Source organism: Okeania sp. SIO1H4, assembly GCF_010672695.1.
GTDB classification, from domain to species: Bacteria; Cyanobacteriota; Cyanobacteriia; order Cyanobacteriales; family Microcoleaceae; genus Okeania; species Okeania hirsuta.
On the sequence record NZ_JAAHGB010000051.1, the window covers coordinates 1 to 52,323 of the forward strand.

Sequence of the window (52,323 nt, forward strand, 5' to 3'; positions counted from 1 at the left end):
ATAGAGAGAAAAGTAGCGTTAGCGTCAAATGTGAACATACAATATCTGGCGTGAAGAGATATAATGCAGGGAGAGGATTGTATCGAAATCACATTAAAGATGCGCGACGATCGCTTCATGTTCACTGCGGCTGGACTCTGGAATTTCTACTTAATGGCAGGATAATTTAATCAGTGAAAACCAGAATTTTCCCATTTCACTTTAAGGTTTTATTTCGCGACAAGTCTAATGTTATTTCAAGTTCAGTAGCATCAGCATAATAAATAGTGCGAGCATCTTGCTCGCAATTAATGAAGAGGGAATAATATCATGTCCGCATTTAGAGCATCCAAGGTGGAGCTTCTTCCAATTCCATTTCTATTTGAGCTTCATCTCGAGTTTCATCAATATTAAGTATGACTAACTCGTTATCTGGGGTGCGGATTTTTATATTTAGCGATCTTAAACCTGTAGTTGAATTAATATAGCCTTCGTATTTAGATCCTATAGGTAATTCTGATAAAATTTCCTCTATTTTTTCAATTAATTTTTCAGAATTACGATAATACTTTGTTGCATCTGCAACTATTTTATTCACCTTTTGCTGACCAATTTTTAGAGTACTAGCTAACTCCAGCACAAAACTATTTTCTTCTTCTGTTACTTTCTCATCTGCTATTGCGATTTTTACTGCTAAATCAAAAGCATTTTCTATTTCTTTTTCATCTTGAAGTGCTTGTTTTGCTGCCGAAAATAATGCTTCGTTATTTTCTGTACTAATAATTCTTAAAACTTTTTCTCTAGCTGCATCAACTTCTTTAGCGTTAAACCCTTTTTTTAGTAAAAAACCCTCTAAAATTTCTACTTCATTCATATCAATATCACCATCAACTGCCATGACCATTAAACCAATAGCAAAGATGGCTTCATTAGAGGTTAATTCCTCCGAACATTTTACTTGACTATTAAAAATATGTTCATACGACATAGATTTTCTTGAGACTATAAAATTTTAATTATATATAAATATAGGAATCAGTACAGGATTTGTCAAAGAATTAAAGTTATAGATAAATAATAGACATCTCCTCCAAAAGAGAGAACAGGGAACAGGCAAAATAGAGGGAAATTGATAATTTATGAATAAAAATTGATTTTATTTTTTCTTTTTGGAGATGTCTAATAAAGTCTAAAACTATTAGTACTTTTCCCTACTCCAGTGTTAATTCCAAAATATTTTTATCCGCAACCTAGAATAACCTTCTCTAACTAAGCCAGAAGTTGTTTTTGTAACGGGTATTTTGACCAACCCTCCAAAAACATTTCGCCAATCAAGGCGGGGTTTTAGACCCAATTATTTTGATAAATAAAATAAATAAATTAACTTTTAGACAAACGTTCCACTGGATTTCCTCCTAATAGTTTATGAGCATCTTGAAGAATATCCGGAATTTTTTCGGCATGGGGACTATTGGCCAGGCATTTGCTCAGGTCATATTTTTCTAATTCTTCAGCATTTGCACCAGGAAACCAGTGGCTACCATTACCCAATAAGTTATAGCGCATTTTACTGTATTCGACCATATCGTAGGCGATCGCTAGATTTCTTAACCATAAAATCACAGGGATATTGATATTTCCAGGAGTCTCTTCTAGAGAGGGCAAACCAATGTCCCAGGTTTTGAACCAATTTTCTCCTAGTTGAGCGATCGCTTCTTGCTCTAGTCTTGCCAATATTGATGGTAATATCTCATCAGCTCGATCTAACAATTCAATTGTTTTGAGATGTTCGTCAAAATCTGTTGGTTGTGATGCACCCACACTCAATGTATGCACTTGAGGATGACTCAAACAAAATAGATCGTTAAATACCATCGGGCTGAGTGGATAGCATAAATCTACTAATTTCTGTGGTGGTTGATACAGTTTACCTCCTTTATTAGAGGGGCTAATAATAAATACTCCCATATCAAAGCGATTAGCAGCCTCTATTGCTGGCCAATTATTTTGATTAATGTAGTACCAGTGTAAGTTAACATAGTCAAATTCATTTGTTTCTATAGTTTTAACTATGACATCAGTCGGCCCGTGAGTAGAAAAACCAATAAATCTGACTTTGCCCTGTATTTGTAATTTTCTCGCCACATCCAGACAACCTCCTGGCCTAATTGAGTAATGGAGTAGTTCTAATGTATTAATCCCATGTATGCCTAGCAAATCAATATATTCTAGTTGCAAAAATTGGAGCGACTGCTGTAACTTACTTTGGAATTCTTGAGGATCGGCGCTTGGGCTAACTTTTGTCTGGACAATCAGTTTTTCCCGTGGTAGCTTGGGTAAAATTTCTCCAAGCTGCATCTCGGATGTACCATAACCACGAGCGGTTTCTATGTGGTTAATTCCGCATTCTAGGGAGCGACGAATTGTATTTTCTAAGTTTTGTTGATTATTTGGTGGGATTTGATTTTTTGGCACATCTTGCCATTTATATTGATACCTCATTCCACCGCAGGAAAATACTGGCATTGGTAATTCTGTTCGCCCAAAGCGTCGATACTGCATCATTATTAATAATCTTTCTGAAGTTACATTGAGGGATCTTCTACTACTTCTATATTATTCATGGTAAAATTAGTTCTGGCTAGGGACCCGTAATATTTTCTTGCTGCTTCGTCATAAGCAACAGCCGCATCTTTTTCTACATCAAAGCGACCTAAACGTATTTGTTTTTTGTACACTTTGATTTCAGCAATCCATTTTCGTTTATCTTTACACCAGTACACTCCCCGATATTTAGATGAATGTTTGACGCTAGGTCTCCTGTGCATTCGCGCACTTCCTTTGACTAGGCGTAAATTCTCTCGTCGATTATCTAGTTTGTTGTGATTAATATGATAAACAGATACACCCATAGGAGCGTCCATAATCACTCTGTGCATATAAACTGTGGTTCTTTTGCCATCTTTCTTGATTGTTCTGGCAGCAAAACCATCTATCAAATACCATTTATGTTTTGATAATTCCTCATAGTCTTGTTCATCAACTATTACTACCTGTCCTCTGGTAATCAAGATTTCTTTTGACATTTTTTCGGCCTTCTCATTAAATTAATAAAGTTATTATTCTCCCTTGTTTATCTGAATTAAGAGAGTAGAATACAAAACATTTGAGGCCAGTACGGAGTATGTATGTTTTTTAGAACATTTTATTTAACTTTTTATCTCTCTAGCTACAGCTAGATTATTTTGTCTGACTGCACCCCATTTGTCATTAATAGATCAACACAAATTGATTTATTTTTTTCATTGTCTATGTCTATAAGTTGATAAGTTTAAGTTATGACTCTTATGGTCAATTTTTTTGTTTAGTGAATCTTTATTGTATTTATTCTTTAGTAGGTGTAGTTTGATTTTCTTTGTTTATCACCCCCCGAATTATAGCTACTTTTAACCTGTCTATAAGTTTTTGCTACTAATTAAGACTTCATCTATAAAATCAATGATAATCCCACCTTAAATTTTTTGCCACTTTCTAGAAATAAATTAAGTAAATTAGCGGAGTCATAGAATGATATTTCACGAAAGTAGAAATATCCTAACTTCTATTGATAGTCTCTATAGCCTTTCTAGATTGATGTTCAATCAATAGGAGTTTAAAGTTGGCTACTGTCGATTAGGTTGTATAAATTATTCTTCAGATACTATAGCACAGATAAGGAGGATGAAGCATGGTTAAGTCTATTACTTTATCATTTTCTTTGTGGGTTTAATACCCCACCGTCAACGGGGGTGTTCACACATTACTTGGGGGAGCGAATCCCCATGTAATTTTCCTCCTGTCTCCTGTCTCCTGTCTCCTGTCTCCTTCTTCTAGAGTAATTAAAGCATCTATAACCCCTTTTTCCTGAAGTTTTTGATTTATAAATTTTTTTTTAAAAAAAAATAGATTTATTATAAATGTAGAACATGGTAAATTTTGGGCGCTATGTATCAAATTGTAAATTAGCTCAAAAGTTTATATTGATTGCCTTTAGGGTTTTTTTGATTAAAAATGCAACGTCTTTTTTCTAGCCTGCTCTACTTAGGTAAGAATAAAAAGTTATTAATTTGAAAAAAATCATTTCATAAAGTTATATGGAATAGCATAATGCAAATAAATATTCTCAAAAACAAGAACTTTCAAAACTCATAGGAAAGTTATTACAACAAGCAGGTTTAATCACAGGAAACCAAGTATAATAAATTTTGCAATATCAACGTAGTAACTATCACCTAAGATTTGGATAAATTGCTGTAATGTGGAGAATAACTAATCAATAAACTGTAGATTTATTCGTATACATATTTGCTCAACTAATTACGGATAATCATAAAAAAACAGTTGGTGAGTATCTGAAATTAGCAAAATTATTGAATGAGAAACAAATATATTCTATCTTGGTAGAACAGAGTCAAACAAATTTACGTTTTGGAGAGGTCGCAGTACAAAAAGGATGGGTGAGGCAAGAAACAATTGATTTTGTATTGCGGTACATTAAAGATGAATTTATTCCTGCTGTATAAAGCTAAACAGTTTTTTGATTCAGTGAAGTACATAACTTCTGCTTTTTGCTTTTATCTCTGTTTTGTCACTTTCGGAGAGGGCGATATTTACATCTGTTACAGGTTGGACATATTTTATATTTTATATTAGGAAATAAAGTAGCGATAGAACTCCGTTCCGCTGACATGATCGCTCTCTAGAGAATAGGTCTGAAACTTAGAAATTACAAGTCTTTTCCAAGAAGGATATGTCATATTTGACTATATTTTTATGAACTATCTGTACTCTACTCTCAATAAACATCTGGCTAAAAAAAATAGACTTTTTGTAGAAGTAGGCAATAGCTCATCTGCTCCAGAAGGCAAAGGGAAAGAAACTTTATGAGATAAAAACACAAAAAATGAGGCATTGCTGAGGGATGGGATGAATATAAGTAGGTGGACATCCGGCCGGCCCGAAAATATAAGAAATGGGCAAGATACCTATTCCACAAAACTATTAAAATCATCCTGCATTTATGCAACGCCAAAATGCTATCCACATATAACTTCCGGAGATATCTAATAAACACTTTTGTTCTGCTCAATGTCCTCCAACTACTACATTTTTAATCATCAAGTGGGGACTGCCAATACTTACAGGCAAAGGTGCTTGACCTGCTTTACCACAACTACCACTATTGTAAGTAGAATCATTACCGATCGCTTCAATATCTTTGAGAGTTTGAAATACATTCCCTGTCAAAGTAATATTACTGACAGCTTCAGCAATTTTTCCATTACGAATCATATAACCTTCTGCCGCAGCAAATGTAAACATTTCTCCATTAGTTTGGCCACCTAGACTTCCTATGGCATAAACCCCTCGATCGATATCTTTAATCATTTCCTCAACAGGGCGATCGCCTGTTTCAATCGCTGTATTAGTCATCCTGACAATAGGTGGATACATTGCATTTATAGCTCTAGCATTTCCTGTAGGTGTTTCTCTCATTTTTCCAGAAGTTTCTCGATTATGCAGACGAGTTGTTAATACTCCATTTTTGATTAAATATTTGCGCTGTCCAGGAACACCTTCATCGTCATATTTTATAGAACCACTCAAACCATCAATAGTAGCATCATCTATTACATTCAACTTTTCTATACCTATTGGTTTACCTAATTTTAGTAACTCTTTCATCTGGGGGTTCTCATAAATAGAGTCTGCCTCAGAAAGATGACCAAAAGCTTCGTGAATAAATACACCTGCCATATAAGGGTCTAACAATACAGTATATTGTCCACCTTTAACGGGTTTTGCCTCTAGTTGACGGATGGCCTGTTCTGCTGCCCCGATAACTTGGTTATCAATGTCGCAGAGAGTGTGATAATCTGTACGAGAACTGATATATTTGATGCCCTGTTTAACTAAACTGCCTACTCCACAAGCAATGGCTCTGAATTTGCTATTGACATCTAGGCGTTCTTGTGCTATGCAACTTCCGATAGAATTGACAAAATAAGTAATAGCAAAGCGATCGCGATAACTGACATTTGTGGTCTGAATTCGAGGATCGAAGTGTAGCAATAATTGATTGTAGGTTTCAATTAATTGTCGCTTTTCTTCTAAAGATATGTCACGGGGGTCGCGGCCAAATTTGACTACTACATAATCTTGAATAGGTTCAATGGGAGCTAGCTGAGTATTTTCTTTTCCTATTAAATAAGCGTGAGAAATTGCTTCTTCGATTCTATTTGATAGTTCTGAAATATTGTTGAAAGTAACGAAACTCCATCCTCCTTTGTGGCAAGTACGAATACTTCCGGCAAGGGAAAAATGAGAGTTAATTGTATTTAATTGTAGGGCAGAAAATGAAATAGTAGTTGATTCACTTTGTTCTAGGCGAATTTCTAGATAATCGACATGATTACTGTAATTATAAATTTTATTTTGTAATTGCTCTAGAAGAGAATTATTTTTTGTGAGTTTTGTAGTCATTATCTATTTTTATGCTGATATTATTTGTTCTTGAATCAAATAAATTTGATGAAAGTTTGTAGTTATTATTCACTTTCTTACTTGAAAATGTTACTGCTGGCTTATAGTAGCTCGTTCGGATATTATTTATAATAATAAATGTTTGTATGAAACACCAGTGGAACCTAATTAGAGAATACCTGAAAATCTTAATTTCATCTTAGTTAGGATTGTAGAATGCTTGTACATACATTTTTGAGTTATGAATGAAAGCTGAAATAATCAATGTAATAAACACAGCTTGGCAATTTCTAGAAGGTAATAGCAGATTCATGTCTTGGAATCTATTTTTAGCTTGATTTACTGTGGCCATGAGTTTTTGGTTGTTTTCCAAACCTCGCTCCATTTTTATACGATGGGGAGTTTTATTACTATTGGGTGCTAGTTTATTGCCAAATATAAATAGAGTTGTGGCCTATGGCAGTAAATTGAACATTGAAGTGGCGATCGCTATTACTTTAGTATTAATAATTTTAGATATATGTTGATTACGTCGTCCCCAGCATTCTTCTTTATCATTTTCTTTGTGGGTTTAATACCCCACCCTCTACACGGTGTTCACGCATTACTTGGGGGAGCGAATCCCCATGTAATTTTCCTCCTGTCTCCTGTCTCCTGTCTCCTGTCTCCTTCTTCAATGTGGTGGTTTTGTTTATTAATTTTTATCGCTTTTTTACCTAATGCTCCTTATGTATTAACTGATATTATTCATCTCGATCAAGATATTCGTCAAAGTAATTCTGTATGGGTTTTGACTTTAGCAGTAGTTCCCCAATATTTGTTATTTATGTTTATTGGGTTTGAAGCTTATGTTCTTTCTTTAATTAATTTGGGCTACTATTTACAGCGACAAAGTTGGAGTAATTTTATTCTGGGAATAGAGTTAATTATTCATTGTCTTTCTGCTATTGGTATTTATCTGGGAAGGTTCAAACGTTTTAATAGTTGGGATATAGTTACTAATCCTAATACTTTGATAAAAAGTGTTTATAGCGATATGTTTGGTCAAGGTCTTATTGGGTGCATCTCAATGTAAGAATAAAGCCAAAAATTTATCGCTTTTAGGCAACAGCTCATCTGGCAACAGGGGATATATAGGAAAAAAGTATTTTTGCAAATATGAGATGCACCCGTCCTATTTTAGTAATATTAATTACTTTTATAGTTATTTTTAGTTTGTATTGGCTAATGAAATTAGTAACTTTAGCTATACTGCAACAATATCAAATAAATCAAGCAGAGGAAAAAAAATTCTAGAGCTTCACCAAAATTTTAGTCAGGTATTTCAGTCTTTAAATTGACTATTTAATTTACTATTTATTGTGCTAGAAAATTAAAATAATGAAGAGGGTCAATTTAGAGTAAGATTCAAACCTTCTTCTAATTTAATTGCATTTTTTTTGAAGTCACAGCGGTTTTCACTCATGTTGACTGCAAAGCTTCTGCCTTCTGCCTTTAAGTAAAAATCTCTGTATTTTATGTTAATGAAAACTGCTATAGCAATCCTATTTTATTCGTGTCAAAAATCTTACTGCTTTTTAGGGAACACTTAACTGGGAACACTTAACTGGTAAGAGTTTCAGTTTTTTTATTTACTTTTTGATTACCCGCAACCTATTTAGGATTGCTATATAAACCAAAAATATAGGGAAGAAATATCTAGGAAAGACTAAAGTTTATGTAGTTAACATTTGATTTTTATTCAAAATTGAAGCAAGTCATTTCAGTTATCAGTTATCAGTAGCTCTACCTGTTTGTGCAGCATTCCGCAGGAAAGTCAGAGGCTGGAAATATTGAACTTTATTTTCTCTTGGTCGATTGGATATGGGGCAGGTTTCCTCGCCATCCCACCCTACGGGAAGCTGCGCTAACGACCGCTTTTTCATCCCCTTGAAAGGAGAGGCTTGAGACCTTATTTTTTGGTTAAAAAAACTATTAACTTTTAGGAAATTTCATTACTTATTTGGGAAATATAAGTAGCTTTAATTAGCAATATATGGGCATGGTTTAAATCCTTTATCACCCTGTTTTTTTTGATTTTTTATATATATCACCATGTATTTACAGATGAAAAATTATAGGTTATAATCTATATTAATTAACTGTTAGAAAATCAAACATGAATAAATTTAACAATAAACTTTGGAATAGTTTTTTGCAGATTGCTCAACCGTATTTTTATCCACTAGAACCGGGGGGAAACAAAGTCTTTTTAGGATTATTATTTCTGCTTTTAATGTTTTTATTTGCTGCTGTTTTTTTAGTTGTTAGTTTGATTTGCTTGGTTAATGAAGCTATATTTGGTGAGTCATTTAATAGTATTGCTCCTGGTTTAGTCAATACAATTCACAATATTATTAATTCGCACTGGATATTTGTTATTGCTTTAATGGTTGTCGTTCCTGCCATTGGTTTTTGGTACTATAAAAAACAGCTTATCCCACGTTGGCAGCCTTGGGCATTGTTAAGTTTGTTACTATTATTATCTCTGTCAGTTAGTGGTTTAAATGTAATTATTAGCTATGTAGGCAACTTTTTTACAACTGCATTATCTGAAAAAGACCAACCTACATTTTGGCGGTTCTTATATGTTTATGCTGGGGTTTTTATTGTTGGTACTCCTATAGTTGTTATTTACACGTATACAAGGCAAAAACTAGGACTTTACTGGCGAGAGTGGATGACAAATAAGTTTCTAAATAACTACTTAGAAAATAGGTCATATTATGAAATAGATTCAAAGGGGAAAATTGATAATCCAGACCAAAGAATTGCAGAGGATATTAAATCTTTCACTAACCAAAGTTTATTTTTTCTCCTCACAATTCTCAACTCAATAATTGACGTTATTTCCTTCACAGGAATTCTGTGGTCAATATCAATACCACTCTCAATATTTCTTATTATTTATGCTGTGGCAGGAACATTAGTAGCAGTAATTTTTGGCAGAAAATTAATTCCTTTAAATTTCTACCAACTCAAACGAGAAGCAGACTTTCGTTATGGATTAGTTCATATCCGCGACCATGCCGAATCAATTGCTTTTTATCGAGGAGAAGAGCAAGAATTATCTCAAATTAGACAAAGATTTACTCAGGTTTTTAATAATTTTAATTTGCTGATTGGGTGGCAAAGAAATGTAGATTACTTTACTACAGGTTATCGATATGCAGTAATTATTTTGCCTTCTTTAATTATGGCTCCTATTTATTTTGCAGGTGAGATTAAATTTGGAGATATTAGTCAGGCAGGTTTTGCCTTTAGTCAGGTTTTAGGAGCTTTTTCTTTAGTAGTTAGTCAAATCGACAACTTAACTAATTTTGCGGCTGGTATTAACCGTTTGGATAAATTTAGAGAAACATTAGAAGATACTAGAAAAGTATCAGAAGTAGGAACTAGAGAAATTGATGTAACAGAAAGTTCTAGATTAGCGTTAGAAAATATTACTTTAAATACTCCTTTAAATCACGAAGAAATTAATGAAAGTCAAAAGACTCTGGTGAAAAATTTATCAGTAGCAGTAAAGTCAGGTCAAGGATTATTAATTGTCGGAAAAAGTGGAGCAGGTAAAAGTTCTTTATTAAGAGGAATAGCAGGTTTATGGACATCGGGTACGGGTCGTTTAGTACGCCCGAATTTGGAGGAAATATTATTTCTACCTCAGCGCCCTTATATGATTTTAGGAAGTTTACGAGAACAGTTGTTATACCCTCAAGTTAACCAAGATTTTGATGAGTATGAATTAAGAAAAATTTTGAAATTGGTTAACTTAGAAGATTTACCAGATAGATTAGATGGTTTTGATGTGGAGTTACCATGGGAAAATGTTTTATCTTTGGGAGAGCAACAACGTTTAGCCTTTGCAAGACTATTATTAATTAAGCCCAATTATGCAATTTTAGATGAAGCTACCAGCGCTTTAGACCTACAAAATGAAGCGGAACTTTATGAAAAATTACAAGCAACTCAAACAACATTTGTCAGTGTAGGACATCGTTTAAGTTTGTTGAAATATCATCAACAAGTTTTAGAATTAACAGGTGATGCTAATTGGCGAGTATTATCAGCAGAAGATTATCAAGCAGAAGCTAGTTCATTTAATTAATAAAGGAAGAAGGAAGAAGAAAGAAGGAAGAAGGAATAAATCTTTAACCTTTGGTATGAATACTGTTGATATCGTTTGTATAAAAACTATATTCTGCACTTCAAAATGTAGGATTAAAAATCAGGATTCAGGAAAAAACTAGAGTTAGGAAATATCTACTTTTTCCTGATTTCAAATTTTTTTACTTCTTAATACCAAGCGTGAAAAAAGAATGTTACAAATAGTTTCGCTCCTTTAGAGGTGAAATAATTTCCTGAAATTACTGTCGTGTCAAAGTTTTGAGTCCTAAAAATATTACTTTTAACTTTTAACTTCCGTGAAATGGTTCAAAAAATTAGTATTTTAGGCGCATAGTTGCGCAGAATAATCCCTTGATTATTCTTCCTCCTACCTGCTCTATAATTCCCATTTATCCTGTCTCCTACCCTTACCCATAAGACTTTTTCAGCAAACCCTACCTACCCTTTGACAGCTCCTGCAGTAATACCTTGAACAATTCGACGTTGAGCTATTAATACCAAAATTAACAAAGGAAATGTGCCTATTACTGTTGCAGCAGCAATTGGTCCGTAGGGAATTTCAAATACAGAAGTACCCCCTATCTGAGCAACGGCAACGGGAATAGTGTACATTTCGGAACGAGTAATAAAAGTCAGAGCAAAAATAAACTCATTCCAGGCAAAAATAAAGGTTAAAATTCCTGTGGTTACTAATGCTGGAATTGTTAGAGGTAAGACGATATTCCACAACATAGAAATTGTGTTGTAACCATCTATTTTGGCTGAGTCTTCTAAATCTTTTGGTAACTGTTGGAAAAAACTTCTTAAGACCAGAATTGTCAGGGGTAAATTTATCCCAGTGTAAGGAATAATTAGGGAGATATAGTTATTACCTAAACCAAGAGACTTAATAATTTCTAACAGACCCAAAAATAATAATACATAGGGAAACAGACTGACTATTAAAACGCAGGCAATAATGATATTTTCTCCAGGGAGTTTTAACCGTGCCAAAGTATAAGCAGCAGGCGCTCCTATTCCTAGACAAATAACTGTTGAAATAATAGACACAAAAGCACTATTAAAAACATAGCGGAGAAAACCCAAACCCAAACTAAGATAGTGGTCAAAAGTTAATTGGTTGGGAGCGGGGAAATAGATATTAGGAACTGCTGATATTGCCTCATTTGTTTTGAAAGAAGTTAGTAATTGCCATAAAACAGGAGCTAGGAAAAATATGACAATTAACACCACACTTACCCATAGAATTATTCTGTCTGTTTTGATTGATGATCGATTTTTTAATATAGACATTTTTGATTCCTCATTCAAAAACTTGTTTATCACTTATTATCCAAATATCATATATAGCACTACGAATTTAGGTTAGGACATTTATAAATTCTCAAACTCAGTCAGATATTACTTTTGACTTTTGACTTTTGAATTGCGCGTAGTGCTATAACTTCCGCGTAGCGGTACTAGCGATCGCTACGGCAAGAATTAATAGTAGAAATGTTACTACTACTAAAGAAGCTCCATAACCAAAGTCTAAATAACGTCTAATAGTGGCATATATATAGATAGAAACAGTTTCTGTTTTTCCAGCAGGTCCACCTCCAGTCATTACTTGTACCAGGTCAAAAGTACCAAATGCTTGAGCAAATCTGAATAACAAAGCAATTACTATTTGTGGGATTAATAATGGGATTGTAATTTGTCGAAAACTTTGAATAGAGTTAGCACCATCAATAGCATGAGCTTCGTATAAATCAGAAGAAATAGATTGTAATCCTGCTAATAAAATGATGGCTATAAAAGGCGTTGTTTTCCAAACATCAGCAATAATCATTGCTAACATTGCTCTGAATGGGTCGCCTAACCAAGTAATATTAGTTTGAATTAATCCTAAACGGAAAAGTAGGTCATTAACTATGCCAAATTGGTCATTAAAAATCCATGCCCAAGCTAATCCCATAACTGCGGTTGGTAATGACCAAGGAATGAGACTAACAGTACGAACAAAACCTCGTCCTCGGAATGATTTATCTAAGATAAGAGCGATACTCATTCCTAATATTAATTCTAGAAAAATGGAGATGGTTGTAAATATTGTGGTGTTCCATAAACTTTGCCAAAAACGACCATCATTTAACATTCGACTGTAGTTTGTTAAGCCGGAAAAAATAGGTTTTAATTCAGTACCTAAATTTTCTGTGAATAGACTTAGCAAAAAAGCTCGACCAATGGGATAAACAAATACGAATAGCAATACTAGAATAGCTGGTAAAATCAAGAGCCATCCTGTTAATTTTTCTCTTTTTTCAATTGTGTTTATTGTCATTAATTTATACTGTTTTTGAGCAATAAGTTGGGAATAACTAATAGCTTTTTGTCACTGGATTACACAGCTAATACCATTTCTGAATAATAATGCTATATTTGATGACCATCTTTCCACTCCCTACCTCCCCACTACAAAGAGCAAACTTCAAGTATCATTTTAGTTATATAGGTTCAAAATAGGAGTATCTTTAATTCTAAAAATAGCTCCAAAATTATAATTATCTTTGCCGTTATGGGTTTAATATCAAATCTGCTTAATTCGGTATAAAAAAATGTTCCATCTGAGCGCCATTGCCAAATCTTTCTCAATATTCCCCTCCTGGGAGGGGTTAGGGGTGGGTCCCCACCTCCCCACACTGCCCATCTCCTTCTTCAAGTTCCTAACAAAGCACGAGTTTCTGCTGCGGCACCTTTCATTGCTAATTCTGGAGTACGGGAACCAGTTAGGGCAGCGCTAAGATAACGTTGTAAAATATCTGAAGCTTGAGCATATTGAGCAATGGGAGGACGTAAAACAGAATTTTCAACTACTGGAAATAAGTTTGGTAAGTAAGGAAATTCTGCTACTAGAATCTTGTCATTAAAAAGTGATTTTCTGGCAGGAACAAGACCTGTTTCTAAAATCAACTTACGTTGAACTTCTGGTTTGTTGAAGTATTGAATAACTTCCCATGCTTCCTCTGGATGTTTTGTACTTTTAACTATTCCTAACCCCCATCCACCTGAACAAGCTCCACTTTCTTTTCCTGAAGCATGAACCATTGGTTTAATAGCAAAATTTCCGGCTATTTCTGATTTTGATGCTAATGGATATACATAAGGCCAATTGCGTAGAAAAACTGTCTTACCACTTTGGAATAAACGACGAGTTTCTTCTTCTGCATAAGTTGTTACTCCAGGAGGAGAAATTCCTGCGGTAATAGTTGTGCGTAAAAAGTCTACTGCTTCTATCGCTTCTGGTCGATCTAATCCTACTTCATTTGTTTCTGAATTTACCCAAAAACCTCCATAACCTTTGAGAATTTCGATAAACATTGCGGATAAACCTTCATATTGTTTACCTTGCCAAAGGTATCCCCATTCAACTAATCCTTGCTGTTGTAATTCTTGTGATATTTTGATTAGCTCCTCAAAGGTATTAGGAGGTTCAAATCCACCTTTTTTTAATAAGTCCGTGCGATAATAAAGCATTCCTCCATTAGAGATTAATGGCATCCAATAAAGTTTATTTTTGTAAGTTCCTCCTTCTATATCTCCTGACAAATATGTTTCTTCTAATTGTTGTTTATCAATTTTTTCAGAAAGGTCTTGTAACCAGTTAGCAGCAGCAAATTTTGGCACCCAAACTGTATCCATATAAGCTAGATCATATGGTGAATCTCCTAGTAAAAAAGAGGATGTATAAAGGTCTTCTACTAAATTAGTATCCTTAGGAGCTTTGACAATTTCTAAGTTAATATTTGGGTGACTTTTGTTAAAGTCTATTTGAATTGGTTCTAATTGAGTAGCTGTGATAGCTGACATTAATACTTGGATAGTTACAGGTTTTTCCTGGGTCAGTGCAGGTGAAATTGAGCTATATAAAATACCCAGAAAAGTTGCTAAAATTAAAATGGTTATTTGGAATTTTTTTTTAGTCTAATTATCAGGAATTTTAACCAGCCATTAACTTTGGGTTTTAGTTTTTCTAGAGTAGGGTTTAAAAATTTAGTATGTTTCATTATTTTGGTAAATTAAAGAGTGAAAAATGGCTGATAGTTTTTAATAAAAGAGTTGACTAAAAAGAAATTTTGACTATATTTATCTAACTATAAGCTATTAGAAAATGACATTAGTAAATAAAGCAAGATTTTCTATTATAATAGACTTGTACTTAATTTACGATGATACATTGCTTTGGATTACAACTTTGATTGGAATCCGGCCAAAGAAAAACAAAATATTCGCAAACATCAATTAAATTTTCGTTTGGCATCAACTGTTTTCCGCGATCCTTATCAATTAACAATCTACGATGAAGAACATAGTCAAGATGAAGATAGATGGATTACTATGGGCTTAGATGAAACAGGTATTTTAAGGGTTGTTATCCATACCTTTAAAGAAATCAATAAATTCTCCTATCTAAATTCGGATTATTTCAGCTCGTAAAGCTACTTTAACTGAAACTCAAGTTTATCAAAAGAGGCAATTATGAAATCAGAATACGATTTTTCCCAAGCAGAACAAGGCAAGTTTTACCATCCCGATGCTAAGTTTCATTACTCCATTTATCTCGAACCAGATGTCGAACAATTTATCACTAAAATTGCTGAACAGAGAAAAATTGACGTACAAATTTTAGTCTATGAATGGTTGAGAAATCATATTAAAAATATGACTATCGAGTAAAATCATTCTTCCAAAGCATCCCAAAGTTCAGACATCTATATAATACTTCTATCTCTCAAACCATGATTGCTAACCAAAACACAAATTATATTCCTCCTGAAGAATATCTCACAGAAGAAGAACTCAATCCTGTCAAACACGAATATATTGATGGACAAGTATATGCAATGGCAGGTGCTAGTGATGCCCATGTCACCATTGCTGGAAACTTATTTGCACTGTTAAGAAATTATCTCCGAGGTAGTGGTTGTCGTGTCTATATGTCAGACATGAAAGCTCATATAGAAACTACCAATACATTCTATTATCCTGATGTGATGGTAACTTGCGACACCAGAGATAAAGCTTTGCCAAATCATAAAAAATATCCTTGTTTAATAGTGGAAGTTTTATCGGAAAGCACAGAAGCATTCGATCGCGGTGATAAATTTGCCAACTATCAGCAATTACCAACCTTGCAAGAATACGTTTTAATTAACCAAAAACGCCAGCGTTTAGAATGTTTCTGTCGCAACGCTGAAGGTCTTTGGGTATTGCGCACTTACACTCAAGGCAGTGAAATTCACCTGGCAAGTATTAACTTTCGGACTAGCATTGATAATTTGTATGAAGATGTAACTTTTGGAGAAACTCCGTAGATTTTTTTTCTGATTCTACCACATCAAAACTTTGATAAAAAACTTGCTAATTATAATAGATACTCAAGAGTCAACTATGAAATTAAAAGATTTAGAACCCCAACTTTTGGCACTAACTCCAACAGAAAAATTTCAAGCTATCCAACTTTTAACTCAAAGTTTAGCTAGTAATTGGTCTGGCATTGAAAAGACCTCCGGTGTTTGTGGTGGTAGCGCCTGTATTGCTGGTACTCGCATTCCTGTTTGGGTATTAGTTAATGCTCGTCGTTTGGGTGTGAGTGAGTCGGAATTGCTGCAAGACTATCCCAGTCTCCAAGCAGCGGATCTAGTTAATGCTTGGACTTATGCTGAGATATATTCTCAGGATATTGAGTTAGCTATTCGAGAAAATGAGGAGATTTAATACCAATTCTCAAAAACTTTGCTATACTTGGATTTTCTATTTCTAAATACTATTTATTGATCTAATTTTAGAGATAGTTAACCTCTGGGGTTTTTCCAGTTATTTTTACCATCTTCCAACCGTAGCATTACTTTTGAGAAACGGTATAACCTATGGTACGTCTCTATGCTGATGAACAGTTTCCTAGACGAGTTGTAGAATTGCTAAGAACTTTTGGTCACGATGTTCTCACAGTACAAGAAGCAGGATTAGCTAATCAAAAGATTCCCGATCTAGAGGTACTAGCTTTTGCTACTCAAAATGAACGTGCAGTTTTAACTTTAAATAGAGTTGATTTTTTTCGACTGCATCGTACCTTATCAAATCATGGAGGTATTATTGCTTGCAAAGATGATTTTGACAGAGAAAGAATGGCTAACAGAATTAATGATGCAATTTCTGCTCAAGAAACATTAACAGGTCAATTGATTCGAGTTAAACGCCCACAGCAATAAAACTTGTTATGATAAAAATCACCAAACACATATCAAAAAATATTAAACAAAAATGGCACCAAACCAAACCAAGGTCTAAATTTATTCTCGGTTTTGTACTATTGTGCTTGAGTGTCAGAGCGCTCCCTCTGTTTGCCCCCATTCGCCCTCAAGACATTACTCAAAACCAACAAACCCTAGAATTTATCGATCGCAACGGTTTGCCACTCGGCACCATCCTCACCCGCGACCAAGAAAATACTGTAGTCGTCTCCCTAGAACAAATTTCACCCCTATTTATCAACGCCATCATCGCAGCGGAAGACAAAAGGTATTATCAACACGGCGCTCTAGACATAAAAGCAATAGGGCGATCGCTCCTCGAAGCTATCCAAGCTAAACAAATAGTTAGTGGAGCTTCCACTATCACCATGCAACTTGCTCGAATGTTAGACCCCACACCCCGCACCCTGGGCAACAAAGTTCGTGAAATTTGGCTATCTTGGCGCATCACAGCAGGTATGAACAAAAATCAAATCCTGCAAGCATACATCAACCGCTTACCCATGGGAGGAAACATCTATGGCGTAGAAGCAGCATCCCGCGCTTATTTTGGCATCTCAGCTACGGACCTCAACCTTGCCCAAGCTACTATTCTCGCGGCCTTACCAAATGACCCCACTGACCTGAACCCTTACTATAATTGGAGTCTCCTCAAACAACGCCAAATTTACATTCTTAAGCGCATGGTTGAAGACAATTATATTACCAGTGCTGAAGCTGAAAAAGTACTTGCAGAAAAAATAACTCTACAACCAAAAAATCAAGGTATTATTGCTGCGCCACACTTTCTATTTTGGTTATCTCAAAATCAATCTACTGCCATAAATCAAAACTTATCTACAACAACAACTCCTACAGTTATTCGTACTACTATTGACCGACCTTTACAACAATTTGTTACTACCCAAGTCCAACAAGTAATTCAAAATCTTACCCCTTATAATGTGCATCATGCTGCTGCTATTGTAATTAATAATCAGACTGGAGAAGTATTAGCTTATGTAGGTTCTCCTGATTATTTTAATACTCAAAAAATGGGTAGTAATGATGGAGTACAAGCACTACGTCAACCAGGTTCAACTTTAAAGCCTTTTTTGTATCAATTAGCATTAGAAAATCAAGTAATTAATCCGAATACTATTTTGCCAGACGTACCGACATATTATGCAATTCCTGGAGCCAAACTTTATAGCCCTACTAATTATAATCAAGATAGATTTTTAGGACCTGTTATTGTCAGGGTTGCTTTAGCAAATTCTCTGAATATTCCGGCAGTAAGAGTATTAGAAAAAGTAGGAGTAAAGCAATTTTTAAACCGTCTACATCAATTAGGTTTTACACATTTACAAGCCTCACCAGAACATTATGGTTTAGGCTTAAGTTTAGGCAGTGGGGAAGTCAGTTTATGGGAGTTGGCAAAAGCTTATTCAATTATGGCAAGACAAGGAGAAGTTATTCCTGTCGTTACAACTATTCCTAGTAAAACTTACCCACTTTTTCAACATAAAAAAAATCAAGACATCTCCCTACTACCTCAAGCAGAATCAAAATGGATGTTAATCGCAAATATGTTAAGCGATACTCATGCAAGAGCAGCAGAATTTGGAGTGAATTCGGCTTTAAATTTGCCATTTCCAGCAGCAGTAAAAACTGGTACTTCCTCAGATTTTCGTGATACTTGGACAGTAGGTTTTACTAATGATTATACTGTGGCGGTTTGGGTGGGTAATTTTAGTGGGGAATCTATGGTGCAAATATCAGGAGTTATGGGTGCTGCACCTTTATGGAATAGGATTATGTTACATTTGCACGAAAAGAAGGAAGCGACAGCTTTTCCACCGCCAAAAAATATGGTTCAACGCCCGGTTTGTACAATTTCTGGGTTGCGTCCGAAATCTGATTGTCCGTCGGTAATAACAGAGTATTTTTATCCAGAAAAGTTGAGAGAATATGAGCATTTATCTGCTCTTTATTCGGTGGAAAATTTGCCTGATGAATATAATGAATGGTTGGCAAAACAGAGTAAATCTAGTTTGGTTTCTGATGAGTTAAAAATTTTGTTTCCTCAAGAAGATGATTATTTTTTAATGGATGATGTTGGAGGAGAGAAAAAATTAGAATTTAAGTTGGCGAACTCACGGGAAAATTCTGTGGAATGGTGGTTGAATGGAGAGAAATTAGCTGTTAATTTTGATAATTCTTTATTTTGGAAATTATCTCCCGGTAAATGGACTTTAGAAGTACGTTCAGCAGATATTATAGACAGAGTGAATTTTGAAGTTAAATTGCCGAATAAGTCTCCTTATAATGGGTTTTCTATTCGTATAAGGAGTCAGGAGTCAGGAGTCAGGAGTCAGGAGTCAGGAGGAAAAAAGTAAGGAAGAGCAAGGGTGAATATCTACTTGAAGAAGGAGACAGGAGACAGGAGACAGGAGACAGGAGGAAAATTACATGGGGATAGTCAACGAAGGGCCGCTCCGCGTCTACGCTCCCCCAAGTAATGCGTGAACACGACCGTTGACGGTGGGGTATTAAACCCACAAAGAAAATGATAAAATTGAATTTTTTTCAATCCTAAAAGCCTTCTTCCTTAACCTTACCTTACAATACTGATATTACCGGACTTGATATAGCAGTCGAAGCAAAGGACGCAGACAGATAAAAAGCTTAAAACTCAGACAAAGCAAGACTTTTCCTTCTTCCTTCTTCCTTCTGCTATATAACATCAGCAACTCTCAGAAAAAATCACCATAAACTTAACTGAGTAGGCGACTGATTAAGTAAATTCCAAGGCAGGGATGGAATAGGAATTTTTGCTATTTCTAATAACTGTTGAAAATGACGTGCTGTACTAGGCGATCGCTCTTCTTCAGGGCAATGAATAAAAAAGTAAATTGTGATATCTTGGCACAACCATTGCTTAATTTGAGTTACCCATTCTGTGAAAAAAATTTGATTTACTGACAACTGAGGATGAGAAATAAACCTCACTATGGTAAATGGAGCAGTCAACGTCAACTGTAAAGGTAAATTGGGTTTACGGTTTTTAGACCGCAACTGGGGGTTATCCTTACCAGTGTAGACAGGACGCGAGTCTAGCAAAACTTTCCCCACACTCAGTTGTTTGAGAAGACTATTTAACTGTTGAGCTTGAGAGTCTTCAAACCACTCAGGATGGCGAACTTCCAAAGCTAAAGACATCCGGTCTCGTGGCCAAGCTTCCAAAAATTCTGCGAGGTCATCAAATGAAGAGGGGCCGTAACTCGGTGGTAACTGAGCAAAAAATACACCCAGGCGATCGCCTAAAGGTTGCATCTGTTTGAGGAAGTCTAAAGCATCCGGGATAAAAGGTTTTAATAATCCATTATGAGTTATGTTGCGTGGTAGTTTTAGGCAAAATTGAAATCCAGGAGGCGTTTGTATTGCCCACTTCGTCACAGTCTCTGGTTTAGGGGTAGCATAAAATGTAGTGTTACCTTCAACGGTAGTGAAACGGCGACTGTAGAGATAGAGAAACTCAGAAGGAGAACTTTTGGGAGGATAAAACTCTCCCACCCAAGGTTTAAATGCCCAAACAGCGCACCCAAGAAAGAATTTTTTTTGAGTCATTTGAAGAAGGTTTTAGGTTGTAGATTAATTATTTAATATAGAATCCAGTTATACAGTATATGTTCATAATTCTATAATTACTTCAATCTTCCCATCTCCCCATCCACTTTTCCCAACTTAGATCCCTTCTTCTCTCCTTAGATAACTAAAACCCCTTCTTCCTTCTTCAATTACTAATAGACATCTCCAAAAATAAAAAATAAAATCAATTATCATACAGAGATTATCAATTATTTCCCCTCCTGGGAGGGGGAGGGGCGAGGGGTGGGTTCCCTATTCCCTCTTTTCTGGAGATATCTAATATCCACTAGCTGCCATATCACATTCATAAATATAGTTAATCCTTTCAATTTTGGTAGTATAATTTCCATCAGGATATAAGGTAAGTAATCGTAATCCAGGTGGTTGTTTATCTAGAAAAAATTTATAATTTCCTGGTTCAAATTGAATACAAGTAGAAGGAGTTGATAAATAATGAATACCATTTATTTCCTTGGCAAATTCTTGATGAATATGACCAGACAAAACAATTTTTACTTGTGGATAACGATTAATTATACTTAAGAAATTTTCTGGGTTATGCAGAAGAATTTTATCCATCCATTCGGAATTAATTTTTACAGGAGGATGATGCAAAGCAATTAAAACTGGTTTATTTCCAGTCATTTTAATGTTATATTCTAACCACTCTAAACTTTCTGGAGAAATTTCACCATAAACACATCCAGGCACATTGGTATTTAGTAAAAAAAAGTTCCATCCACCCATTTCAAAAGATTTTTTCGCAGAAATAGGAGCAGAACTTAATACCCGTTCCATTGTGGGTAAATTATCGTGGTTTCCTGCTATCCAGTAAGTAGGAATGTTCAGAGGACTCAGTAAAGATGCTAAACGTTGATATGATTGAGAAGTTTCATCTTGGGAAAGGTCTCCAGTAAGTAGTAGTACATCTGGTTGAGGTTGCAACTGTTTGAGTTTCTCCAAGACTTTCACAAAAGATCTTTCCGTGGGAACTCCATACATTTTTCCCTGAATAGAGTCTGCAAATAGATGGGTATCGGTGATTTGAGCAACAAGCACAGAAGGTTGGAAAATCATTGTTACTGAGGAAATTTTGTGATAAGTGATACAGCAGTAAGGAAGAAGCAAGGAGGAAAAATCTTAGGTTGCCTAAGTTTTAAGTTTTAACCTTTTATCTGTCCTAACCTTTCCTGATACTGCTATCAGAGCCTTAAATTATTAAAATAGCTTCAAATATTTGTCCACAGTGCAATTCAAAACATCAATTTAAGTGATGTAGATCACATTTATCCTTGAACTTGCCATATATTTGTGGATGGTGTATTATAATAATTAAAGGTAATAATGGCGGCATGGCCAAGTGGTAAGGCAAGGGTCTGCAAAATCCTCATCCCCCAGTTCGAATCTGGGTGCCGCCTTTGAATAGACTGATCCTAACGTAGACGTTGGGCAAACGGATTGAATTCAGTAGCGAATGGTTCTTGGCCTTTACTGATTACTTATTCAAGATTGATTCGCCAAACTAACTTCGGTTTGGCTTTGTTATTCTTAAGTTATATAGAATCCGGTTATACAGTATATGTTTATAATTCTATCCATACTTCAATATTAAATCGGACCATCTCCCCACCTCCTTATCTCTCCCAACTATAATAATAAGTATTCAACCGGATTTGATATTATTTCTGCTTTGAGGAGAGGCTCATTCTCAATGAAAAATCCAGATTTGATGTGACTAATCATCAAGTGTTATTAACTGGTCAATTAAGAACAATAAAACTGGTAAAATTTAACATAAATAATTATTTTTCAAGAAACCTTCTCTACAAAATATATAGGGTTGCACATTATGGAATGATATTGCCAAAAATTAGTTTAGACTTTGACTAAAAAGAACCTAATATCAATCATTCTAGCAATTGATTAATCCAAAATCCTGTTCATCAAAAATCTAAAATCATTCGTCACTATGCAACGCCAAATATATTGTCAGATTAAATGATAATATTTAGATAAGTATAAAGTAACGGAAACAGGCTCATAAAAACACTAACTTCAAAGAAATTTTAGTGATAAATACCGAAATTATAGCAGTTTTCATTAACATAGAATACAGATATTTTTGGCTGAAAGTCAGAAGGCAGGAGGCAGAAGGCAGAAATTTTGTAGTCTAACTTTGTGAAAATGGCTATAATCCGATACACTTACTCAATTGATTCAACCACACATTGTCAAAAAAATGGTCGCACAAATACCTAATAGCAACTACGAAACTCAAACCCAAGAAATAGCAAAACAACTCCTAGCAGCAACTCAAGAAAAAAACAGTTCCTGGCTAGGCAAACTGCAAAATCAAATGCGGTGGGATGATAAACTCCTAGACTGGGCAATGGCGAACCCTGGTTTGCGAGTACAACTATTTCGCTTTATTGACTGTTTGCCAGCATTACACAGTAAACCAGAAATAGCTGCTCACCTCCAAGAATATCTGACTACTCAAGAAGTCGAACTACCAGAAGCTCTCAAAAAACTCCTCAACTTTGCCAACCCAGACTCAGTTCCCGGTCAACTGGCAGCTACCACTGTTGCGCCCGCAGTCGAAACTCTCGCCCATAAATACATTGCCGGGGAAAACATCAAACAAATAATCAAAACCCTAGAAAAACTACGGAAAGAAAAAATGTGCTTCACCGTAGACTTACTAGGAGAAGCAGTAATTACTGAAACTGAAGCAAAATCATATTTAGACCGTTATCTAGAACTGATGACTCAGCTCTCTCAAGCAGCTAAAAACTGGTCGTCAGTACCCCAGATAGACGAAGTAGAAGGCGAACAACTACCACGAGTACAGGTATCAGTAAAACTTACAGCATTTTATTCCCAGTTTGACCCCCTAGATGCTAAAGGCAGTCAGGAACGGGTGAGCGGACGCGTCCGTACCCTACTCCGACGTGCAAAAGAACTAGGTGTAGCAGTTCACTTTGACATGGAACAATATAGCTACAAAGACCTAACTATAGCTATTCTCAAAGAACTGTTGATGGAGGAAGAATTCCGCAAGCGCACTGACATCGGCGTTACTATCCAAGCATATCTACGGGATAGCGAAAAAGACTTGCAAGGAATCATTGACTGGGCAAAACTCCGGGGTTATCCTGTTACCGTTCGACTGGTTAAAGGTGCATATTGGGACCAAGAAAGCATCACAGCTTTACAACACGACTGGCCACAACCTGTTTTCAACGATAAACCAGAAACCGATGCCAATTTTGAAAAGCTGACTCAGATGATGTTAGAAAATCATCAATATATCTATTCAGCTATTGGTAGTCATAACGTTCGTTCTCAGGCAAGAGCGATCGCCATCGCTGAAGCTCTAAAAGTACCTAGACGTTGCTTCGAGATGCAAGTTCTCTACGGTATGGGCGACCAAATAGCTCAAGCATTAGTGGACAAAGATTATCGCATCAGAGTTTACTGTCCCTATGGCGATCTACTGCCAGGAATGGCATATTTAATTCGTCGTCTCCTGGAAAATACAGCTAACAGTTCATTCCTTAGACAAAGTTCAGAAAATGTTCCTGTTGAAGAATTGTTAGCGCCTCCCACTATTAACAGCAAAACAACAATTCACGATATTGTTAAACCTGTTTTTCCTAATGCTGCCGATAGCGACTATGCTGATGCTGCTCAACGAGAACAAGCTTATAATGCTATTGCTCAAGTACGACTACAGTTAGGCAAAACATATCTCCCGTTGATCGACGGCGAATACATAAAGACCGAGCAAATAGTAGATTCTGTTAACCCATCAAACCTGAAAGAGGTAGTCGGGAAAATTGGTTTAATATCTGTAGAACAAGCAGAGCAAGCAATTCAAGCAGCTAAAGCAGCATTTCCTAGTTGGCGGAAAACACCTGTTACAGAGCGAGCGGGGATATTACGAAAAGCGGCCGACCTAATGGAAAAACGCCGTCACGAACTTTCAGCATGGATGGTATTAGAAGTTGGGAAACCCCTCAACCAATGTAATGCGGAAGTTTCTGAGGCAATTGATTTTTGTCGCTACTATGCTGATGAAATGGAAAGGTTAGACCAAGGTTATAAATATGATGTCGCTGGAGAAACTGACCGTTATTATTATCAACCTCGTGGTATTTCTTTGGTAATTTCGCCTTGGAATTTTCCTCTAGCTATTCCTACAGGAATGACTGTTTCATCTTTGGTGACTGGAAACTGTACTTTGTTGAAACCAGCAGAAGTTTCATCAGTTATTGCTTCCAAGATTGCTGAAATATTAGTAGAAGCTGGTTTTCCCAAGGGAGTATTTCAATTTGTACCAGGAAAAGGTTCGACAGTGGGTGACTTTATGGTGAAACATCCAGATGTTAATAGTATTACTTTTACTGGTTCTCAGGAAGTCGGTTGTCAAATTTATGCAGAGGCGGCAATTTTGCGACCAGGACAAAAACACCTGAAGCGGGTTATTGCTGAGATGGGTGGTAAGAATGCGATTATTGTTGATGAGAGTGCAGACTTAGACCAAGCAGTTGCTGGTGTGGTGTATTCTGCTTTTGGTTATAGCGGACAAAAATGTTCTGCTTGTTCGCGGGTTGTGGTTTTGGCACCAATTTATGATGCTTTTATGAATCGTTTGGTGGAGGCTACGCGATCGCTTAATATCGGAGATGCGGAGAAACCAAGTACACAAGTGGGCCCGGTAATTGATGCTAAGGCGCAAAAGCGGATTAAGGAATATATTGAGCAAGGCAAGCAGGAAGCTGTAGTTGCCCTGGAGATGGCAGCGCCAGATGATGGTTATTTTGTTGGTCCGGTGGTATTTAAGGATGTGTCACCCACAGCAACTATTGCCCAAGAGGAAATATTTGGTCCGGTGTTGGCAGTGATGAAAGCACAGAGTTTTTCAGAAGCATTAGAAATTGCTAATGGTACGAATTTTGCTTTGACTGGTGGGTTGTATTCTCGTACTCCTTCTCATATCGAACAGGCAAAAGCAGAATTTGAAGTGGGGAATTTGTATATTAATCGTGGAATTACAGGAGCGATCGTTTCCCGGCAGCCATTTGGTGGTTTTAAGTTGTCTGGTGTTGGGTCGAAAGCTGGAGGACCTGATTATCTATTGCAATTTTTGGAACCACGCACGATAACTGAGAATGTGCAACGGCAAGGTTTTGCCCCTATTGATGGCGTGCAGTAGCTTACTATGTGTGCAGTGTGGCAGGTGTAGGGAGTGTGGGGAGATGGGGAGATGGGGAGATGATATCAAATCCGAGGGAATTGGACATAAAAAAATTCTCCAATCCTCATAACTACTAAACCTTTGTGATTCTTTTTCCTCCTGAGGACTGAGGACTGATATCATGTCCGGTTGAATAGTTAAATAATTAGGCAAGAGATAGGATAAAGGAGATAGGAGATAGGATACAGGAGATAGGGAAAAAAGTGTTTTCATCACTATAGTCATTCCAGTTAAGATTGAGACCAGGGTTTCTTACCTTGAAAGAGTTTCAGCTAAAAAAGTGTTCCAGTCTTATTCAGAATGACTATAATTATCCGGACATGGTGTGACTCCTCCTGAGTTAACCAATCTATAACTGTTTAACCAAATTTGATATGAGGAGATGGGAAGATAAAGACAGATTTGCCAATGGCGCTCAGATGGAACATTTTTTTTTACCCAGGACTTACGCACGGACACTAAATCGAGTGATGGCGCCATTCGGAGCTTTGCGGAGCGCAAATGCCATTTGCCCCTCCCTATATATGGATGGCGTTTTAAAGGTTAATTTGCGTAAGTCCTGATACCTAATTAAACGGATTTGATATCAAATGGCGCACATTGCGTTATTCACTTTTATATCAGGTTTCATTAATTAGACGTAAATATTAATGATCTTCATAAATTATCTTGAGAATCTATCAAATTTCCCCCTACTCCCTACTTCCTACTCCCTACTACCAAGATGTACCTCATCCACTAGAAAACTGCTGTAAGTCAATGCTCCCTAATATCCAAAGCACGTTGTTGAAAAAGTTCAGCTTCTCTATAATTTCCTTGCTCATAATAGAGATCTGCTAAATTCTTCAGACTGTGTGCAACATTACGATGCTTTACACCAAAGGTTTTTTCATTGATAGTCAAAGCACGTTCCAACAATAGTTCGGCTTCTGCGTACCTTCCTTGCTCAGAGTAGATTTGTGCCAAATTGTACAGACTGTGTACAATATGAGGGTGGTCTGTACCCAAAGCTTTCTCATTGATAGTTAAAACACGCTGCAAAATAGGTTCCGCTTTTGTATATTTTCCTTGGGAATAGTAGAGTGCTGCCAAGTTGTTGAGACTATCTTCGATGTCGGGATGGTCTGTACCCAGAGCTTTCTCATTGATAGCTAAAGCACTATGCAATAGTGGTTCTGCATCTTTGTACTCTTCTTGAGAGTAGAATTGTGCCAATTTTTTGAGATTTTTCCCCTCGGCAAATCTATGATGTGATGAGCGTCGGCGATCGCCTCGTCTACGAAACCTGGGTGGCGGAGGTTGTTTGTCAGGTTGTGACAGTGGCAATAAGCTCAGAGCATCATCAGGTTTATGATGTGGCGGGTGTCGTCGATCGCCTCGTTGATCAAATCTGGGTGATGGTCGTCGATCGCCTCGTCCATCAAACCTGGGTGGTAGTGGTCGCCGATCGCCTCGTTGATCAAATCTGGGTGGTGGTGGTTTGCGACCGCCTCGTTCATCAAACCTAGGTGGTGGTGGTTTGCGATCGGTGAGGGGAATTTGACTCTGCATCAAGCGATCGGAATCATGTAATTCAAGTTTTTGTTGCCGCCATCCCAAAGCAAGTAAACTAATAACTCCTCCCCAAATTAAACTAGGATAAACAAAACGCATCCACATTTTTTTAGGAGTCTGTTTATCCCGATCTTTTGCTAAAATTGCCAACTGTTCCTCAATCCAATTTAGATTAAAAATTGTCCGATAAATTTTGTTAAAAACAACTAATCTATCTTGTTTTTTTACTACTATTCCTGACAAACGTAGTACCATTTGTATTCGACTTTCATCAGTTTTAATTCCTCCCCGCAGCAGAATTTTTCTATATAGTTTCAGTAATTCAGGCGTGAGTTGATTTTGACTAAGTAAATGATGCCGAATATATGTTAAATGAGTAGGATAATCCTTTTCCTGCCAATATGTCAAAATATGTTCTTCTACTAACTTATCAATATCCGGCTCAGTGCTATCTGTATGATCGACAATAATTTGACAAAGTTTCTGAGTTAAAAATGGTTGACCTCCAGTCCAATCAAAAACTCGCCGTAAAACAATTTCCGGCTCTTCTACTATTCCTATTAATCCCTGAGTTAAATTTTTTCCTTCTTGAAAATTTAATGCTGTTAATTCAATGGGATGACCAATATTAAAAGGAGTATGTCTCCCATCTCTAATTAAATCCTCTGGAGTTGCTACTCCAAAAAAACAAAAAATCAGCCGATGATAATCAGAATTTCCATCCTCAGCTCTGCGATTATAACAAGAGCGAATAAAAGCTAAAAATTCATTTTTAAAGGGTAAATTTACCAGTAAATCAATTTCATCCAGAAAAATATAGATTTTTTCAGTGGAAAAATTCACAAATAAAATTTCTTCAATAAACCTAGCCAAACGCTGGATATTTGTAAAACTTTGATAACTTTCAATCCAGCTTTGATAATCAATACTATAAGCCAAACCAAATCCCCGAAATAGTTCTTCTAAAAAACCGTCATACCAAGATTGTTTTTGAATAGAAAAATCACCTAATCTACTCATATCTATTGCCGCACATTTACAACCTTGAGACCGTAATTTTTTCATCACTTTTACCCGCAAACTAGATTTACCCATTTGACGAGCATTAAACACATAACAATATTCTCCACTTTGCAGTTTTTCATATAATTCTGCATCTTGTTTTCTCATTACATAAGTAGGGTCATTAGCGGATAAACCCCCACCACTTAATTTATAACTAACCATAATATTTTAAGAAGGAGACAGGAGACAGGAGACAGGAGTTTTTTTAGGAGTCAGGAGACAGGAGTCAGGAGACAGGAGTTTTTTTAGGAGACAGGAGACAGGAGTCAGGAGACAGGAGGGAGGAAGAGGGAGTAAGAAGGAGACAGGACTTACGCAAATTCACCTTGAAAGCGCCATATGTAGGGGCGAATGCCATTCGCCCTCACTCTATTTAGTTTCCGTAGGAGACAGGAGGAAGAAAGAGTAGGAATTAGGAGATTATTTGCGTTGTTCAATTGCGTTTATATATGAATCTAATAGTTTACTTACTTCTTCTAGATCCAGTAGAAGTTTTGAAGTATCTCCGTATCCAAGGTCATTTGCCAGAATTAGGTAATACCGACTTTCTTCTAATGAACCTTGTGCAATATTCAAAAATCGGATTTTATCTGCTAGACCCTTTTTTCTAAAGCCTTCTACTATATTAGCTGGTACTGATACGGATGCTCGCCTTAACTGACTTGTTAATCCATAGGTTTCTGTTTTTGGGAAATTGCTGCTAAAACCATAGACATCTAAAACAAGTTGATGTGCTTTTTGCCAAACTATTAAATCTCGAAAGTTTTTAGCAGGTTCTCTTTTCATTCTGACTCCTGATTCCATCTTCAAACTACGCTCCAAAAAGCATCATTCTAACTCCTAACTTCCAAAAAGCCAACTCCTGACTTCTAACTCCTTCTTCCACCTCCTGTCTCCTGACTCCTGTCTCCTGACTCCTTCTTCCAACTCCTGTCTCCTGACTCCTTCTTCCATCTCCTGTCTCCTGTCTCCTATCTCCTGTCTCCTTCTTTCACCCCAACCGTTCCTGAAAATATTGTCGATATAACTGACAACGAGGTTCAGCATCATCGCCTTTAATTGTAATTAATCCCATAGCTTCTAATTGATGTAATTCTCGATTTTTATTAGGTAAACGTACTGGAGAATTACTTTGTAATATTTTATGAAAAACTGCTTTAATATTTGTCTTTTCTAATATTGTTTCTAAATGTCTACTTAAATGTTCTTGATAAATTCCGCTTTCAGTAGGAGCATATTTTAATAGTTCTGTAATAGTTAATTCATCCTGAGACATTTTGTACAATCCTAATCTGATTAAATAAGGATGTCCTCCCACCATTGACATTAAAGGAGCAACTATTTCTGACTCAAGTTGATGTAAGTATGCTAACTGAGTTACCTGCTCTAATGTAAATTCTTTTAACTCTATAGGTAAACCAACATTAAAAGGAGATTGATAAATATTTAATTTGCCATGATATTCTGTGGAATAAGCAATTATCATTCGTAGATTTTCCCAAATTTCTAAGTTATTGCTTTCTTCATACCAACTTCTTAACATGGCAAAAAAATCTTTAGATATTTCTGGATAATTAAAAATTTCATCCACTTCATCTAAGAGTAATACTACTTCTTGCTCTAAATGATAGAGTAGTGCTTCAAATTCTTGAGTGCAAGATATTTTAGCATTGTGATTATCCCAAAATTTCCAGCTTTGACTATCAGTAAACCGACTTTTGATATTCTTGTTGAATGCTTTCAGAAAATTATTAATATTGCTGATATTTTCTGGTTCAATTAAGCTATCAAATCTGAGATAAATCGGAATATATTTATTATTATTGGCTTTTGCTTGTATCCTTCGCAACAGAGAAGTTTTACCCATTTGTTTTGGCGCTTTTATTCTCACTAATGAACCAGGATCTTCTATTTTTTCATAGCATTCAGACTCAATAGAACAACGTTTAATTCGATAACGTTCTATATAAAAAGGAGAGTCTGGTTTTTCTGGTCTACCAGGAATAATAATTTTGCTAGTCTTAAAACCATAGTCAGCTCTTAATTGAGGATGGACTAAGTTTGATTGATATTTGCTGAATGTTTCAAATAAAAATTCCCGAAATGAACTATGATTCTTGGGTAGATTAAATTTAGTAGCGATCGCTTTTAATTTTTTCCCTACATTTGATGTATCCCATTTCATTGACTGAGCAATTTGTTCATATTTATTACCTGCTAAAAATAAACTTAATGTTTTTACTTCATCATCTGCCAAGCTAGAGTAAATGTGTTCAAAAATTTGTTGATTCATCAATTTTATTTTTAAATTTGACTAAAATTAATGTAAGCATTCAGCCGTCAGCTATCAGCTATCAGCTATTGCTTTTAGTTAGTAATAAAAGCTTTCTTATATTATATCCAGAGAATTAACGAAAAAAAATTTTTTGTTTTACGAGCTTTAATTATAACTATGCCTTTTAATTTGGATAAATTAAGTTTTACTAAGGTTGTTTAAATCAAGATAACTTAACAAAGATTAGAAAGTCAAGATTAACATTAATAAGATTAAAATTACAGCCAATATATTTTTCGGCGTTGCATAAATGCGGGATGATTTTAATAGTTTTGTGGAATGGGCATCTTGCCCGTTCCTGATATTTTCCCGTTCCTGATATTTTCACCGCAGACAGGGACAGGCAGGATGCCTGCCCCCACTGGAAATACATTCTTTTAATTCTATAAAGCTGATAGCTGACCACTGAATGCTTACTCTAAGAGAAACCTTGACTACTGGATAAAATGTGAATCATATTTTCAGGTACATTCCTTACTATCTGCTGAATGTGAAAATATTTTCACATTGATGAGGATTAATTCATTTTTCTAGTTAGTGAAGATGTAACCTGAAATTTACTGTCATTTATTCCCCATTTGAAATTTAGCTGAATTAAGATTATTTGTAAAGGGAAGAAAGATAATTTTAATCCAAGATAATAGCTTTTAGATTAGAATAAGTTAAGAAAAAATCATTAACTTGCCATTGTCCCAAAAATATCCCTTGTCTGATAGCTGATTATTTCACAGCTTGACCACTAGAAATTCATCATCAAGCAAAATAATTGCTTCCCTAATTTCCCTCTCACAATAATCAGAAATACAGAAAAAAAGATGAACTCATTATTAGAAGAACAGCAAAATTCCGATTCTGAAGATACTAATAATAACATCAATCTCACCCTCGATCCGGAAACTCAACTCGTAACAGTCGATGACTCTTCACCAAGTATTTCCGTTTTATGGGACCGAGCAGTACAACAAGCAGTTATCAATACTTCCCCAGGCCCAACCATTGCTTCCCGTGCTTATGCGATCGTACACACAGCTATCTACGATGCTTGGAGCGCTTACGACCCATTAGCAATAGGAACTCAATTAGAAGATGACCTACAACGTCCCCTATCAGAAAACACCGATGCCAACAAAACTGAAGCCATGAGTTTTGCTGCTTATCGAGTACTCTCAGAATTATTCCCCACTGAGACAGAAATTTTCAACGAATTGATGGCTGAACTTGCCTACGATCCTAACAACACAACCACCGATACTACTACTCCTGCTGGCATTGGTAACGTTGCCGCCGAAGCACTATTAACATTCCGTCGAAACGATGGCTCCAACCAACTAGGAAATGACCCCAATGGTGACGGTACTCCCTACTCCGACATCAGTGACTATGAACCTAGTAATCCCATTGGAGACCCCGTTGACATCGAACTATGGACTCCCGAAACAATTCCCATTGATGCTGAACCCGGTGAGGAAGAGCGAGTGCAAACATTTCTCACTCCTCAGTGGGGTGATGTCATACCTTTTAGTCTCGCTTCAGGTGATATATTTCGACCAACAGCACCAGAACCATTCTTGCTAGTAGATGGTGAAGTAGACTTGGAAGCACGCACAATTACTCTAGCAGACGGTTCAGTTATCGAAATCACTCCAGATATTATTGGCACTATTATTAATCCTGCATTCATTGAACAAACAGAAGAAGTTATCGCAATTAGTGCTAACCTCACAGACGAACAAAAGTTAGTTGCAGAATTTTGGGAAGATGGCGGTGGTACATCCTTCCCCCCTGGAACTTGGATGACTTTCGGGCAATTTGTCTCAGCTAGAGATGACAATACATTAGATGAGGATGTCAAACTCTTCTTTAATTTGGGCAACGCAGTATTTGATGCCGGAATTGCCACTTGGGAATCTAAAACTTTTTATGACTATGCTCGTCCGGTACGAACAGTAAGGGAACTAGGAGAACTAGGGTTAATTGGGGAGTTTAATGCAGAGCTTGGTGGTTTTGCTATCGATGCTTGGGCAGGTCCTGGAGAAGGCACTCAAACTATTTTGGCTACTGATTTTCTCACCTATCAAACTCCTGGTAGTGACCCTTCACCTCCTTTTGCTGAATATGTATCTGGTCATAGTACCTTCAGTGCTGCCGCTGCAGAAATACTCCAACTGTTTACTGGTAGTGATGATTTTGGTGCTTCGATAACTTTTCAAGCTGGTGAGTCTCGTTTTGAACCTGGTGTTACACCGGAAGAACCTTTAACTTTGGAGTGGGATACTTTTAGTGAAGCTGCTGATGAAGCTGGTATTTCTCGTCTTTATGGTGGTATTCACTTTGAAGATGGCGATCTAAATGGTAGAGCGTTGGGGCAACAGGTAGCGGAAAGTGTCTGGCAAGAAACTCAGTTAGCGATCGCTCCTAATGTCACTATCGGTACAGATGAGGATGATGATTTAATCGGGACAACTGCAAATAATCTCATGTACGGAAATAGGGGTGATGATATCATCCAAAGTTTAGATGGTAACGACTTGCTTCATGGAGGCAAAGGTGACGATCTACTTGATGGTGGTCTAGGAGATGATATTATTGGTGGTCAGACCGGTGATGATATTCTCACTGGTGGACTCGGTGGGGATATGTTTGAGTTCGGGTTTGGTGATGGTGACAATATTATCACTGATTTTGAAGATGGAATAGATGTCATTGGTTTAGAGGATGGTTTGAGTTTCGAGCAGTTGACAATTTCTCAGATAGGAAATGACACTCGCATTAGTACTGAACGACTTTCTATTACATTGCAGGATGTACAGGACAGCGCGATCGGCATTGATGATTTTCTTGAGATTGTTTGAGTAATATCATTAGGAGTCAGAAGTCAGGAGTCAGGAGTCAGGAGAAGAGAGAATCACTTTGATGAGCGTAGTTATGAAAATTGGAGAATTTTTTTATCATTTTCTTTGTGGGTTTAATACCCCACCGTCAACGGTCGTGTTCACGCATTACTTGGGGGAGCGTAGACGCGGAGCGGCCCTTCGTTGACTATCCCCATGTAATTTTCCTCCTGTCTCCTGTCTCCTGTCTCCTGTCTCCTTCTTCAAGTCCAATTCCCCCGGATTTGATATCATTTCAGTTATCAATACCTTCTTCCTACTACTATAAAAGCTTTGCAATTTTATAGTTCAGGACTTACCCATGAGGCACGAAAAACAGGGATTTGAGATTGCTTTCCTATGGGTTGCAATGACGAAAAGACCTTGTACTTTGTAAGTCCTATAGTTTTTGGCAAACTCCATATCTCAAAATGAATGAGGTTTTACTTTGACACATAGTATTTTGACAAATTTATGAAAATATGATACCAGGTACTAAAAAAATCAGGAGATACTATGTTATATTATCATTTTCTTTGTGGGTTTAATACCCCACCGTCAACGGGGGTGTTCAAAATTACTTGGGGGAGCGAATCCCCATGTAATTTTCCTCCTGTCTCCTGTCTCCTGTCTCCTGTCTCCTTCTTCAACACGACTTACGCATGAGCTACGAAAAACTAGGATTTGAGATTGCTATCCGTTCCTGACTGCTGCGCAAACCCTGTCGGTCGCTGCGGACGAAAATACGTTGTACTGCATAAGTCCTAATTATGTCCGGTCCGAGAGCGTGATCAAAAAACTTTCTCCTTCTTCTACTGTTCTTCCTCTTCCTTATTCCATCTCCTGTCTCCTGTCTCCTGTCTCCTGACTCCTTCTTCCATCTCCTGACTCCTCCGTCGTTTATTTATAAATATTCTACCGAACATGATATTAGATACAGCACCACTTGCTAACTACTTAGGTTTATTCGGATTAATATGCTATATCCTCACTTTACTACCAACAATTTTGAGAATTGTTTTTCCCGCAACCAAAAAAACAGAACTTCCTAAATTTTTATTGAAATATCGTCGTCAAATAGGTGTAATTGCTTTTTTATTTGCTCTTGGTCATGGAGTTTTGCTACTTAGCAAAAGAAACTTTGATGTTTTTGATTCCCAAACATATTCGATATATGGAACAGGAATAGTGACTTTAATTATTTTCACACTCCTAACAATCACTTCTAATGATTGGAGCATCAAAAAAATGAAGAAAAATTGGAAGAAATTACATCAATTGACATATTTTGCCATGTTTATTTTAGTCTGGCACGTCATATATACAATGTGGGGTCATTGGAGTCATATCACCCCATTAGGAGTAATCGGAATTACTGGCACCACAATTTTATTTATTGCTAGAAAACTGATAGAGCGCAATAAAAAATCATAGCAGGGAACAGGGAATAGGGAACAGGGAACAGGGGGGAAAACATTTCCCTGTTTGAGATTCATCATCAGCATAAGTTCTAAGCAACTTGTTATTTGCTATAGCAAAAATAAAAGCCAAAAATTAGAGTGACCAAAAGTCAAAATTAATCATCAACTTTTCCAAATTAAGAAATCTCACAATTAAAATCTATGCTAACCCCACAACAGTTCCGTCAATATGCCACAATAATAGCAGCAACTACTGTGACAAATCTTGGTGGGTTATGGTTGTGGCGATCGCTTTCAACATCAACTACAAACTTGACTCAGGAACCAGAAAAAATAACTCTACCCTCCCTTACTCTTTCCGGACACAAAGGATGGGTATATGCAGTTGCTATCAGTCCAGATGGCAAAACTATGGCCAGCAGCGGTTATGATGGTACAATTAAAATTTGGAACTTCAGCAATGGTCAGTTGCTGAATACCATAGATGCTCACAAAGATGCGATCGAATCTCTTGCCATTAGTTCAGATGGAAAAGTCCTCGCCAGTGGTAGTTGGGATAACCGTATCAAACTTTGGCATCTTGCCAATGGCAAACTCATTCAAACTCTCGAAGGTCATACCGATGATGTGAAAGCTATAGCTATTAGCGTTGATGGTCAGACTCTTGCTAGCGGAAGTTATGATGGCACAATCAAAATTTGGAACCTTAAAACTGGATCTGTTGAGAGGAATTTTAAACATTCCAGCTCCATCAAATCTTTAGCTTTTAGTCCAGATGGAGAAATGCTTGCTAGTGGGAGTAAAAATGGTCAAATCAAAACTTGGCAAGTGAATACAGGTAAACAACTCCACTCATTAGCAGCACATAAAAACACAGTTTGGGCGATCGCTTTTAGTCCCGATGGCAAAATCCTTGCTAGTGGGAGTCAAGACCAAAAAGTTAAGTTATGGCAGGTAGAAACTGGTCAACTTCTATGCACTCTAGACGGACATGACAAAGCAGTTTTATCTGTTGCTTTTAGTCCTGATAGTCAGACTCTTGCTAGTAGTAGTTACGACAGAAAAATTCATCTGTGGAACGTAGATACAGAAGAAATACTAGAAACATTTAAAGGTCATGCTAAACCTGTTTGGTCTGTAAATTTTAGCCCTGATGGACAAACTCTTGCCAGTGGGGGTGCCGATAGCACAATTAAACTTTGGTCTATGTCTGCTTTGAGTAATAAACAGTTACAGAATACAACTGCCTCATCTGCTGTGGTAGAAGTTGTTGCCTCAGAGATTACTAATAGAGCTAAGTTAGAAGAGTTAAATCAAAAATTGTATGACAAAATTGACCAAAGTTGGGAAAAAACACCAGTATGGTACGAAGATTTAGTTTTTTGCATAACAGTTAATGTTGATGGAGCGATCGCCAAATTAGAAACTATGAATGAACCTGCTAATAAGTATGCAGAGCAAACGCCTTTACCCAAGTTATTCAATACTGCTAAATCTGAAATTACCGAGCAGAAGTCTGTTGCTTTATTCCGAGTAGTGATGACTCCAACAGGTGTACTTGAAGTTAGTCCTTGGTCTGGTTGGTTATAGATGAGCAGTTTTTTGAACTTTATTTGAAATTATTGAGGAACTAGAAACTTTTCTGGACACAAAGACGTTGTGTTCTTCAAAATATGAAAGAAGAAATTAAAAAGTGGTAGTGGTGTACAAGTAGTGATCTTCTTAAAAAAATTAAGTGGGCAAGCAAATACTATTCCTCTAAAACGATTGAATTAGATATATTTTCTCTTGCCAGATGAGATGTTGCCTACCTTGACAATAAATCACTACATCTACAGGACTACCTAAAAAGTTAACTAACTATCATTAGACATCTGGTAAAAATCCAAAATCAAATCAATTCTCACACTAGATATATCAATTATTTCCCATCCTGGGAGGGGAAGACAGGAGACAACCCACCCCCAACCCCTCCCAGGAGGGGAGAAATGGGAATTTAGAAGAGGTAGGAGCGGGCGTTTTGTCCCTTGATTTTTCTGCCATAATCGTCCCAAAATACTAGCATGCATGAGCTTTTTGAGCTGAAAACAGGCGCACTTTTTTATACTAAAAAATGCTACAACCAATATCAGTCAATGCTTTGATATTTATTCAGCAAGCCTAATTAGTGATGAAAAAACTTTCTCCTTCTCCTGTTCTTTCTTCATTCTCTCCTCTCTCCTGACTCCTGACTCCTGACTCCTGACTCCTCCGTCGTTTATTGATAACTTTTCAACCTGAAATAATATTACCCATGGTGAGTATGGATTAATTTACCTTCATCAGGAATAGAGATTTGTAGTTTAGTCTTTTTCCGGTTAACTTGTGCTTTTACCCAACCTTCACTCACCATTACCTCCAAACATTGAATCCCTTGATCCATTGCTAAAGGAATATGCTCTGGTGGAACACTAACACTAAAAGCTTCCTTCAATAGCTTAACAATTTCATCCATTTCTGAAGCACGGTTAAGAACACGGAAAATCACCCCGTAAATTCCTGTAATAGGTAATTGATGGTTTTTTCTGACATAACACTTCACTTGAGCAATATGACCTTGAGCATAGAGAGGTAGATATTCTTCTTTTGCACCTTTTAAATCAAGTTGAAAGACATTGTAGCCACTAATTTCCCAAGCAGATTTTTTCTTAGCAAAGCGTTGTAAGACGTGCTTCATCGAAGCGAGATCAAAGCCACCAATAGCAGTTTCTTGTAGATTATCGTTGGTAAAACCACCTTGAGCTAACCAGCGAAAAGCTTCTTCTGGACTTAAACGTAATCCTGCATCTTTAGCAATCTCTTTACAGTGCTTTTGTAAATCAGTAAACTGACCATTAGCTGCATACCAATAGTCAGCAAAACGAATATGTTGTTGAATGCGTCGTCGTTGGTTATCCTCGTAATGGGTTTTTAGCCAAGTAGGATTACTTTTACCTCGTTCCAATTCTAAAATTGTGTATGCTGCTTCCCTTGCACTCACATGAGTTAAAGTCATACCCGCAGCAAGAATTGGATCTGCAAAACCTGCTGCTTCTCCAGCCATAAACCAGTTTTCTCCTACCATTCGCTGAGAAAGGAAAGACCAGTCTTTTGTAGTTTCAATGTTACCTCTGCTAGTAGCATTAGCGATCAGTTCACCGATCCGAGGTTCACTCTGGAGTGCTTCTTGATAGATTTCTTCTGGTCGTTTTTTCAGTTTTTTGTAATGTTCAGCTGGACAAATAAAGCCAATACTGGTACGAGTTGGTCCGAGGGGAATAAACCAAATCCAGCCATGAGCAAGACTCATCACCTGAACGCGAGTCCCTCCGACACCTATTGTGTCAGCCCATTCTGCGTTAGTCCAGTAGTCCCAGATAGCGATATTTTGTAGTTTTGTAGGAATATCACTTTTGATACCTAAAGCACGTCTTAGGACTCCAATATGTCCAGAAGCATCAATATAATAACGAGCGGTAATTTGTTTTCCATTACTTAGATGTAAGGAATTAATTTGATCGCCTTCAACATCTACTTTTGCTACAGCAGTTTCTTCTCGCACTTCACAACCCAATTCTTCTGCGTGGCGCAGGAGAATATCATCATAAATAGCACGGTCAACCTGAAAAGCAGTAAGGATACGTTGTCCTCGATATTGAGCAGGACGGGGTTCATTTTTAAATTCAGAGGAAGAGACAAAATCAAAATCCCAAAGTTCTGAACTTTTACCCCAACGATAGGTTGCACCAATTTTAATGGGGAAATTAGCAGCTTCTACTTTATCCCAACAACCCATTTCCACCAGAATATCGCTAATAGCTGGCAGTTGACTCTCTCCGACATGATCGCGGGGAAATTTTTCTTTTTCAAGAATTAAGACTCGCAGGTTAGGATTATATTTTCTTAAAAAAGTACCAGCAGTGCTACCCGCAGGACCTCCGCCAACAATGGCTACATCGTAATGGTTTTCTTGCAGTTGGGTATTCATCTTTATAAAATAGGGCTATAAATAATCTAATTAAATCAGAGAACCAGAGTTTTGCCCCTGGTTGTCTATCTCTGAATTACTTTTGTTGGAGACAGTTATATTATTCTCCCTTGAGTTTACGCTTGAGACGTGATAGCCAGCCAAAAGTACCCATAGCTAGGAAACCTAAAATACCTGTGGGTTCTGGAGTTGATTGAATATCGTCATCGAAGTTAGTGATTGTCAATGTATAAGAAGTAGGTAAATCGTTAGCACCAGCAACTATATCATCAATGTTAGTTGTAAAATTAGCATTCCAACCAGATACGACTAAAGTATAGTCGCCAGCTAAGAGGGTTCCATCTACTCCTGGTGTTGTGTCTGGTGCGGCTAAAGGATCGGCATCACCAAAGGAAAGTTCAGAATCGAAAAGAGGACCGCCATCGTCATCTTCTGCTACTTTGAAACCATTTGCGTCATAGAGTCCAATATCAGTATCATCATTGTTAAGTGTGTTAGTTGCAATATTCAACCAATCATTGATATTGTCAATATCGTCGTCAAGGGTGAAGTTGAAAAAGTCTAAATTGCCACTACCAGCATCAGCACCTGCTTGAACAAGTGATGTTCCATCATTGGAAAGGGAACCCAGATTGAAAACCGCAGCTTTTGCAGGTACTTCTAATGCTGCTAAACCAAACACAACGCCAGAAGTAGCAACTGCAAATTTTGTGAAAGTATTGATATTATTGTTAGTCATTGATTTCTTGGGAACATTTATTGCCTACAACATTAACTTAACTTCCCCCCCCAAATTCCTACAACCCTCTTATGCTAAACTTTACAGAATCTTTAATTTTGCCGATGGTATTCTTAGTAATTTAAATCAATGGAATTAACTGCTATATAAAGCTTTGAGGTCTATAGCTATGCTAAGAATGATTATAAAGTTTTGATAAAGATAGATCGTATAGTGGCACCAGAAACTACATTTGGGAGTAATATAGAAGATATGCGGAAATGTCTATTCCATCACATTAACTGCAGAATGAGATTGAACACTTTCCAAAAAAGCATCTACATCTTCATCCCTAGTATTAAAAGCAGTTACAACTCTAATTATAGGGAAAGTTGCCTCCTGCCAAACATAAAACTGAAAACCATCCGCTCTCAAACCAGTAACCACAGACTCAGGAATTTCTACAAAAATTTCATTTGCCTCCACTGGATGACATAACCTGACCAAAGGAAACTTGACCAAACCTTGCGCTAATTTTGTAGCCATCTGATTAGCATTACTGGCATTTTTCAACCATAGATCATCAGTAATATAAGCTTCTAACTGAGCAGACAAATATCGCATTTTTGAGAATAAATGCCCACTGCGTTTGCGACGGTAGCCAAATTTTTTTGCTAATTCTTGATTAAAAAAGACTACTGCCTCCGCTGCCATCGCTCCATTTTTAGTGGCTCCAAAACACAATACATCCACCCCTGCTCGCCAAGTTATATCTGCTGGCGCACAACCCAAACTAACAACAGCATTAGCAAAACGCGCTCCATCCATATGTAGATACAGATTGCGATCGTGAGTTAATTTTGCTATTTCAGCTATATCTTCTGGTAAATAAACTGTTCCTGCTTCCGTTGCTTGAGTAATACTAACTGCTGCTGGTTGAACATGATGCACTATACCAATACCAGCTTTTTCTAATGCTGTAGCTAAGTCAGAAGGATTAATTTGAGCATCTGTACCACCAAGCGTCACCAATTTCGCACCACCCGTATAAAATTCTGGAGCACCACATTCATCTACATTAATATGAGATTCAGCATGACAATAAATAGCTCCATAAGGAGGAGCGATCGCTGATAAAGCAAGAGCATTAGCAGCGGAACCCGTAGCAACAGGGAAAATTATCACAGGAGCTTCAAATAATTTTGAGAATTTAGCTTCCAAGCGTTGAGTATATTCATCTGCACCATAAGGCATTGCAGACCCTTCATTAGCAGCTATCACAGCAGCCATAATTTCTGGACATACCTCAGTCACATTATCACTACAAAAGTTCATATTTCCCATATTGTTAACTTGATTTTGCTAAAGGACTAAAAAAATTGGCGTTGCTAAATAAATGTATGATTTCACAGGAGTCAGGAGTCGTCGGAGCAGATGGCCATATAGCCTGACGGCATGGACTTCGCAATTGCGCCCCTACATGATATCAGTAGGTACAAAGGAGTTTTTCAGTGACTAAGATAGTGGAACTTACACCCTCGTAGAGTCTATATTTACCTGAATAACGCAGCACCAAATATTAATTACTGTTTATCAATAGACATCTCCGGAAACTAAGTTTTTGTCCAGGTATGACAAGGGTCTGAGATTAATTATCGGAGAGGTATAATGGTTATTATTAATTATATATAGTAAAAATTACACACAAAAAAAAACTTTTCATATAAAATTATAGCTAATTCAATTTGTTATCAAATCTTGACACAACTAAGAAAAAACATCTTCTTAGTATATTGATAATTAGAAAAAAGAATGATACTATACAAAATAGTTAAGAAATAAACCTCAACTATTACTAGCTTTCAAAATTTGGAGGTAAGTAAAATAATCTACAATCAAAACAGCACTCAAAAAATATCAAATAACCTGAATATATTTATTAGTTTTATTTCTCTTTGAGCGGGAAAAAGCTGATATAAAAGATCAAGATACAAATTAGTCCAAAAATATATTCAATAGAAACAAAAATAGGCAAAAGTAAAAATTATTTATCAAAATAATTGGGTCTAAAACCCCGCCTTGATTAGCGAAATATTTTTGGAGGGTTGCTCACACATCCCTGTAACAAAAATAACTTCTAATATCATGCCCGTTGGTATGGTTTGTGTAAAAGTTAGCGTGGATATCTACAGGAAATTTAAGTTTTTTTCTTGCTCTTAAGCTTTCCTGTTTGTTGCCTGTTGCCTACCTTTGCTATACAATACCGATGCTACCAGACATGATATAACTTCTGCCTTCCTCAATGACTCCTATTGAAATTTATAGAGAGCTGACTAAACATGAAAAACACTACCAGAGATTATCGTCATATACAATTCTGCGAAGGTAACTCAAAAGTAGATATTGCCCAACTGGTGGCTTTATTTGATTCCGCAGCAGTATGGGCAAAAAATAGAAAAATAGAAGATTTAGAAATAGCTATTGCAAACAGCAACCCAGTCGTGAGTGTATGGGATAGTCAAAAAATGATAGGTTTTGGTCGTGCTACATCAGACTGCGTATACAGAGGTACAATTTGGGACATAGTCATTCACCCAAACTATCAAGGTGGAGGACTAGGACGCAAATTAGTGCAAACAATTTTAAGTCATCCACGAATGTGCCATGTAGAACGAGTCTACCTAATGACAACCTACCAACAGGATTTCTACAAACGCATAGGATTTCAATACAACCAAAACACAACAATGATATTGCACAATCAACCAATGGAAGGAGAAATAGAATTAACAACTAGGAACAAAGCATTACTACTTGCTCAAAAGTAATATCATGTCCGGTTGAACAGTGATAAATAAATAACTACGGAGGAGTCAGGAGTCAGGAGTCAGGAGTCAGGAGGGTTTGCTGAATAAATCTGAAAGTATAGCAATGAGCGCTTGTATATTTACAAATTGCAGGAGGGGCCAAATAGCTAAAAGTCTTATATTATCAGCAATTTATTCCCCCAGATGAGCTGTTGCCAGATGAGCTGTTGCCTGCGCACAGCGCTATATTGATAAATAAAGGCATTAGCCTTTTTGGGGTTCAAAAAAGTGCCAGTTTTTCGGTGCCAAGAGCTGCAAAAAGCTAGTATTTTGGGCTGACTATGGTAGAAAAATCATTCTTACAATTCTTACTCCTACCTCCTTGCTCATTCCTATTTCTCCTGTCTCCTGTCTACTACCCCTACTAAAAGACTTTTTCAGCAAACCCTAAGTAATTAAGATTAATATCATACACTAATTCACCAACGCCGAACTCTCATTGTTTTCTATACTCATAGGAATAGAACATTGAGTCCGGTTAAAATCAGACTCCTTACCATCAGAAGGTGTTGCCAATACCTCTAAACGTCCATTCATTATTCCTAACAAAGTTTGATTCATTAACAACCTCATACCAGGAGAAAGCTGAAAATCACAACTCACAACCTTTTCTGTTTTCTCCTCATGACTCTGTTTGAGTAAATCCCAAGACTCACTCCACGCACTAACTGGACGTTGATCGTCAATCCAGATATTAACATAACCAGATTCTTGTGCGGGATGAACAGAAACATTAATACTACCTTCATTCATTTCGGCGATCGCAGTATCAACTAAACCAATCAAAACCTGCTTCAGACGAGACTCATCCGCCAAAACATAAATATTAGAGTCTGGAGGTAATATCTTCAAACGAATACTACGGTTAGCAGCTTGTAAACAAGTTAAATCATCCACCGCCTCTAACACTTTACTAAGCTGAAGCGGTTCTATTTTAAGTTTTTCAGTACCATGCTCGGTTTTAGCTACATCAATAATTCGATCAAGTAGTCCCAAAGTTTTTAACGCAGAATTATACGCTTGGTTAGCAAATTCACGTTCCTCTTCCGGGTTATCAGCTAAATCAAAAATAATTAACTGTAGCGTACTAATCATACTATTCATCGGCGATCGCAACTCATGAGAAGTTCGAGCCAAAAAACCAGCCTTAAACTTACTCATTTCCGATGCCATCTGGTATGCAAGTTGAGTCTGTTTCAGCTGTTCTAAAACACCTTCTACTTCCTCTAAATTAGATACTTCAGGTGATGACACCACAGAAGGTGTTGACAAGTTCTCAGTTTTTTGCCTCAACCATAATCTGCCGCCTATTAGTCCAAACCCTAATCCTAATGCCAAGAATAAAAAATCGTTCCATCCCATGGGAATAAAAATATTAAAAAATATAACCGTACCCTTAAAATTTTAACTTGACCGCTCCCTGACGCAGGATTTCCCAACAACTAATTTCGTTCCACTTAGCAACAGTAGAAGGCACTCCAGAAGCCAAGATTATCTCCTGTTCGTGGGACAATACTAAAACATCTGGAAATTGAGCATTAATTTCAGCCATTCGACCCAGGGGAGGTTGACCTGAGAAATTAGCACTTGTAGTAGCCAAAGGCCCAGTTTGAGTCATAATTTCCCTAGCAATATCACAATTAGGTATCCTGATTCCAATGGTAGTTGGGTCAAAAGGGTTCATTTCTCTAGGAACCATTTCCGAAGCTGGCAGCACCAAAGTTAAAGGTCCAGGCCAATACTTCTGAGCAACCTCTTGCCATAACTGCAACTCTTCATCACTTCCTCGAACATAAGGCCACAAAGATGCGGGAGTTGCCCCCATCAAAATCAAAGGTTTATCTGGACTACGACGTTTTGCTTGAAAAATTAAATCTGCTTTTTGAGGCAGAGCCGCTAATGCTGGTACAGTATCAGTAGGAAAGCTAACTAAATTACCAGAGATAGCCCCTTTAATGAGAGTCTCAATAGATACTAAGCTCATTTTTTGTTTTTTGTTTTTTAATTTATTGAAAAATTATAGTTAATTCTAGCATCTCTGGCAGAAAAACCCTCAACTTAGGGAGCTTAATAAAATGATTTGAACTTCAAATTAAATTATTTCAACCAGTTGACCTCATTAAAATTAAAGGTTTATCTTGAGTGCGACCCTTCAGTTGAAAAATTACAGCACTTTTGTCAGGCCGAGCTACCAGTTGTGGTACAATATAAGTACGAAAGCTCACTAAATTACCAGAAATTAGTCCCTCAATTAGAGTTTCAATACAGACTAAAGTGATTATTTTTTTGTTTTTTGTTTTTTAATTTTTTGAAAAATTATAGGTAATTTCAGTATCTCTGGCAGAAAAAAACCTCAATTCAGGGAGCTTCATAAAATGAATTGACCTTCAAATTAAATTATTTCAACCAGTTGCCCTCATAAAAATTAAAGCTTTATCTTAATTGCGACCCTTTCCTGGAAAAATTAAATCAGCTCCAGTTAATAAAGCTGACAGTGCTGGTACAGTATCAGTAGGAAAACTAACTAAATTACCAGAAATTGTCTCCTCAATTAAAATTTCAATAAAGACTAAACTTCATAACTTTACCCTCTAAAACAATTTTAGATTTTGTTTGAAAAAAATAGGCAAATTTATAGCAGGGAAAGTAGAATTAGAATAGTATTTATATCATCCAAATATTGATAAATACTATATTTTACCTTTGACTTATCATCAAATCCATGAGTAATTCTGAACAAAAGAGTTGGAAGAAAAGAATAAATGTTTTTTTAATAGGTATAGCTATTCCTGTAACTGGTATACTTGTAGCCATTTTCGTCCCAGAAATTAGATGCTCTTTAGGAATAGCACAAAATAGTTGTAAAAACAAACATTGCAAAAATCTATTCCAAGAAGGAAAAAGAATTGAAGTTAGATATCAACCCATCAGGCTAGACCATATAGAAGTTGGAGAAGTTAAAATTAATCAAGTCACAGATAAAAGTGATGGAATAACAGTAGTAAAAGGAGAAGCAACTCTTCTTGAGCATTCATCTCCAGCAAACACAAATATTGAACTTCCATTATTACAAAAAGATCATAATTTTCCTCATAAGAAAAATCACAAACCTATAAATTTAGATATCAAAATCAACAATGAAATAGGTAAATGAGAATTACTTTGGGTTGGTGATCAAGGTGTTTCAGAAGGCAAGAATGGAAGCTGTGAACCTGGAAAAGCCGGAATATATATGGACTACCCCACAGTACAAAAAAAATACCAATTATATTTTCAACTTATTCCATAAAAAGACCCTGTGAAAATTTTTTGAAGCTCAAGAAAATAATAATTGCTACCTCAAATAAGCCATAGCAAACCGATCAACACCCTCAATATCCGAAAAAATCTCAACCCGACAATAAGCTCCATCATCTTGCAACATTTCAGCCACCATCTCCCCTTGCCCACTCATCATCTCCACCAACCAAACACCACCAGAAACTAAATATAGTGGAGCTGTTTCAATCAAAAATCTAATACACTCTAGGCCATCAATACCACCATCAAGAGCAAGATGAGGCTCATGTTTCCTGACTTCTGGTTGCAAAGTAGAAACCATATCGCTAGGAATATAAGGAGGGTTAGCCACCATTCCACTCACTTTACCTCGCAAATGCTCCAATGGTTCCCACCAAGAACCTTGACAAAAATTTATCTTGTTCCCTAAACCCAATTTTGTCCCATTCTGTCTAGCAATAGCTAAAGCTTCTGGACTACAATCCACAGCATAAATAGAAGCTTCTGTCAATACTTCTGCCAACCCAAAAGCGATCGCCCCACTACCAGTTCCCATATCTACCCAAATTCCTTGTTGAAGATGGGAAACACTATTAGTAGCTGCTACAACCAGATCGATTAAACACTCTGTTTCTGGCCTTGGTATCAAAACCCCAAAACCCACCTCCAAAGAAAAATTCCGCCAATAAGTAACCCCTATTAAATATTGAAGCGGAACCTTTTCATTTAAACGTCTATACCAAAGATTATTCAACTCAACTAAAGAAAGCCTCATTGAAATATTAGGCCAATCTTTAAAAGACTCTAAACGAAGCGTTAATCGATCTAGTCCAGCAAATTCTTGCAACAACCAATCAACCTCAGCAACATAGATACCTGCCTTTAAACCATCACTCTGAGCACTGCGATACCATTGCCAAAGGTCTAGACCTGAAACTACACACTCCGAAGAAAAGTCCATTAATCGCGATCGCTGAAAATTGAAATTTTAATTTATTAATTACCAGATTGTTTTAACTGTTGTACAAACTCTAAAGACTCCCTGGGAGGAATAAAAATAATTTTTTCTAAGAAAGGATCGTCATCTTTCTCCAGGGCCTTAATTACACCTTCAAGATTCACAACTTCAATTTTCACAGAAGAAAAAACATCAGGTTGTTGAGTCTTAGCTCGCTCCAACATTCCCTGCAAATCTTCCTTATTAAAAAACATAGGAATAACTTGTTGTTCCCCACGTTGAATAGTTAAATATCCACCATCAGGTCCACCTTTAGCCATAAATAAAGGTACTCCATTGAACTGGTTAACATCCTGACCATTTTGCTCAAGTAAAATCTTCGCAGATTCAACCTGCCTCTTAATTGGAACATAAGCAAACTGTAGCTTTTGCTGATTATTCTGACTAGATTGGCTCATTTCATAAACTTCACCCAGAGATACAGGCACTACCTTAACCGTAGCTGCCAAATCAGGATTTTCTCCTTTTAATTTTTCTACAAAAGCATCTGCATCACTCTTACTAATAAAAACCCCTGCCACAGAAGAATTTTCATTACCTTCTTTTTTGATAGAAGCTACAAGAGGAGAGCCATTTTGATCGGTTATTGTAAATACAGGCACAGGAGTTAACTTCTGCAAGACTTCTTCTGCAGATAGCGCTAATGCAGACATATCTTTGACAGAAGGTCTTATCAAAGTGCTAGTTACTATTCCTAACACTACACTTAGGCGAATTAATGATTTCATAGATTCTCCAAATTATTTAAAATAATGCAGCAAAAATAAAAGTTATGAACATCAAATAACTTACAGATAGACATGAAAATATCATGTTAATTTGTTCAATAAGCCACTAATAAACATGATTTAATCTTTTTAAGATTTAACTATCACATCAATCATCAAAATATTTATTCCATAGTTTACTAAGATATCCTGATTTTTTTACCGTTTTAAAAACATATTTAGCTGTGATTAATTAATAATTCAATAAAATCATTATTTTTGGAAAAATTAAATTATGGAATTGAGCGATTACTTGATCTCAAACAGTATTTTAATTAATCATAAAAATAGTTTAATTTTATGCTTTTAATTTCACTGAATTATAAATTTTACGAAAATTGTTATTTTAGATAAAAGCTAATCTATGATTAATTTACCACATTAGTAAATTGACAACCATAGGAGTATGATTGATGGAAAAACAGTTATAACTGTAGTTGATTATAACACAATTTTTTCATTTGCTTAAGCTAACAATAAATAAAAACATAGTAGTTTACAGATACTTAAGACATAGTCTTTCTCCTAAAGGAGGGTTAAATTATAAATTATTCAATTCTAGGTTAAGCTATCGACTAAAATTCAAAATTTTTTGCCTCATCCAACGGAATGTATAGATTAATTTTCAAAACTATAACTACATTGAGAATAGGAAAGCATGTCGCTATTAGCGTTCAGCACTCAGCTTTTTAACAAACGAGGGAGTGTATCTGTTTATATAACCCATTTGGTATTAATGTCTGCGACCCGCTTTTTTTTTACCAGGAGTCAGGAGGACTGAGTCAGGAGATGGAGAGAAGACATAAGGGAAAAGGCGGATGTGAACCCGCGTCTCGCCATGGGAACGCCGACCAAGAGAAGGGAACGGGCACCAAGCAGATTGAAAAATACTCTCTACTTCCCTATATCCCCGTCTTCCCATATCTTTTTAAATAGATATCAAATGGGTTCTATAGTTGTTTTAATTTGAGTAGACTACAAAGACTAAGTAACTGTGCAAAATTAATTTAATATTTTGGACCTAAGGAACATAGTATATGATTGAAAATAGAGACCAGGGAACAGCGAAAAGTTATAAATCTATTTGATAAGCCGGACTTAGCTCACTAGAATATTAGCCTAGTGACTTTTGAAAACTTATAGCAATGAGCGCTCAGGTATTTACAATGTCCAGCTCAAAGTGCAGTAAGCGAAAAGGTGTACAAAAAATAATGTGTAAATATGCCAGCGCACATTGCTATATCTACTAACTATTAGACATCTGGTAAAAATCCAAAATCAAATCAATTATCGTACAGAAATTATCAGTTATTTCCCCCTCCATACCTATTCCCTATTCCCTATTCCCTATTCCCTCTTTTCTGGAGATGTCTATTGGGATTTATAGCAATAGTTAGTAGATTAGGACTTATGCAGATGATGATCCCAATAAGGGAAAATGTTTTTCCCACTGTTACCAATTTATTATTCCCTGCTATAGACAAAAATCAGGCAAAAAAAGTCCTTAAATCTATACAAACAGAGGTTTTGAGATCAAAAAGGTATAAATCCAGTAGCGATAAGGATTTTAGCCATTTTTATGGCTTTGACATTTTTTCCTTGCCTGGACTGACTGTTCCTAGGTCATGCTACGCAAACAGCTACTTTATATCAGATAAAATGTCTAAAGACCACTAGATAAGTAGAGCTAAACTTTAGAAGATTAGAAGATTTCATCTCAGCAAGGTATAGCCGGGGTAGACAAGATGCCCAAAAAAGTTTTATTTAAATTTCTGTGCTTCAGGGTGAGGTTTTAAATGTTTATACCTAATTTATTTGTAATTCTGTAATTATCGGGATGACAGGATTTGAACCTGCGACATCCTGCTCCCAAAGCAGGCGCGCTACCAAACTGCGCTACATCCCGGTTGAACTATAAATTTATTATAGCTCAATTTTCACAAGTTGTGCAAAAAAATTCAAAAAAAATTTTACACCAAACAAATTTGCCCATATATTCAGGAAATTTTTAGGAACAAAAATCCTTGAATCATTATCTCTAGATTTTAGATTCTACAGGAGCATCGCACTAGAAATAATATACCAATTGAGTTTTTACAGGAGACAAATTTAAAGTATCCTCAAAACTTAGTTAGTATCTAAGGCCTTTAAGCTACCCATATAAACGTTAATCAACCTTCTTGACTAACTAATAATACATTCTGCATATATTTAAATAAGTTAAAAGTGAGAAAAATGCCCATGCTAAAAAAATCTAAATTCTAGATTTATTAGAATATTATTTGGTTAATCATAATTTTGATCCAATCAAAAACAGCTAATCTGGATACCAGAACATTCCTTTAATTCCCTCTGGGTCAGAGATAAAACCTAAATTGTGGTAAAAATCAACAACATGAGGGTCAGCAAATAAGGTGATATTGCTGATATCCTCGCTACGAAGTTTTTTGATGATGTACTTCATCAATGCTTTCCCCAAGCCCTTGCCTTGGACATCAGGATGAACAACTACATCCCAAAGAGTGGCATTAAAAGCATGGTCTGATGTTGCTCTGGCAAAGCCAATCAGTCTTTTTTGACTGCCTCGCATCTGCCACATAGAGACAACAAGAAAACTATGTTGAATGGCCTTTTTTACTTTGCGTAATGGGCGGCGAGACCAACCAACAGCATTACAGAGTTCTTCAAGTTCATATATATCTATGTCTCGATCTGTACTAAAAAATATACGTCCATTACTTCTATTAGGTGAACGAACAGCTTGAGAAGAAGCCTTTCCTTCCCCAATAGTAGTGTATCCCTCATAATCTGGATTTTGAGGGTGAGATGTTGGCTCAGAGCCGCTAAACAAATTTTTCCAAAAACCCATGCAGGCGTGGTTAAGTTAGTAGAAGTTGGATGACATTATTAGATAGTATATATCCCGTTCCCTCTCTTCGATTATGGCTCCGGGTTTAAAATCATCAACACTAGAACTGCTAAAGCGCTTCAACCGAGCGTTTCCACAGTTTTATGAGCAATTTGTAAGTAGTGATATCCAACTGCAAAATTTGAAGTTAGCATATCAACTGTATAAAAGTAAACAAGCTGTAATAGAACTAAAACCAGAAGGCAGCAAAAGTGCCCTGCACTTTACCTACCGAAATCAATCATTTTTGCTCAGTGATATTTTTGGGGTCTTAGCTGCCTATGGACTAACTATTCATAGCCTCAGTCTTTATGGACAAATTTACCCACCGATGTTGGTCTTTATCAAATTAGTAATATCTAGGGGGGGCAAAGCACTAACAGAGAAAACCTCAGAAAATGTTTGTCGTGCCATCCAAGAATCACTGGCAGGCCGTTTCGAGGTAGAAGAAATGTTAGCTGTAGAGTTTAATCTAGATAGTGGTTTAGAAGAAGTAGCGACAGAATTTTATGTCGATCCTGTATTTCATCTACCAGCACTATTGATTGAAGCAGATAATCAACCAGGTCTATTCTATAAAGTTATGTATGCCATCTGGCAAGAAGATTTGTTAGTAGTTAACGCCAACCTATTAGTTTGGCGTGGGCGAACTCGTCTTATTCTTTATCTTTTGGGGCCTAATGAAAGTTTGATTCCAGAATACTTAGGCCAAAAAATTGCTGAAGGTATGCGACAAAGATTGATGGGAGAAAGATACTAATGTGTAGAAATTAAACATGAAGTGGTGAAAGAAATTATTACCGAAATTACCAAAGGTAAAAATAACAACCAAAAAGGCAAAAGGAATCTAAATACAGCAGATTTGATCAGGCGTGAGTATCCAGTGCGGACTTCTTGCCTGTTATGGGAACATCTGTTAGGGGAGCTTTGAGTTAGCAAACGTTAATATTTGTATCTCATGTACAACCGAATCTGCTGTATCAGAATTCTGTACTCTAATCCAGGAATTAAAACACCCTGGCTCTCTTTAACCAAAGCTGTGTTGTACGTGGAGTTGACATACTCCACTCCCTGAAGTGACCGTCTCTGGGAAAAGTGGGAAAAACATTTCTCTCTTTTATGTCCTAACTTACCTATAGGAATTACCCAAAAAACAAAATTATAGGCCATTTGTAGGGGTTGACGGCCGTTAACCCCTATTATTAAGTCTATCCATTACCCACATCAATTCCCATTTATCCTGACTTGGTCTTCCTGATTCCTAAATCCTACCCTCAGGGCAAACGCATCTCGTCAATAAACTAGGGGTAATTATCAATAAACCGGGTTTTATTGCGCTTGTTGACAATAGACTTTCAACATATAGTGTCTATAAAATCAAATAAACACTACATATAGGGAACGGCAAAATAAGATGCGTTTGCCCTGATCCTACCCTCACTCATAAGACTTTTTCAGCAAACCCTAATCGGAAAATTTTAGTAAATTTCAGTATTTCCCTATTCCCTAATCTCCCGTTCTCCCTAAATCATTAATATACTCAGGACTTACGCAAAGACACTATATATAGAGTATGGTCATCTAGAGCGATATAGCTGCCGCACTTGCTCCGCCAACGCTTAAAAATGGAGAGCGATTGCCTCAGCAAAGCTCCGCTAACGCCTCAA

At 36.6% G+C, this 52,323-nt stretch carries 43 protein-coding genes and 2 tRNA genes; 18 read left to right on the forward strand and 27 right to left on the reverse strand.

Annotated elements, in window-relative coordinates:
* Window positions 1–319: 319 nt before the first annotated feature.
* From F6K06_RS24575 to F6K06_RS24590, 4 genes are all read right to left on the reverse strand, one after another.
* On the reverse strand, window positions 320–967 hold the full coding sequence (locus tag F6K06_RS24575; protein ID WP_124147514.1) for a tellurite resistance TerB family protein: 648 nt from the start codon (window positions 965–967) through the stop codon (window positions 320–322).
* Between the two features lie 392 nt (window positions 968–1,359).
* A complete protein-coding gene (locus F6K06_RS24580) occupies window positions 1,360–2,541 on the reverse strand; it encodes an aldo/keto reductase (RefSeq protein WP_124147520.1) in 1,182 nt (393 codons plus the stop codon).
* Between the two features lie 23 nt (window positions 2,542–2,564).
* Window positions 2,565–3,065 (reverse strand): AP2 domain-containing protein, encoded by a 501-nt coding sequence (locus tag F6K06_RS24585; protein WP_124147515.1) that lies wholly within the window; start codon window positions 3,063–3,065, stop codon window positions 2,565–2,567.
* 706 nt (window positions 3,066–3,771) lie between these two features.
* Window positions 3,772–3,972, reverse strand: coding sequence for a hypothetical protein (locus F6K06_RS24590; RefSeq protein ID WP_287243317.1), 201 nt, complete (start codon window positions 3,970–3,972; stop codon window positions 3,772–3,774).
* A 416-nt stretch (window positions 3,973–4,388) separates the two neighbouring features.
* On the opposite strand from F6K06_RS24590, the gene F6K06_RS24595 reads away from it, so the two are divergent.
* On the forward strand, window positions 4,389–4,541 hold the full coding sequence (locus tag F6K06_RS24595) for a hypothetical protein (RefSeq protein ID WP_161564734.1): 153 nt from the start codon (window positions 4,389–4,391) through the stop codon (window positions 4,539–4,541).
* Between the two features lie 562 nt (window positions 4,542–5,103).
* Here F6K06_RS24595 and F6K06_RS24600 read toward each other — a convergent pair.
* Window positions 5,104–6,501 (reverse strand): TldD/PmbA family protein, encoded by a 1,398-nt coding sequence (locus tag F6K06_RS24600; RefSeq protein WP_124147517.1) that lies wholly within the window; start codon window positions 6,499–6,501, stop codon window positions 5,104–5,106.
* Between the two features lie 344 nt (window positions 6,502–6,845).
* Between F6K06_RS24600 and F6K06_RS24605 the strand changes: the two genes are divergently transcribed.
* Window positions 6,846–7,028 (forward strand): hypothetical protein, encoded by a 183-nt coding sequence (locus F6K06_RS24605; protein WP_124147518.1) that lies wholly within the window; start codon window positions 6,846–6,848, stop codon window positions 7,026–7,028.
* Window positions 7,029–7,055: 27 nt separating this feature from the next.
* On the opposite strand, the gene F6K06_RS24610 is transcribed toward F6K06_RS24605, so the two are convergent.
* Window positions 7,056–7,178, reverse strand: coding sequence for a hypothetical protein (locus tag F6K06_RS24610; RefSeq protein ID WP_275670463.1), 123 nt, complete (start codon window positions 7,176–7,178; stop codon window positions 7,056–7,058).
* On the opposite strand from F6K06_RS24610, the gene F6K06_RS24615 reads away from it, so the two are divergent.
* Together F6K06_RS24615 and F6K06_RS24620 are read left to right on the forward strand one after the other, a co-directional pair.
* Entirely contained in the window at window positions 7,178–7,576 is a 399-nt protein-coding gene (locus F6K06_RS24615) for a DUF1361 domain-containing protein (RefSeq protein ID WP_240039189.1), read from the forward strand. The two genes, F6K06_RS24610 and F6K06_RS24615, sit on opposite strands and share 1 nt — an antisense overlap.
* 1,083 nt (window positions 7,577–8,659) lie before the next feature.
* Entirely contained in the window at window positions 8,660–10,645 is a 1,986-nt protein-coding gene (locus tag F6K06_RS24620) for an ABC transporter ATP-binding protein/permease (protein ID WP_287243319.1), read from the forward strand.
* 458 nt (window positions 10,646–11,103) lie between these two features.
* Here F6K06_RS24620 and F6K06_RS24625 read toward each other — a convergent pair whose 3' ends face one another.
* The 4 genes from F6K06_RS24625 to F6K06_RS24640 form a co-directional block, all read right to left on the reverse strand.
* Window positions 11,104–11,958 carry a carbohydrate ABC transporter permease gene (locus tag F6K06_RS24625; protein ID WP_124145909.1) on the reverse strand — a complete coding sequence of 285 codons (855 nt, stop codon included), beginning with the start codon at window positions 11,956–11,958 and terminating at the stop codon, window positions 11,104–11,106.
* Between the two features lie 145 nt (window positions 11,959–12,103).
* On the reverse strand, window positions 12,104–12,988 hold the full coding sequence (locus F6K06_RS24630) for a carbohydrate ABC transporter permease (RefSeq protein ID WP_124145908.1): 885 nt from the start codon (window positions 12,986–12,988) through the stop codon (window positions 12,104–12,106).
* A gap of 246 nt (window positions 12,989–13,234) precedes the next feature.
* The gene (locus F6K06_RS24635) at window positions 13,235–13,366 is read right to left on the reverse strand and encodes a hypothetical protein (protein ID WP_287308889.1); all 132 of its coding nucleotides are present in this window, start codon (window positions 13,364–13,366) and stop codon (window positions 13,235–13,237) included.
* Window positions 13,363–14,514, reverse strand: coding sequence for an ABC transporter substrate-binding protein (locus F6K06_RS24640; RefSeq protein ID WP_287243322.1), 1,152 nt, complete (start codon window positions 14,512–14,514; stop codon window positions 13,363–13,365). The genes F6K06_RS24635 and F6K06_RS24640 overlap by 4 nt, the downstream gene beginning before the upstream one ends.
* A gap of 372 nt (window positions 14,515–14,886) precedes the next feature.
* On the opposite strand from F6K06_RS24640, the gene F6K06_RS24645 reads away from it, so the two are divergent.
* The 6 genes from F6K06_RS24645 to pbpC all read left to right on the forward strand — a co-directional run bounded on the left by F6K06_RS24645 (window position 14,887) and on the right by pbpC (window position 19,336).
* Complete coding sequence (locus F6K06_RS24645; RefSeq protein ID WP_205127441.1) at window positions 14,887–15,141, forward strand: BrnT family toxin; 255 nt, start codon at window positions 14,887–14,889, stop codon at window positions 15,139–15,141.
* 42 nt (window positions 15,142–15,183) lie between these two features.
* Window positions 15,184–15,381 (forward strand): hypothetical protein, encoded by a 198-nt coding sequence (locus F6K06_RS24650; protein ID WP_124145906.1) that lies wholly within the window; start codon window positions 15,184–15,186, stop codon window positions 15,379–15,381.
* 62 nt (window positions 15,382–15,443) lie between these two features.
* Window positions 15,444–16,019, forward strand: a complete 576-nt coding sequence (locus F6K06_RS24655) for a Uma2 family endonuclease (protein WP_287243324.1) — start codon at window positions 15,444–15,446, stop codon at window positions 16,017–16,019.
* Window positions 16,020–16,095: 76 nt separating this feature from the next.
* Window positions 16,096–16,422 carry a DUF433 domain-containing protein gene (locus tag F6K06_RS24660; RefSeq protein ID WP_287243325.1) on the forward strand — a complete coding sequence of 109 codons (327 nt, stop codon included), beginning with the start codon at window positions 16,096–16,098 and terminating at the stop codon, window positions 16,420–16,422.
* 152 nt (window positions 16,423–16,574) lie between these two features.
* Window positions 16,575–16,916, forward strand: a complete 342-nt coding sequence (locus F6K06_RS24665) for a DUF5615 family PIN-like protein (RefSeq protein ID WP_287243326.1) — start codon at window positions 16,575–16,577, stop codon at window positions 16,914–16,916.
* Window positions 16,917–16,924: 8 nt separating this feature from the next.
* A complete protein-coding gene (gene pbpC, locus F6K06_RS24670; protein ID WP_287243327.1) occupies window positions 16,925–19,336 on the forward strand; it encodes a penicillin-binding protein 1C in 2,412 nt (803 codons plus the stop codon).
* 367 nt (window positions 19,337–19,703) lie between these two features.
* Here pbpC and F6K06_RS24675 read toward each other — a convergent pair whose 3' ends face one another.
* Together F6K06_RS24675 and cpdA are read right to left on the reverse strand one after the other, a co-directional pair.
* Window positions 19,704–20,567 carry a DUF72 domain-containing protein gene (locus F6K06_RS24675; RefSeq protein WP_124145904.1) on the reverse strand — a complete coding sequence of 288 codons (864 nt, stop codon included), beginning with the start codon at window positions 20,565–20,567 and terminating at the stop codon, window positions 19,704–19,706.
* Between the two features lie 297 nt (window positions 20,568–20,864).
* Window positions 20,865–21,665, reverse strand: a complete 801-nt coding sequence (cpdA, locus tag F6K06_RS24680; RefSeq protein ID WP_124145903.1) for a 3',5'-cyclic-AMP phosphodiesterase — start codon at window positions 21,663–21,665, stop codon at window positions 20,865–20,867.
* Window positions 21,666–21,934: 269 nt separating this feature from the next.
* Here cpdA and F6K06_RS24685 point away from each other — a divergent pair.
* Window positions 21,935–22,006: transfer RNA gene (locus tag F6K06_RS24685), tRNA-Cys, on the forward strand.
* A gap of 821 nt (window positions 22,007–22,827) precedes the next feature.
* Window positions 22,828–25,806: an L-glutamate gamma-semialdehyde dehydrogenase gene (pruA, locus tag F6K06_RS24690; protein WP_287243330.1), complete on the forward strand. Its 2,979-nt coding sequence runs from the start codon at window positions 22,828–22,830 to the stop codon at window positions 25,804–25,806.
* 798 nt (window positions 25,807–26,604) lie between these two features.
* On the opposite strand, the gene F6K06_RS24695 is transcribed toward pruA, so the two are convergent.
* From F6K06_RS24695 to F6K06_RS24710, 4 genes are all read right to left on the reverse strand, one after another.
* A complete protein-coding gene (locus F6K06_RS24695; RefSeq protein WP_287243332.1) occupies window positions 26,605–28,629 on the reverse strand; it encodes a tetratricopeptide repeat protein in 2,025 nt (674 codons plus the stop codon).
* Between the two features lie 258 nt (window positions 28,630–28,887).
* The gene (locus F6K06_RS24700) at window positions 28,888–29,253 is read right to left on the reverse strand and encodes a four helix bundle protein (RefSeq protein ID WP_192901150.1); all 366 of its coding nucleotides are present in this window, start codon (window positions 29,251–29,253) and stop codon (window positions 28,888–28,890) included.
* A 54-nt stretch (window positions 29,254–29,307) separates the two neighbouring features.
* The gene (locus F6K06_RS24705; protein ID WP_124145899.1) at window positions 29,308–29,517 is read right to left on the reverse strand and encodes a hypothetical protein; all 210 of its coding nucleotides are present in this window, start codon (window positions 29,515–29,517) and stop codon (window positions 29,308–29,310) included.
* A complete protein-coding gene (locus F6K06_RS24710) occupies window positions 29,459–30,760 on the reverse strand; it encodes an AAA-like domain-containing protein (RefSeq protein ID WP_287243333.1) in 1,302 nt (433 codons plus the stop codon). The genes F6K06_RS24705 and F6K06_RS24710 overlap by 59 nt, the downstream gene beginning before the upstream one ends.
* Before the next feature lie 857 nt (window positions 30,761–31,617).
* Between F6K06_RS24710 and F6K06_RS24715 the strand changes: the two genes are divergently transcribed.
* Window positions 31,618–33,654: a DUF6851 domain-containing protein gene (locus F6K06_RS24715; RefSeq protein ID WP_124145897.1), complete on the forward strand. Its 2,037-nt coding sequence runs from the start codon at window positions 31,618–31,620 to the stop codon at window positions 33,652–33,654.
* 147 nt (window positions 33,655–33,801) lie between these two features.
* On the opposite strand, the gene F6K06_RS24720 is transcribed toward F6K06_RS24715, so the two are convergent.
* On the reverse strand, window positions 33,802–33,927 hold the full coding sequence (locus F6K06_RS24720) for a hypothetical protein (RefSeq protein ID WP_287243335.1): 126 nt from the start codon (window positions 33,925–33,927) through the stop codon (window positions 33,802–33,804).
* Window positions 33,928–34,199: 272 nt separating this feature from the next.
* Window positions 34,200–34,322 carry a hypothetical protein gene (locus tag F6K06_RS24725; protein ID WP_275670435.1) on the reverse strand — a complete coding sequence of 41 codons (123 nt, stop codon included), beginning with the start codon at window positions 34,320–34,322 and terminating at the stop codon, window positions 34,200–34,202.
* A 274-nt stretch (window positions 34,323–34,596) separates the two neighbouring features.
* Between F6K06_RS24725 and F6K06_RS24730 the strand changes: the two genes are divergently transcribed.
* The gene (locus tag F6K06_RS24730; protein ID WP_124147632.1) at window positions 34,597–35,106 is read left to right on the forward strand and encodes a ferric reductase-like transmembrane domain-containing protein; all 510 of its coding nucleotides are present in this window, start codon (window positions 34,597–34,599) and stop codon (window positions 35,104–35,106) included.
* A 188-nt stretch (window positions 35,107–35,294) separates the two neighbouring features.
* Window positions 35,295–36,683 (forward strand): WD40 repeat domain-containing protein, encoded by a 1,389-nt coding sequence (locus F6K06_RS24735; protein ID WP_124147631.1) that lies wholly within the window; start codon window positions 35,295–35,297, stop codon window positions 36,681–36,683.
* A gap of 697 nt (window positions 36,684–37,380) precedes the next feature.
* Here the strand turns inward: F6K06_RS24735 and F6K06_RS24740 are convergent.
* The 3 genes from F6K06_RS24740 to F6K06_RS24750 all read right to left on the reverse strand — a co-directional run bounded on the left by F6K06_RS24740 (window position 37,381) and on the right by F6K06_RS24750 (window position 41,152).
* Window positions 37,381–39,099, reverse strand: a complete 1,719-nt coding sequence (locus tag F6K06_RS24740) for an NAD(P)/FAD-dependent oxidoreductase (protein WP_287243337.1) — start codon at window positions 39,097–39,099, stop codon at window positions 37,381–37,383.
* Between the two features lie 100 nt (window positions 39,100–39,199).
* On the reverse strand, window positions 39,200–39,838 hold the full coding sequence (locus tag F6K06_RS24745) for a PEP-CTERM sorting domain-containing protein (protein ID WP_124155527.1): 639 nt from the start codon (window positions 39,836–39,838) through the stop codon (window positions 39,200–39,202).
* 264 nt (window positions 39,839–40,102) lie between these two features.
* On the reverse strand, window positions 40,103–41,152 hold the full coding sequence (locus tag F6K06_RS24750; protein ID WP_287243339.1) for a low specificity L-threonine aldolase: 1,050 nt from the start codon (window positions 41,150–41,152) through the stop codon (window positions 40,103–40,105).
* 1,004 nt (window positions 41,153–42,156) lie between these two features.
* On the opposite strand from F6K06_RS24750, the gene F6K06_RS24755 reads away from it, so the two are divergent.
* Window positions 42,157–42,645: a GNAT family N-acetyltransferase gene (locus F6K06_RS24755; protein WP_124146082.1), complete on the forward strand. Its 489-nt coding sequence runs from the start codon at window positions 42,157–42,159 to the stop codon at window positions 42,643–42,645.
* A 453-nt stretch (window positions 42,646–43,098) separates the two neighbouring features.
* Here the strand turns inward: F6K06_RS24755 and F6K06_RS24760 are convergent, their stop codons facing one another.
* Window positions 43,099–44,046, reverse strand: coding sequence for a sensor histidine kinase KdpD (locus tag F6K06_RS24760; RefSeq protein WP_287243340.1), 948 nt, complete (start codon window positions 44,044–44,046; stop codon window positions 43,099–43,101).
* A gap of 34 nt (window positions 44,047–44,080) precedes the next feature.
* Complete coding sequence (locus F6K06_RS24765; protein WP_124146084.1) at window positions 44,081–44,668, reverse strand: L-threonylcarbamoyladenylate synthase; 588 nt, start codon at window positions 44,666–44,668, stop codon at window positions 44,081–44,083.
* Window positions 44,669–45,406: 738 nt separating this feature from the next.
* Between F6K06_RS24765 and F6K06_RS24770 the strand changes: the two genes are divergently transcribed.
* Window positions 45,407–45,838: a hypothetical protein gene (locus tag F6K06_RS24770; RefSeq protein ID WP_287243343.1), complete on the forward strand. Its 432-nt coding sequence runs from the start codon at window positions 45,407–45,409 to the stop codon at window positions 45,836–45,838.
* A gap of 180 nt (window positions 45,839–46,018) precedes the next feature.
* On the opposite strand, the gene prmC is transcribed toward F6K06_RS24770, so the two are convergent.
* The 4 genes from prmC to F6K06_RS24790 form a co-directional block, all read right to left on the reverse strand.
* On the reverse strand, window positions 46,019–46,924 hold the full coding sequence (gene prmC / locus F6K06_RS24775; protein ID WP_124146085.1) for a peptide chain release factor N(5)-glutamine methyltransferase: 906 nt from the start codon (window positions 46,922–46,924) through the stop codon (window positions 46,019–46,021).
* Between the two features lie 35 nt (window positions 46,925–46,959).
* On the reverse strand, window positions 46,960–47,709 hold the full coding sequence (locus F6K06_RS24780; protein ID WP_124146086.1) for a Tic22 family protein: 750 nt from the start codon (window positions 47,707–47,709) through the stop codon (window positions 46,960–46,962).
* 1,871 nt (window positions 47,710–49,580) lie between these two features.
* Window positions 49,581–49,654 (reverse strand) — tRNA-Pro (locus F6K06_RS24785).
* A gap of 411 nt (window positions 49,655–50,065) precedes the next feature.
* Window positions 50,066–50,617, reverse strand: coding sequence for a GNAT family N-acetyltransferase (locus F6K06_RS24790; protein ID WP_124146087.1), 552 nt, complete (start codon window positions 50,615–50,617; stop codon window positions 50,066–50,068).
* Window positions 50,618–50,690: 73 nt separating this feature from the next.
* On the opposite strand from F6K06_RS24790, the gene F6K06_RS24795 reads away from it, so the two are divergent.
* A complete protein-coding gene (locus F6K06_RS24795; protein WP_124146088.1) occupies window positions 50,691–51,416 on the forward strand; it encodes a hypothetical protein in 726 nt (241 codons plus the stop codon).
* Window positions 51,417–52,323: the final 907 nt, after the last annotated feature.

What these genes read in the sequence shown, in the direction of transcription:
- F6K06_RS24575 (WP_124147514.1), bottom strand. Translation starts at nt 967, where the DNA reads ATGTCGTATGAACATATTTTTAATAGTCAAGTAAAATGTTCGGAGGAA.
- F6K06_RS24580 (WP_124147520.1), bottom strand. Translation starts at nt 2,541, where the DNA reads ATGCAGTATCGACGCTTTGGGCGAACAGAATTACCAATGCCAGTATTT.
- F6K06_RS24585 (WP_124147515.1), bottom strand. Translation starts at nt 3,065, where the DNA reads ATGTCAAAAGAAATCTTGATTACCAGAGGACAGGTAGTAATAGTTGAT.
- F6K06_RS24600 (WP_124147517.1), bottom strand. Translation starts at nt 6,501, where the DNA reads ATGACTACAAAACTCACAAAAAATAATTCTCTTCTAGAGCAATTACAA.
- F6K06_RS24615 (WP_240039189.1), top strand. Translation starts at nt 7,178, where the DNA reads ATGTGGTGGTTTTGTTTATTAATTTTTATCGCTTTTTTACCTAATGCT.
- F6K06_RS24620 (WP_287243319.1), top strand. Translation starts at nt 8,660, where the DNA reads ATGAATAAATTTAACAATAAACTTTGGAATAGTTTTTTGCAGATTGCT.
- F6K06_RS24625 (WP_124145909.1), bottom strand. Translation starts at nt 11,958, where the DNA reads ATGTCTATATTAAAAAATCGATCATCAATCAAAACAGACAGAATAATT.
- F6K06_RS24630 (WP_124145908.1), bottom strand. Translation starts at nt 12,988, where the DNA reads ATGACAATAAACACAATTGAAAAAAGAGAAAAATTAACAGGATGGCTC.
- F6K06_RS24640 (WP_287243322.1), bottom strand. Translation starts at nt 14,514, where the DNA reads ATGTCAGCTATCACAGCTACTCAATTAGAACCAATTCAAATAGACTTT.
- F6K06_RS24650 (WP_124145906.1), top strand. Translation starts at nt 15,184, where the DNA reads ATGAAATCAGAATACGATTTTTCCCAAGCAGAACAAGGCAAGTTTTAC.
- F6K06_RS24655 (WP_287243324.1), top strand. Translation starts at nt 15,444, where the DNA reads ATGATTGCTAACCAAAACACAAATTATATTCCTCCTGAAGAATATCTC.
- F6K06_RS24660 (WP_287243325.1), top strand. Translation starts at nt 16,096, where the DNA reads ATGAAATTAAAAGATTTAGAACCCCAACTTTTGGCACTAACTCCAACA.
- F6K06_RS24665 (WP_287243326.1), top strand. Translation starts at nt 16,575, where the DNA reads ATGGTACGTCTCTATGCTGATGAACAGTTTCCTAGACGAGTTGTAGAA.
- pbpC (WP_287243327.1), top strand. Translation starts at nt 16,925, where the DNA reads ATGATAAAAATCACCAAACACATATCAAAAAATATTAAACAAAAATGG.
- F6K06_RS24675 (WP_124145904.1), bottom strand. Translation starts at nt 20,567, where the DNA reads ATGACTCAAAAAAAATTCTTTCTTGGGTGCGCTGTTTGGGCATTTAAA.
- cpdA (WP_124145903.1), bottom strand. Translation starts at nt 21,665, where the DNA reads ATGATTTTCCAACCTTCTGTGCTTGTTGCTCAAATCACCGATACCCAT.
- pruA (WP_287243330.1), top strand. Translation starts at nt 22,828, where the DNA reads ATGGTCGCACAAATACCTAATAGCAACTACGAAACTCAAACCCAAGAA.
- F6K06_RS24695 (WP_287243332.1), bottom strand. Translation starts at nt 28,629, where the DNA reads ATGGTTAGTTATAAATTAAGTGGTGGGGGTTTATCCGCTAATGACCCT.
- F6K06_RS24700 (WP_192901150.1), bottom strand. Translation starts at nt 29,253, where the DNA reads ATGAAAAGAGAACCTGCTAAAAACTTTCGAGATTTAATAGTTTGGCAA.
- F6K06_RS24705 (WP_124145899.1), bottom strand. Translation starts at nt 29,517, where the DNA reads ATGATGCTGAACCTCGTTGTCAGTTATATCGACAATATTTTCAGGAAC.
- F6K06_RS24710 (WP_287243333.1), bottom strand. Translation starts at nt 30,760, where the DNA reads ATGAATCAACAAATTTTTGAACACATTTACTCTAGCTTGGCAGATGAT.
- F6K06_RS24715 (WP_124145897.1), top strand. Translation starts at nt 31,618, where the DNA reads ATGAACTCATTATTAGAAGAACAGCAAAATTCCGATTCTGAAGATACT.
- F6K06_RS24720 (WP_287243335.1), bottom strand. Translation starts at nt 33,927, where the DNA reads ATGATATCAAATCCGGGGGAATTGGACTTGAAGAAGGAGACAGGAGAC.
- F6K06_RS24730 (WP_124147632.1), top strand. Translation starts at nt 34,597, where the DNA reads ATGATATTAGATACAGCACCACTTGCTAACTACTTAGGTTTATTCGGA.
- F6K06_RS24735 (WP_124147631.1), top strand. Translation starts at nt 35,295, where the DNA reads ATGCTAACCCCACAACAGTTCCGTCAATATGCCACAATAATAGCAGCA.
- F6K06_RS24740 (WP_287243337.1), bottom strand. Translation starts at nt 39,099, where the DNA reads ATGAATACCCAACTGCAAGAAAACCATTACGATGTAGCCATTGTTGGC.
- F6K06_RS24745 (WP_124155527.1), bottom strand. Translation starts at nt 39,838, where the DNA reads ATGACTAACAATAATATCAATACTTTCACAAAATTTGCAGTTGCTACT.
- F6K06_RS24750 (WP_287243339.1), bottom strand. Translation starts at nt 41,152, where the DNA reads ATGAACTTTTGTAGTGATAATGTGACTGAGGTATGTCCAGAAATTATG.
- F6K06_RS24755 (WP_124146082.1), top strand. Translation starts at nt 42,157, where the DNA reads ATGAAAAACACTACCAGAGATTATCGTCATATACAATTCTGCGAAGGT.
- F6K06_RS24760 (WP_287243340.1), bottom strand. Translation starts at nt 44,046, where the DNA reads ATGGGATGGAACGATTTTTTATTCTTGGCATTAGGATTAGGGTTTGGA.
- F6K06_RS24765 (WP_124146084.1), bottom strand. Translation starts at nt 44,668, where the DNA reads ATGAGCTTAGTATCTATTGAGACTCTCATTAAAGGGGCTATCTCTGGT.
- F6K06_RS24770 (WP_287243343.1), top strand. Translation starts at nt 45,407, where the DNA reads ATGAGTAATTCTGAACAAAAGAGTTGGAAGAAAAGAATAAATGTTTTT.
- prmC (WP_124146085.1), bottom strand. Translation starts at nt 46,924, where the DNA reads ATGGACTTTTCTTCGGAGTGTGTAGTTTCAGGTCTAGACCTTTGGCAA.
- F6K06_RS24780 (WP_124146086.1), bottom strand. Translation starts at nt 47,709, where the DNA reads ATGAAATCATTAATTCGCCTAAGTGTAGTGTTAGGAATAGTAACTAGC.
- F6K06_RS24790 (WP_124146087.1), bottom strand. Translation starts at nt 50,617, where the DNA reads ATGGGTTTTTGGAAAAATTTGTTTAGCGGCTCTGAGCCAACATCTCAC.
- F6K06_RS24795 (WP_124146088.1), top strand. Translation starts at nt 50,691, where the DNA reads ATGGCTCCGGGTTTAAAATCATCAACACTAGAACTGCTAAAGCGCTTC.